Source organism: Aliisedimentitalea sp. MJ-SS2 (genome assembly GCF_032586155.1).
Classification (GTDB): Bacteria; Pseudomonadota; Alphaproteobacteria; order Rhodobacterales; family Rhodobacteraceae; genus JAWHTC01.
On sequence record NZ_JAWHTC010000003.1, the window covers coordinates 227,586 to 281,654 of the forward strand.

57 protein-coding genes and 1 tRNA gene (2 of these 58 running past the window's edge) are annotated in these 54,069 nt (G+C 61.5%); 35 read left to right on the forward strand and 23 right to left on the reverse strand.

Going from position 1 to position 54,069, the window contains the following annotated elements:
• The 3 genes from yidC to ttcA form a co-directional block, all read right to left on the reverse strand.
• Positions 1-1,493 carry the 5' portion of a membrane protein insertase YidC gene (yidC, locus tag RXV86_RS13660; protein WP_316300758.1) on the reverse strand. The gene continues 340 nt to the left of window position 1, outside the view, so the window shows 1,493 of its 1,833 coding nt (coding positions 1-1,493); its start codon is at positions 1,491-1,493; its stop codon lies off the left edge, out of view.
• A gap of 178 nt (positions 1,494-1,671) precedes the next feature.
• Positions 1,672-3,234 (reverse strand): bifunctional diguanylate cyclase/phosphodiesterase, encoded by a 1,563-nt coding sequence (locus RXV86_RS13665; RefSeq protein WP_316300760.1) that lies wholly within the window; start codon positions 3,232-3,234, stop codon positions 1,672-1,674.
• A 236-nt stretch (positions 3,235-3,470) separates the two neighbouring features.
• Positions 3,471-4,310 (reverse strand): tRNA 2-thiocytidine(32) synthetase TtcA, encoded by an 840-nt coding sequence (gene ttcA, locus RXV86_RS13670; protein WP_316300762.1) that lies wholly within the window; start codon positions 4,308-4,310, stop codon positions 3,471-3,473.
• A gap of 131 nt (positions 4,311-4,441) precedes the next feature.
• On the opposite strand from ttcA, the gene RXV86_RS13675 reads away from it, so the two are divergent.
• Entirely contained in the window at positions 4,442-4,576 is a 135-nt protein-coding gene (locus RXV86_RS13675) for an aa3-type cytochrome c oxidase subunit IV (protein WP_316300765.1), read from the forward strand.
• Positions 4,577-4,670: 94 nt separating this feature from the next.
• Entirely contained in the window at positions 4,671-5,294 is a 624-nt protein-coding gene (locus RXV86_RS13680) for a hypothetical protein (protein ID WP_316300767.1), read from the forward strand.
• An 87-nt stretch (positions 5,295-5,381) separates the two neighbouring features.
• On the opposite strand, the gene RXV86_RS13685 is transcribed toward RXV86_RS13680, so the two are convergent.
• Both RXV86_RS13685 and RXV86_RS13690 read right to left on the reverse strand, forming a co-directional pair.
• The gene (locus tag RXV86_RS13685) at positions 5,382-5,723 is read right to left on the reverse strand and encodes an AzlD domain-containing protein (RefSeq protein ID WP_316300769.1); all 342 of its coding nucleotides are present in this window, start codon (positions 5,721-5,723) and stop codon (positions 5,382-5,384) included.
• Entirely contained in the window at positions 5,720-6,445 is a 726-nt protein-coding gene (locus tag RXV86_RS13690) for an AzlC family ABC transporter permease (RefSeq protein WP_316300771.1), read from the reverse strand. Before RXV86_RS13690 ends, RXV86_RS13685 begins: the two co-directional genes overlap by 4 nt.
• Positions 6,446-6,474: 29 nt before the next feature.
• On the opposite strand from RXV86_RS13690, the gene RXV86_RS13695 reads away from it, so the two are divergent.
• From RXV86_RS13695 to RXV86_RS13720, 6 genes are all read left to right on the forward strand, one after another.
• Positions 6,475-7,392, forward strand: a complete 918-nt coding sequence (locus RXV86_RS13695; RefSeq protein ID WP_316300775.1) for a formate dehydrogenase accessory sulfurtransferase FdhD — start codon at positions 6,475-6,477, stop codon at positions 7,390-7,392.
• On the forward strand, positions 7,389-7,946 hold the full coding sequence (locus RXV86_RS13700; RefSeq protein WP_316300778.1) for a YcxB family protein: 558 nt from the start codon (positions 7,389-7,391) through the stop codon (positions 7,944-7,946). Before RXV86_RS13695 ends, RXV86_RS13700 begins: the two co-directional genes overlap by 4 nt.
• 85 nt (positions 7,947-8,031) lie before the next feature.
• The gene (gene mobA, locus RXV86_RS13705) at positions 8,032-8,637 is read left to right on the forward strand and encodes a molybdenum cofactor guanylyltransferase MobA (protein WP_316300780.1); all 606 of its coding nucleotides are present in this window, start codon (positions 8,032-8,034) and stop codon (positions 8,635-8,637) included.
• Entirely contained in the window at positions 8,634-9,137 is a 504-nt protein-coding gene (gene mobB, locus RXV86_RS13710) for a molybdopterin-guanine dinucleotide biosynthesis protein B (RefSeq protein ID WP_316300783.1), read from the forward strand. The genes mobA and mobB overlap by 4 nt, the downstream gene beginning before the upstream one ends.
• Positions 9,138-9,147: 10 nt before the next feature.
• Complete coding sequence (gene glp / locus RXV86_RS13715) at positions 9,148-11,232, forward strand: gephyrin-like molybdotransferase Glp (protein ID WP_316301085.1); 2,085 nt, start codon at positions 9,148-9,150, stop codon at positions 11,230-11,232.
• A 26-nt stretch (positions 11,233-11,258) separates the two neighbouring features.
• Positions 11,259-12,116, forward strand: coding sequence for an endonuclease/exonuclease/phosphatase family protein (locus RXV86_RS13720; RefSeq protein WP_316300785.1), 858 nt, complete (start codon positions 11,259-11,261; stop codon positions 12,114-12,116).
• A 537-nt stretch (positions 12,117-12,653) separates the two neighbouring features.
• On the opposite strand, the gene RXV86_RS13725 is transcribed toward RXV86_RS13720, so the two are convergent.
• From RXV86_RS13725 to RXV86_RS13740, 4 genes are all read right to left on the reverse strand, one after another.
• Positions 12,654-13,685 carry a hypothetical protein gene (locus tag RXV86_RS13725; RefSeq protein WP_316300787.1) on the reverse strand — a complete coding sequence of 344 codons (1,032 nt, stop codon included), beginning with the start codon at positions 13,683-13,685 and terminating at the stop codon, positions 12,654-12,656.
• A 22-nt stretch (positions 13,686-13,707) separates the two neighbouring features.
• Positions 13,708-14,178, reverse strand: coding sequence for a transcription elongation factor GreA (gene greA, locus RXV86_RS13730; protein ID WP_316300790.1), 471 nt, complete (start codon positions 14,176-14,178; stop codon positions 13,708-13,710).
• 154 nt (positions 14,179-14,332) lie between these two features.
• Entirely contained in the window at positions 14,333-14,551 is a 219-nt protein-coding gene (locus RXV86_RS13735) for a hypothetical protein (RefSeq protein ID WP_316300792.1), read from the reverse strand.
• Complete coding sequence (locus RXV86_RS13740; RefSeq protein ID WP_316300794.1) at positions 14,551-15,306, reverse strand: DUF6502 family protein; 756 nt, start codon at positions 15,304-15,306, stop codon at positions 14,551-14,553. The genes RXV86_RS13735 and RXV86_RS13740 overlap by 1 nt, the downstream gene beginning before the upstream one ends.
• An 80-nt stretch (positions 15,307-15,386) precedes the next feature.
• On the opposite strand from RXV86_RS13740, the gene RXV86_RS13745 reads away from it, so the two are divergent.
• The 5 genes from RXV86_RS13745 (at position 15,387) to RXV86_RS13765 (ending at position 21,614) form a co-directional block, all read left to right on the forward strand.
• Complete coding sequence (locus RXV86_RS13745) at positions 15,387-16,667, forward strand: VWA domain-containing protein (protein ID WP_316300796.1); 1,281 nt, start codon at positions 15,387-15,389, stop codon at positions 16,665-16,667.
• A 132-nt stretch (positions 16,668-16,799) separates the two neighbouring features.
• Positions 16,800-18,431 carry an electron transfer flavoprotein-ubiquinone oxidoreductase gene (locus RXV86_RS13750; protein WP_316300798.1) on the forward strand — a complete coding sequence of 544 codons (1,632 nt, stop codon included), beginning with the start codon at positions 16,800-16,802 and terminating at the stop codon, positions 18,429-18,431.
• Between the two features lie 160 nt (positions 18,432-18,591).
• On the forward strand, positions 18,592-20,304 hold the full coding sequence (locus tag RXV86_RS13755) for a tetratricopeptide repeat protein (RefSeq protein ID WP_316300801.1): 1,713 nt from the start codon (positions 18,592-18,594) through the stop codon (positions 20,302-20,304).
• The gene (locus RXV86_RS13760) at positions 20,297-21,139 is read left to right on the forward strand and encodes a 4-(cytidine 5'-diphospho)-2-C-methyl-D-erythritol kinase (RefSeq protein WP_316300803.1); all 843 of its coding nucleotides are present in this window, start codon (positions 20,297-20,299) and stop codon (positions 21,137-21,139) included. Before RXV86_RS13755 ends, RXV86_RS13760 begins: the two co-directional genes overlap by 8 nt.
• Before the next feature lie 151 nt (positions 21,140-21,290).
• Positions 21,291-21,614: a hypothetical protein gene (locus RXV86_RS13765; protein ID WP_316300805.1), complete on the forward strand. Its 324-nt coding sequence runs from the start codon at positions 21,291-21,293 to the stop codon at positions 21,612-21,614.
• 232 nt (positions 21,615-21,846) lie between these two features.
• Here the strand turns inward: RXV86_RS13765 and RXV86_RS13770 are convergent, their stop codons facing one another.
• Together RXV86_RS13770 and RXV86_RS13775 are read right to left on the reverse strand one after the other, a co-directional pair.
• Positions 21,847-22,257 (reverse strand): SRPBCC domain-containing protein, encoded by a 411-nt coding sequence (locus RXV86_RS13770; RefSeq protein WP_316300807.1) that lies wholly within the window; start codon positions 22,255-22,257, stop codon positions 21,847-21,849.
• A complete protein-coding gene (locus RXV86_RS13775) occupies positions 22,250-22,606 on the reverse strand; it encodes a metalloregulator ArsR/SmtB family transcription factor (protein WP_316300810.1) in 357 nt (118 codons plus the stop codon). Before RXV86_RS13775 ends, RXV86_RS13770 begins: the two co-directional genes overlap by 8 nt.
• A gap of 88 nt (positions 22,607-22,694) precedes the next feature.
• Between RXV86_RS13775 and RXV86_RS13780 the strand changes: the two genes are divergently transcribed.
• Complete coding sequence (locus tag RXV86_RS13780) at positions 22,695-23,138, forward strand: MmcB family DNA repair protein (RefSeq protein WP_316300812.1); 444 nt, start codon at positions 22,695-22,697, stop codon at positions 23,136-23,138.
• A 38-nt stretch (positions 23,139-23,176) separates the two neighbouring features.
• On the opposite strand, the gene RXV86_RS13785 is transcribed toward RXV86_RS13780, so the two are convergent.
• Positions 23,177-23,362, reverse strand: a complete 186-nt coding sequence (locus tag RXV86_RS13785) for a DUF6324 family protein (RefSeq protein WP_316300814.1) — start codon at positions 23,360-23,362, stop codon at positions 23,177-23,179.
• A gap of 79 nt (positions 23,363-23,441) precedes the next feature.
• Between RXV86_RS13785 and RXV86_RS13790 the strand changes: the two genes are divergently transcribed.
• Together RXV86_RS13790 and RXV86_RS13795 are read left to right on the forward strand one after the other, a co-directional pair.
• Positions 23,442-23,924 carry a GNAT family N-acetyltransferase gene (locus RXV86_RS13790; RefSeq protein WP_316300816.1) on the forward strand — a complete coding sequence of 161 codons (483 nt, stop codon included), beginning with the start codon at positions 23,442-23,444 and terminating at the stop codon, positions 23,922-23,924.
• 44 nt (positions 23,925-23,968) lie between these two features.
• Positions 23,969-24,045, forward strand: a tRNA-His gene (locus tag RXV86_RS13795).
• 216 nt (positions 24,046-24,261) lie between these two features.
• Here RXV86_RS13795 and hisD read toward each other — a convergent pair.
• The gene (gene hisD / locus RXV86_RS13800; protein WP_316300818.1) at positions 24,262-25,530 is read right to left on the reverse strand and encodes a histidinol dehydrogenase; all 1,269 of its coding nucleotides are present in this window, start codon (positions 25,528-25,530) and stop codon (positions 24,262-24,264) included.
• A 53-nt stretch (positions 25,531-25,583) separates the two neighbouring features.
• On the reverse strand, positions 25,584-28,019 hold the full coding sequence (locus RXV86_RS13805; RefSeq protein ID WP_316300820.1) for an FAD-dependent oxidoreductase: 2,436 nt from the start codon (positions 28,017-28,019) through the stop codon (positions 25,584-25,586).
• A gap of 182 nt (positions 28,020-28,201) precedes the next feature.
• Between RXV86_RS13805 and RXV86_RS13810 the strand changes: the two genes are divergently transcribed.
• Positions 28,202-29,719: a trimethylamine methyltransferase family protein gene (locus RXV86_RS13810; RefSeq protein WP_316300821.1), complete on the forward strand. Its 1,518-nt coding sequence runs from the start codon at positions 28,202-28,204 to the stop codon at positions 29,717-29,719.
• Between the two features lie 234 nt (positions 29,720-29,953).
• Here the strand turns inward: RXV86_RS13810 and RXV86_RS13815 are convergent, their stop codons facing one another.
• Complete coding sequence (locus RXV86_RS13815) at positions 29,954-31,066, reverse strand: alcohol dehydrogenase family protein (protein WP_316300823.1); 1,113 nt, start codon at positions 31,064-31,066, stop codon at positions 29,954-29,956.
• Between the two features lie 234 nt (positions 31,067-31,300).
• Here RXV86_RS13815 and RXV86_RS13820 point away from each other — a divergent pair, with 234 nt between their 5' ends.
• Entirely contained in the window at positions 31,301-32,008 is a 708-nt protein-coding gene (locus RXV86_RS13820; RefSeq protein WP_316300825.1) for a hypothetical protein, read from the forward strand.
• Here RXV86_RS13820 and RXV86_RS13825 read toward each other — a convergent pair.
• A complete protein-coding gene (locus RXV86_RS13825; protein WP_316300827.1) occupies positions 31,980-32,699 on the reverse strand; it encodes a hypothetical protein in 720 nt (239 codons plus the stop codon). The two genes, RXV86_RS13820 and RXV86_RS13825, sit on opposite strands and share 29 nt — an antisense overlap.
• Before the next feature lie 150 nt (positions 32,700-32,849).
• Here RXV86_RS13825 and RXV86_RS13830 point away from each other — a divergent pair, with 150 nt between their 5' ends.
• A complete protein-coding gene (locus RXV86_RS13830; protein WP_316300829.1) occupies positions 32,850-33,707 on the forward strand; it encodes a crotonase/enoyl-CoA hydratase family protein in 858 nt (285 codons plus the stop codon).
• A gap of 240 nt (positions 33,708-33,947) precedes the next feature.
• Here RXV86_RS13830 and RXV86_RS13835 read toward each other — a convergent pair whose 3' ends face one another.
• A complete protein-coding gene (locus tag RXV86_RS13835; RefSeq protein ID WP_316300831.1) occupies positions 33,948-34,589 on the reverse strand; it encodes a class I SAM-dependent methyltransferase in 642 nt (213 codons plus the stop codon).
• A gap of 92 nt (positions 34,590-34,681) precedes the next feature.
• Between RXV86_RS13835 and RXV86_RS13840 the strand changes: the two genes are divergently transcribed.
• Both RXV86_RS13840 and RXV86_RS13845 read left to right on the forward strand, forming a co-directional pair.
• Positions 34,682-35,575 (forward strand): LysR family transcriptional regulator, encoded by an 894-nt coding sequence (locus tag RXV86_RS13840; protein ID WP_316300832.1) that lies wholly within the window; start codon positions 34,682-34,684, stop codon positions 35,573-35,575.
• A 184-nt stretch (positions 35,576-35,759) separates the two neighbouring features.
• Positions 35,760-36,176, forward strand: coding sequence for a VOC family protein (locus tag RXV86_RS13845; RefSeq protein ID WP_316300833.1), 417 nt, complete (start codon positions 35,760-35,762; stop codon positions 36,174-36,176).
• Positions 36,177-36,178: 2 nt separating this feature from the next.
• Here RXV86_RS13845 and RXV86_RS13850 read toward each other — a convergent pair whose 3' ends face one another.
• Positions 36,179-37,159: a DMT family transporter gene (locus tag RXV86_RS13850; RefSeq protein WP_316300834.1), complete on the reverse strand. Its 981-nt coding sequence runs from the start codon at positions 37,157-37,159 to the stop codon at positions 36,179-36,181.
• Between the two features lie 135 nt (positions 37,160-37,294).
• Between RXV86_RS13850 and RXV86_RS13855 the strand changes: the two genes are divergently transcribed.
• Positions 37,295-38,248 (forward strand): ABC transporter ATP-binding protein, encoded by a 954-nt coding sequence (locus tag RXV86_RS13855; RefSeq protein ID WP_316300835.1) that lies wholly within the window; start codon positions 37,295-37,297, stop codon positions 38,246-38,248.
• Complete coding sequence (locus tag RXV86_RS13860; protein ID WP_316300836.1) at positions 38,245-39,006, forward strand: ABC transporter permease; 762 nt, start codon at positions 38,245-38,247, stop codon at positions 39,004-39,006. The genes RXV86_RS13855 and RXV86_RS13860 overlap by 4 nt, the downstream gene beginning before the upstream one ends.
• 127 nt (positions 39,007-39,133) lie before the next feature.
• Here RXV86_RS13860 and RXV86_RS13865 read toward each other — a convergent pair whose 3' ends face one another.
• Positions 39,134-40,048: a hypothetical protein gene (locus RXV86_RS13865; RefSeq protein WP_316300837.1), complete on the reverse strand. Its 915-nt coding sequence runs from the start codon at positions 40,046-40,048 to the stop codon at positions 39,134-39,136.
• 565 nt (positions 40,049-40,613) lie between these two features.
• Here RXV86_RS13865 and RXV86_RS13870 point away from each other — a divergent pair.
• From RXV86_RS13870 to uvrC, 5 genes are all read left to right on the forward strand, one after another.
• Positions 40,614-41,405, forward strand: a complete 792-nt coding sequence (locus tag RXV86_RS13870) for a S49 family peptidase (RefSeq protein ID WP_316300838.1) — start codon at positions 40,614-40,616, stop codon at positions 41,403-41,405.
• Between the two features lie 3 nt (positions 41,406-41,408).
• Positions 41,409-41,573 (forward strand): hypothetical protein, encoded by a 165-nt coding sequence (locus RXV86_RS13875; RefSeq protein ID WP_316300839.1) that lies wholly within the window; start codon positions 41,409-41,411, stop codon positions 41,571-41,573.
• Positions 41,574-41,576: 3 nt separating this feature from the next.
• The gene (locus tag RXV86_RS13880; RefSeq protein WP_316300840.1) at positions 41,577-42,536 is read left to right on the forward strand and encodes a calcium/sodium antiporter; all 960 of its coding nucleotides are present in this window, start codon (positions 41,577-41,579) and stop codon (positions 42,534-42,536) included.
• Positions 42,533-43,315, forward strand: a complete 783-nt coding sequence (locus RXV86_RS13885) for an SDR family oxidoreductase (RefSeq protein ID WP_316300841.1) — start codon at positions 42,533-42,535, stop codon at positions 43,313-43,315. The genes RXV86_RS13880 and RXV86_RS13885 overlap by 4 nt, the downstream gene beginning before the upstream one ends.
• Positions 43,316-43,619: 304 nt before the next feature.
• On the forward strand, positions 43,620-45,506 hold the full coding sequence (uvrC, locus tag RXV86_RS13890; RefSeq protein ID WP_316301086.1) for an excinuclease ABC subunit UvrC: 1,887 nt from the start codon (positions 43,620-43,622) through the stop codon (positions 45,504-45,506).
• An 18-nt stretch (positions 45,507-45,524) separates the two neighbouring features.
• On the opposite strand, the gene RXV86_RS13895 is transcribed toward uvrC, so the two are convergent.
• Complete coding sequence (locus RXV86_RS13895) at positions 45,525-46,145, reverse strand: sulfotransferase family 2 domain-containing protein (protein ID WP_316300842.1); 621 nt, start codon at positions 46,143-46,145, stop codon at positions 45,525-45,527.
• 367 nt (positions 46,146-46,512) lie between these two features.
• On the opposite strand from RXV86_RS13895, the gene pgsA reads away from it, so the two are divergent.
• From pgsA to RXV86_RS13915, 4 genes are read left to right on the forward strand one after another with little or no spacing between them, the layout of a single operon-like run.
• Positions 46,513-47,184, forward strand: coding sequence for a CDP-diacylglycerol--glycerol-3-phosphate 3-phosphatidyltransferase (gene pgsA, locus RXV86_RS13900; protein WP_316300843.1), 672 nt, complete (start codon positions 46,513-46,515; stop codon positions 47,182-47,184).
• Positions 47,184-47,429 carry a molybdopterin converting factor subunit 1 gene (gene moaD / locus RXV86_RS13905; RefSeq protein WP_316300844.1) on the forward strand — a complete coding sequence of 82 codons (246 nt, stop codon included), beginning with the start codon at positions 47,184-47,186 and terminating at the stop codon, positions 47,427-47,429. Before pgsA ends, moaD begins: the two co-directional genes overlap by 1 nt.
• Positions 47,430-47,431: 2 nt before the next feature.
• A complete protein-coding gene (locus RXV86_RS13910) occupies positions 47,432-47,872 on the forward strand; it encodes a molybdenum cofactor biosynthesis protein MoaE (RefSeq protein WP_316300845.1) in 441 nt (146 codons plus the stop codon).
• Positions 47,872-49,053 (forward strand): crosslink repair DNA glycosylase YcaQ family protein, encoded by a 1,182-nt coding sequence (locus RXV86_RS13915; RefSeq protein ID WP_316300846.1) that lies wholly within the window; start codon positions 47,872-47,874, stop codon positions 49,051-49,053. The genes RXV86_RS13910 and RXV86_RS13915 overlap by 1 nt, the downstream gene beginning before the upstream one ends.
• A gap of 20 nt (positions 49,054-49,073) precedes the next feature.
• Here RXV86_RS13915 and RXV86_RS13920 read toward each other — a convergent pair whose 3' ends face one another.
• The 3 genes from RXV86_RS13920 to ubiA all read right to left on the reverse strand — a co-directional run bounded on the left by RXV86_RS13920 (position 49,074) and on the right by ubiA (position 52,345).
• Positions 49,074-49,400 (reverse strand): hypothetical protein, encoded by a 327-nt coding sequence (locus RXV86_RS13920; protein WP_316300847.1) that lies wholly within the window; start codon positions 49,398-49,400, stop codon positions 49,074-49,076.
• Complete coding sequence (locus tag RXV86_RS13925) at positions 49,387-51,312, reverse strand: OmpA family protein (protein WP_316300848.1); 1,926 nt, start codon at positions 51,310-51,312, stop codon at positions 49,387-49,389. The genes RXV86_RS13920 and RXV86_RS13925 overlap by 14 nt, the downstream gene beginning before the upstream one ends.
• 61 nt (positions 51,313-51,373) lie before the next feature.
• Positions 51,374-52,345 carry a 4-hydroxybenzoate octaprenyltransferase gene (gene ubiA, locus RXV86_RS13930; RefSeq protein ID WP_316300849.1) on the reverse strand — a complete coding sequence of 324 codons (972 nt, stop codon included), beginning with the start codon at positions 52,343-52,345 and terminating at the stop codon, positions 51,374-51,376.
• Between the two features lie 12 nt (positions 52,346-52,357).
• On the opposite strand from ubiA, the gene RXV86_RS13935 reads away from it, so the two are divergent.
• The 3 genes from RXV86_RS13935 to RXV86_RS13945 form a co-directional block, all read left to right on the forward strand.
• Positions 52,358-53,086: a 16S rRNA (uracil(1498)-N(3))-methyltransferase gene (locus tag RXV86_RS13935; RefSeq protein WP_316300850.1), complete on the forward strand. Its 729-nt coding sequence runs from the start codon at positions 52,358-52,360 to the stop codon at positions 53,084-53,086.
• Positions 53,083-53,598, forward strand: coding sequence for a hypothetical protein (locus RXV86_RS13940; RefSeq protein WP_316300851.1), 516 nt, complete (start codon positions 53,083-53,085; stop codon positions 53,596-53,598). The genes RXV86_RS13935 and RXV86_RS13940 overlap by 4 nt, the downstream gene beginning before the upstream one ends.
• Positions 53,599-53,667: 69 nt before the next feature.
• Positions 53,668-54,069: the start of a glutamate--cysteine ligase gene (locus RXV86_RS13945; protein ID WP_316300852.1), read on the forward strand. 969 nt of this gene lie beyond the right edge of the window; only the first 402 of its 1,371 coding nucleotides appear in the window; the start codon lies at positions 53,668-53,670; its stop codon lies off the right edge, out of view.

Here is a 54,069-nt window from a genome sequence, read left to right on the forward strand (position 1 = left end):
AGGTTGAAGAGCGAGCTGGGATCGGGTGCGGAAAGGTCGTTGATCCAGCCGACCCAGGGCGCATGGCGCAGCTCGAGTGTGACGAAGATCACCTTGTAGAGCGAGAAGAAGATCGGGATCTGCAGAAGGATTGGCAGGCAGCCCGACGCCGGGTTGACCTTTTCCTTCTTGTAGAGCGCCATCATCTCCTGTTGCAGCTTCTGGCGGTCGTCGCCGGCCGTCTCCTTGATCTTCTCCATCTGCGGCTGAAGCTCGCGCATCTTGGCCATGGAGGCATAGGATTTGTAGGCCAGCGGGAAGAGAATGACCTTGATCACCACCGTCAGGGCGATGATCGCCCAGCCCATGTTGCCGATAAGGCCATTGAGCCAGTGCAGCAGGGCGAACATCGGCTTGGTCAGGAAGAAGAACCAGCCCCAGTCGATCGAATCGAGGAAGCCCTTGACGTTATGCTCGTTCTCGTATGTGCGGATCGCGGCCCATTCCTTGGCACCAGCAAAAAGGCGTGAAGAGACTTCGACCCTGGTCCCAGGGGTGAGTTGTTGCGTCGATTGTACCGTCTCAGTCTGGAAAATATTGCGGCGGTCGTCGTATTTGGTAACCGATTTGAAAGCGCCGTCGGCTGGGATCAGGGTTGTCATCCAGTAGTGATCGGTAAAGCCGATCCAACCGCTTTGTGTGACGCGAGTGACCTCGGCTTTGGCACCTTCGTTCGGGTCGAGCGGGTAATCGACGATGTCGTCATAGTCGATCTCGGCCAACTCGCCGTCGGCCATGGCGACAACGCCTTCGTGCAGGATGAAGAAGTTCTTCATGTCGGCGGGTTCGCCGTGGCGGGCGAGGATGCCATAGGGGGCCATGGACACTGTGTCGTCCGAGCCGTTTTCAACCGACTGGGTGACGTTGAACATGAACTTGTCATCAACCGAGATGGTACGGCGGAAGGTCATGCCCTTGCTATTGGCCCAGCTGAGCGTGATCGGGCTCGAGGGTGTCAGGCTGTCGCCGTTTTCCACCGACCAGAGCGTATTGGGGCCGGGGACGTCCTCGGGGGCGAGGCCTGCACCGGGCGCCCAGCCATAGAGCGCATAATAGGCCTGGTCGGTGCCGAAGGGCGACAGGAGGGTAACGATGTCCGACCCTTCGTCCAGCGTGTCGCGGTAATCCTTGAGCGACAGTTGGTCGATACGCCCGCCCAGAAGCGAGATTGTGCCGGTGACCGAAGGGGTTTCGATTTTGACGCGCGGAGCGGTTTCCAGCGCCGAGGCGGTGTCGTCCGAAGTGGCGGGCGTCGCGCCTGCCGGGGCGTCGGCCACCGGGCCACCGGTTGCGGGGGTTTCGGCGGTGGGAGTGGTGCCTGTGGCTGCGGTGGTCGCGGCCGGATCAGTGGGATCAACCGGCGGTTCGGGCGGCGGGAACATGATCGACCAGCCGATGATCACCAGCATCGACAATGCGATGGCGAGGATGAGGTTCTTGTTCTGGTCTTCCATCTTGGGCCCACGCGCTTGGTTTTTCGGGTGGGGCCGGTTCAACAGCCCATGGGCACAAAGGTCAAGCTGTTATTGCCGTGCCGGGGCGGATTGCGGCGAAATCAAACAGGAAACTCGCGGGCTAGACGCCGTGTGGGCGTGACAGTGCCGGGTTGGAGATGGAATCGCTTTGGACGCGTCACCCTGATTTTCGGCCAATCGAGGGCGCTTGCGCCAGTTTGGCCTCGTGCCGGGTGATCCAGTCGATGGTCTGGTCGAACGGCATCGGTCGGGCGATACCGAATCCCTGCACATGACGGCAACCCAGCTGGGCCAGCATGGCGTGCTCCCCGGCGGTTTCGACCCCTTCGGCCAGGGTTTCGAGGCCCAGCCGATCAGCCATCGACAGGATCGCCGAGACCATGCGCTGTTGCTCGGGGTCCTGATCAACATGGGTGATGAAACTGCGGTCGATCTTGATCCGTTCGATGGCAAAGCGGCGAATGGCCGAGATCGAGGCGTACCCGGTACCGAAATCATCCAGGTCGATGCGACAGCCCATGGCCGCCAGGGCGGTGATGTTGCGGGCGGCTGTGTCTTCGGGCGAGCCTATGACGACGGTTTCCAGCACCTCTATGGTCAGCCGGTCGGCGGTCAGGTCGAACCGGTCGAGATCCCAGCCGATCTTGTCGGCGAGCTTGGGATTGCGCAGCTCCTTGCCGGTGAAATTCACCGCGACGCAGGGCACCGTGACCTCGGCACTGTCCCAGGCGGTGACCGCCTTGAGCGCCCCGTAGAGAATGATCTCGCCGAGACGCTCCATCTGATCGGCGCGTTCGAGAAAGGGCAGGAACTCCCCCGGCGGGACGATGCCGCGTTGCGGATGGATCCAGCGGGCCAGCGCCTCGAACCCGGTGACGCGGCCGGTATCGGTTGAAATCTGCGGCTGGAACCAAGGCGCAATCTCGCCGTTTTCAAGTGCCATCAGGGCGTCATCGCGCAGGGTTTCCCGGCTTTCGCGGACGTGGCCCATTTCTTGTGAATAGACCCGGATGGCCGAGGGCCCGGCGCGCAGGGCCTCGTCCAGGGCGATCTGCGCCCCCTTGATCATGCCGCGCCCGGTTTTTTCGGGGCTGCGCGTGGACAGGCAAAACCCGATCCCGGCCGAGAGGTAGACGGTGCCGCCCGCAAGCGCGATCGGCTCTTCCAGGGTGGTCTGGAGGCGGGACGAGAGTTGAATGGCCACTTCGAGATCGAGATTTGGCACTGCCTTGAACGCGACGCCGAATGTGCCCTGGCCCATCCAGGCCAGGTGGTCGCCGTCGCGCAGGGCGCCGCGCAGCAGCGCGGCGCATTTTTCCAGGACCTGGTCCCCGGCGGTGGCGCCCTGGCGGTCGATGAATGTTGCGAAATCCTCGATCCGAAGCAGCAGGCAGCCGGTCTTAAGGCCGCGTGTCTGGGCCTGGGTCAGGGCGATTTCAAGTCTTTCCTCGATTGTGTCGGCCAGCGGCAGGCCCGTGACCATGTCGATCGGCCCTGTAATGCCGGCCAGTGGCGGATCGATATCACCAACAAGCAGGACCAGAAGCGGAATCCCCAGGGCCACGACCACAAGCCCGGTCTCGCCGGCGGTCCAGTAGGCCCCAAGCGCCAGAGCCGGCAGAAGCGCCAGCGCCTGCGGACCGCCCAACAGGCGGTGCAGGACGGTGCGGCCACTGGTGACGAGGGTTTTGTCGCGAAAATCGCCGTTCCGAAGACCCATGTCCTTTTCCCTTGCTGCTGGCCCCGTGTCGTGGGGGTGCGCCACCTTAGGCGCGGCACTCTCAACAGGGGCTTAACGGCGGCCGGGATTTCCCGACACGAAAGGGAAGCGTGCGGGCCTGGGGGAAACAGATGGTCGCAAAATGTGCGACGGGTCGGGACTGACGAGGATCAAGCGGCGCTCATCCAGAGATACGGGGCCGTGCGGCCCTGCGTGACGCAGGTGCGTGCCTGCGACTATCGATTGCCGGTCGGGTTGGTCGTGAGCCCCTGGAAATCGAACAGTTTGGGATCGAGCAGGTGGCTGGGCCGGGCATTCATCAGGGCGCGGAACATCACCTGGCGTCGACCCGGCGCGTTTTTCTCCCAACCATCAAGGATCGCCTTGACCTGCTGGCGTTGCAGCCCGTCTTGTGATCCGCACAGGTCGCAGGGGATGATCGGATAGGCCATCGCGGTGGCGAACTTCTCGCAATCGGCTTCGGCCACGTGGGCCAGCGGTCGATAGACGAACAGGTCTCCCTCTTCATTCACCAGTTTGGGCGGCATCGTCGCCAGACGCCCGCCATGGAAGAGGTTCATGAAGAAGGTCTCAAGGATGTCATCGCGGTGATGGCCCAGCACCACCGCGGTGCAACCCTCTTCGCGGGCAATACGATAGAGATTGCCACGGCGCAGGCGCGAACAGAGCGAACAATAGGTCCGGCCCTGGGGGATCTTGTCCATGACGATGGAATAGGTGTCCTCGTATTCGATCCGGTGCGGTACCTGCATTCGTTCCAGAAACTCGGGCAGAACCGTGGCCGGGAACCCCGGCTGACCTTGGTCGAGATTGCAGGCCAGAAGCTCGACCGGCAGCAATCCACGCCATTTCAGTTCGTGTAGAATGGCAAGCAGCGTGTAGCTGTCCTTGCCACCCGAGAGGCAGACCAGCCATTTTCCCCCGGGCTCAATCATGCCGTAATGTTCGACCGCCTCGCGCACGTTCGCCACCAACCGCTTGCGCAGTTTCTTGAACGCGGTGGATTTGGGCGCCCCGGTAAACAGCGGGTGGATATCGTCGGTTTCGTCCAGCATGGGCGGCATATCGCATGTGTGGGCCAAGGGGGAAAGGGCCGAAATGATCCGGTAATTGTGATGCACAGCCCCGTGACAGGCGCGCACGAATCCAGTATTGAGGCGGAAACCTGCAATTTTGGAGCGCGAACATGGCTGAACATAAACACGGTGAAATGAACACTTTCGTCCAGGAAAAGACCTTTGACGGGTTCATCAAGTTCACGACCAAGTCGGTGATCGCAATTGGCGTGATCTTGATCGTGCTGGCCCTGATCGGGGCCTGATCGAAGGTCGAAATTGCCGGTTCCGACGGTGCATTGAGCCGGGGCAGGCGGTAGGGTTTCTGGTGCCAAAACAGGTACATGTCGGGGGTTTAGCATGCACAAGACGCTTCTTGCCGTTCTGGTGATGGGGGTTCTGGCGGGATGCGCCGCCGATCCGGTCTGGGCACCCGAGGAAGACGTTCAGCGGGTGAAATACCGCGAACCGGGACCGGCGCGGCTGACCCTTTTTACCATGATCAGCAACGAAACTGGTGCCGGTGGGCATTCCTCGCTGATGGTCAACGGCTCGCAGCGAGTGATTTTTGACCCGTCTGGCAGCTTCGTGCACCCGGTGGTGCCGGAACGCAATGACGTGCTGTTCGGGATCACGCCGAAAATCGCCGACATCTATACCCGCTATCATGCGCGCGAAACCTGGCATGTGGTCGTACAGGAGCTGGATGTTAGCCCCGAAGTGGCTGAGCTGGCGCTGAAACTGGCGAAGGAAAACGGCGCCGTGCCCAACGCCTATTGCGCCCATTCCACCAGTGGTATCCTGCGGCGGTTGCCGGGGATGGAGGGGTTGCGCCAGGGCATGTACCCAGTCAAGCTTGCCGATCAGTTTCGTCAGGTCCCCGGGGTACGGGAATCGGTGCTGCATGAATATGACAGCGACGATAATTCCCGCCTGCTTGAGGCGTGGGATCCCGAACGGTTCGCCAAGACCAAGAAGCAGTAGGATGCCACCCCGCCCGACAGGCGTTGCCACACCAGGCGATTGCTCATGGCAATCTGCCGGGAGGGGGCGAAAGAACGTATCGGAACGTCAGCCCAGAGCGTAGAGCAGTGTATAGAGCACGGCCGCTCCGGTCAGGATTGCCACGAGCACATTGCGGGTCAGCAGCCCGGCGGCCAGAGTCGCCGCGGCGGCGGCTAGGCGGGCCGGATCGGTTTGTTCGCCGGTTGCCGCCGGCCACAGGATCATCGGGGCGACCAGGGCCGGAATCACGGCCACGGCGGTGTAGCGCAGATGGCGTAGAATCCAGAGCGGGATCGTGCGGTTGCCGATCACCCCGAGAAACAGGAAACGCAGCAGGTAGCTGCCCAGCCCCAGCCCGAGGATGACGATCCAGAGTGTCAGCTTGTCGATGGCCGGATCGGCGGTCATTGCGCCATTTCCCGGCGGATGCGCGTTTCGGCCTGCGCTTCGACCCGGGCCCCTGCGATCATTCCCCCCATCCCTGCGATCAGGAGGCCCAGATCAAAAGGCACCCAGGCCAGGGTCAATGCCAGAACAACGGCCACTAGCGCCGCCGCCAGGTGGGCGACGGTGCGCAGCATCGGTGCGATAATCGCCAGGAACGTGATCGGCACGGCAAAATCCAGGGCAAATTCCGGCGGAATCTGCTTGCCAATCAGACCGCCGACCAGAACTGCACCGATAAACAGTGGCAAAAGCGGTGTGCAGGTCCCGAAATAGAAAGCCAGCTTCTGGCGCATGGTCCAGTGCGGATTTTCATCAAAGGCCGTGGTTGCGCAGGCAAAACTCTGATCGACGATCGTATAGGCGGCCAGGGCGCGAATCCAAAGCGGGGCTGCCCCGAAATGAGGTGTCAGGGCGGCCGAATACATCGCCAGCCGCAGGTTCACGGCCAGGGCCGATATGAGCACGATGATGGTCGGGGCGTGTTCCTGCATCAGCTGCAACGCCGTGAATTGGGCCGCCCCGGCAATCACCGCCAGCGAAAAGGCCAGCGTGTCGAAAATCGTCAGCCCGGCCTCGGTCGCCACCACGCCGAAAAGCAACGCAAAAGGCACAATGACAAGGATAAACGGGGCGCTTGTCCGGACACCGGCCCAAAAGGTGGAATTAACTCTGGCAGGCGGCATGGGAAGACCATAAATTGAAAGTAATACAAATGGATACTCGTTTGAGGGGAAAACTTCAATTGTCTGCTCGCCTTGACGTAGGGGAACTTCTGATCACGCCGGACCCGGATGCGCCCCGTTTGACCCGGGCTGTCGAAGGGGTCGACCATATGGGTCAGCCGGTAGAGACTCGCGTGGTGGAAGAACGCCCGTTGACGATATTTCTCAATTCCCGCGAGATCGTAACGGCCATGACCATCGGTGATTATCCAGAGTACCTGGCGTTGGGATTCCTGCGCAATCAGGGCATGCTGGGCGACAGCGAAGAGGTCACCCGGGTCGACTACGACGAAGAACTCGACACCGTGGTGGTGCGCACGGCGCACGAAACCAGTTACGAGGACAAGCTGGCACGCAAGACCCGGACAAGCGGCTGTGCAGTCGGCACGGTGTTTGGCGACATGATGGAGGGGCTCGACAAGGTGGAATTGCCGGGGGGCGAGGTGCGGACCTCGGAGCTCTATGCGCTGTCACACAAGATCAACCGGATCCCGTCGCTGTATCTCGAGGCCGGGGCGATCCACGGCACGGTGCTGTGCCAGCGGGATCGGCCGCTGGTCTACATGGAGGATGTGGGCCGGCACAACGCGGTCGACAAGATCGCGGGATGGATGTTTTCAGAGAAAGCCGAGGCAGGGGACAAGATCCTCTACACCACCGGGCGGCTGACTTCGGAGATGGTGATCAAGACGGCGCTGATGGGCATTCCGGTGCTGGCGTCGCGCTCGGGTTTTACCGCCTGGGGGGTGGAAATTGCCCGGCAGGTCGGGTTGACCCTGATCGGGCGGCTGCGCGGGCAGAGGTTTGTCTGTCTCAGCGGCGAGGAGCGGCTGGTCTGGGATGCGGATGTGGGAGCGGTCCCCGAGGAAGATGGCAAGCATCGGCGCAAGGGGGCGGGCAAGGGATGAGCGAAGCGGCTTTCGAGGCGGTGTACAAACCGACACGAACCGAGATCCGCAGGGGATTGCAATCGGCCCATCGCGCCATTTTCAATGGTTGGTGGCGGGTGGCCTATCTGGCAAGCAGTTTCTGGCGTGGTGCGACCTATGCAATTGCGGGCTTTGTTCTCTCCTTCATGGTGATGGGGTGGTTTGGGGTGACGTTGAATGGGGCGACTGGCCTCTACTACGGAGTGGCGATTTTCATCGCGGTGTTGCCATTGGTCCTGCAACGCGTGCTTGCTGCGCGCCATGTGGATGCCTATTGCACCGCCCGGATCGTGCAGGGCCAACGCCTTCGGCTTGATGCAGGCGGTATCCATCTCGCCAATGGCCGCAGTCACAGTCATTTCGACTGGCGCGATATTTCGCAAGTGATCGTGGGCAGGAAGATGCTTGTCGCCGTTTATGGCAACCAGGGGCTGGTGGTCCCGGATCGTTTGTTTGCCGCGCAGGGCGGTGATGTGGCCGAGTTTAAAACCGCTATTCTAGGGTGGTACAAGGAAGCGAGGGCAGGGCTGTGAAAAAAAGTGGCGGACTAAAAGTCTTCGAAGAGTTTTGCCAACAGTTTTTGAAAACTCTTGCCGCGCCCGTTGTCGGGAGCAGAGAATGAATGCACCGCTTGGAGTTATCCTCGCCGGAGGTCTTGCGACCCGGATGGGCGGCGGCGACAAGGCGCTGCTGCCTTTGGGGCAGGGCACGCTTTTGTCCCACGTCGTTGACCGTCTGGCACCGCAAGTGGCGGGGATGGCATTGAATGCCAATGGCGATCCCGAACGCTTCGCCGCGTTTGGTCTGCCGGTGCTGGCAGACAGTATCGACGGCTTTGTCGGGCCGCTGGCCGGGGTGCTGGCGGGGATGGACTGGGCGGTTGAACAGGGGGCCGAGACGATCGTAAGCGCCGCTGCGGACACGCCGTTTTTTCCGACCGATCTGGTGGCACGATTGCAGGAGGCCGCAGTCGGTATGGAAAACCCGCTGGTTCTGTCGCGGACCGAAGATGGCCGGCAGCCGACTTTTGGTTTGTGGCCCGTGGCTTTGCGCGATGATCTGCGGGCGGCTCTGAACGGGGGCCTGCGCAAGGTGGTGATGTGGACTGATGCCCATGGCGGGCGCGAGGCAATGTTTCCCGACGCCACGCCTGCACCGTTTTTTAACGTGAACACGCCAGAGGACCTTGAGTTGGCACAGGGCTATCTGGAGGGGGCGGCATGAAGGTCTTTGGCGTTGTCGGCTGGAAGAACTCGGGCAAGACCGGGTTGATGGAACGGCTGGTGCGTGAGTTCACGGCGCGTGGACTGCGGGTGGCAACGTTGAAACATGCCCATCATGCGTTCGACGTCGACCAGAAGGGGCGCGACAGTCATCGCCATCGGATGGCGGGTGCGGCGCAGGTGATGCTGGCGTCGTCCAAGCGCTGGGCACTGATGAGCGAAATGGGCGACGATCCGGAGCCGTCGATGGGAGAGCTCTTGGGCAAGCTGGACCCGTGCGACCTTGTGCTGGTCGAGGGCTACAAGCGGGAAAGCCATCCCAAGATCGAGGCGCATCGGGCCGAGACCGGGCAGGACCTGATTGCGCCGGGGGATGCCAGCGTGCGGGCGGTGGCGAGTGACGCGGCGCCCGAATTGGATCGCCCGGTGTTCGATCTGGACGACACCTGCGCGATTGCGGATTTCATCGAGGCGGAGCTGGCGCGTGAAACAGAGGTTTGACACGTTCATCATGGTCGACTGGTCCGGCGGCAACGATCGCGGGGCCAAGCCCAAGGCGGATGCGATCTGGACCTGTGTGGCGGGCGAGGCGGCTGTCTATCATCGCAACCGGAACTCGGCCGAGGATTGGCTGCGCACGCGGATCGGTGAAGAAATCGACGCGGGTCGCCGGGTGCTGGCGGGGTTCGACTTCCCGTTCGGCTATCCAAACGGATTGGCGCGGGCGTTGGTCGGCAAGGATGACCCGCTGACCCTGTGGCAGTGGTTTGCCGACCGGATCGAGGATGACCCCAAAGGCAACAACCGGTTCGATGTCGCCGGGCGAATCAATCGGCTGTTTGACGGCACCGGGCCGTTTTGGGGCAATGGGTTGAAACGGGACGTTGCCGGATTGCCCAGGAAGGGGCGGGCGCGGGACTGTGATGCCCTGCCGGAATGGCGTCTGGCCGAAGCCCGTGCCAGGGGGGCGTTTTCCTGCTGGCAGATGGCGGGGGCCGGTTCGGTCGGCGGGCAGATGATGATGGGCCTGCCGGTGCTGTGGCGGTTGCGCGAGGCGTTTGGCGCAGCGGCCTGGCCGTTTGAACCACTCGACGATGCACCATTGGCGCTGGTCGAAGTCTGGCCCTCGCTTATTCGCAAGGCTGTGGCCGAGGGGCAGCGGGAGGGCGAGATCAAGGATGCGGCGCAGGTGCGGGTGCTGGTGGCGGCGATTGCGGCGCTGGACCCGGACGTGCTGGCCGAGATGCTTGCTGTCGAGGAGCCGCAAGCACGGGAAGAGGGCTGGATTTTTGGGCTGGGGTATGAGCCCGCGTTCGAAGCCGCAGCGCGGCAGGCACTGGCCCTGAAACCGCCTGCCTTGAAGGATGATTGTTTTGCCCTGCCGCCGGGGGTGGATTGGGCACCGGTGGATGATGCGCTTGCGCTGCTGGAAAACCGGTTGTCGCCGGTCACAGCGACCGAGGTGCTGCCGCTTGAGGCGGTGTTGGGGCGGACTCTTGCGGCACCAGTGGTGGCAAAACGGTCTAACCCGCCGCTGCCCAATACAGCGGTGGACGGCTATGGGTTTGCCCATTCCAGCCTGCCCGAGGGCGATCCGGTTCTTCCGCTGGTGGCGGGCCGGGCTGCGGCGGGGATCAGGTTTGACGGCACGGTTCCGCCGGGCCACGCGATCCGCATTCTGACCGGGGCGGCATTGCCGGAAGGGGTCGATACGGTGGTGCTGCAAGAGGACGTGCAACTGGGCGCCGGTGAGGTGGCGTTTCGCGCGGGCGTCCGGGCCGGGGCCAACACGCGATGCGCCGGCGAGGATGTGGAGGCGGGGCAGGAAATTTTGGCCGAGGGCCGTGTGTTGACCGCGCCCGATCTGGCCTTGATCGCGGCGACGGGCGGAGCGGGTGTCACGGTGCGCAAACCGCTCAAGGTGGCGGTGGTCTCGACCGGGGACGAGCTGGTCGATCCAGGTCAGCCCGCCGGGCCGGGGCAGATATTCGACGCCAATCGCCCGATGCTTCTGGCGCTGATCGAGCGCGCGGGCCATGTGCCGGTGGATATGGGGCGGGTGCCGGACAACCGCGCCAGCCTGCGGGCGACGCTGGACGAGGCCGCCAGAACCGCCGATGCGATCCTGACCTCGGGCGGGGCCTCGGCTGGGGATGAGGATCATGTCTCGGCCCTGTTGGGGCAGGCTGGCGCCATGGCGCTGTGGCGGATGGCGCTGAAACCGGGGCGGCCTCTGGCGCTGGGCCTGTGGAACGGGGCGCCGGTCTTTGGCCTGCCGGGAAACCCGGTGGCGGCGATGGTGACCGCGTGTGTCTTTGGCCTGCCGGCGCTGGGGCTTCTGGCCGGACGGGGATGGCGCAAGCCGCAAGGGTTCCAGGTGCCGGCGGCGTTCGCTAAGCGCAAGAAGCCGGGGCGGCGTGAATACCTGCGTGCCCGCATCCGCGACGGCCGGGTCGAGGTGTTCAAATCCGAAGGCTCGGGTCGGGTCAGCGGTTTGAGCTGGGCCGAGGGGCTGGTGGAACTGCCCGACGGGGCGCTGGTGGTGGAACCGGGCGATCCGGTAACCTATATCCCGTGGAGCGGTTTCGGGATCTGAGGACGGTTTTGCGTCATTTGTGGAATATGTTGGCGGTCGTCGCTTGCCTGTCGGTCGTGGCGGGGTTTGCCGGGGCGTTGCACCCTGCCGGTGACAGTCTTGCGGTGTTCCAGCTGCCCCTGAGCGTCGTGGCCGCCATTGCGGTGATCTGGACCGGCTGGAGCAGGTGGCTGCGCTGGCCATTGGCCTTGGCCCTGACCGGTTTGATCGGATTCCACGTTGCAAGCGGTATCAAGCCCGCCGACGCCTCCGAAACGGGATACGCGCTCTATCAGAAGAACCTGCTGTTTGTTGCCGGTGACAGATCGTCGCTTGTGGCGGACATCCGGGCCAGTGGCGCAACGCTGGTGACCCTGCAAGAGGTCACGCGGCGCAATCGCGCAGTTCTGGACAACCTGAAAGCGGATTTCCCGGCGCAGCATTTCTGCCCCTTTGCCCGGGTGGGGGGCGTTGCGGTGCTGTCGCGCCTGCCGAAAGTGCCCGGCAGCGAACGCTGTGCCGAGCGTGACGGTTTGGCGGCGATGCAGGTTGAGGGACCTGACGGGCCGGTCTGGGTGGTGTCGCTGCATCTGCACTGGCCCTGGCCTTATGGTCAGACCGACCACGTCGCGCGCCTGGAGCCGGTGTTGCGGGGGCTGGAGGGGCCGATGCTGATTGGTGGCGATTTCAACGCCGTCGCCTGGAGCCATGCGGTGTCGCGCATCGAAGCGGTCAGCGGGACTCGTCGCTTAGGACATCATCTGGTGACGTTTCAATTGCCGCGGTTGGGCATGTGGATCGGGATCGACCACGTTCTGAGCAACCTGCCGGGTGGAGCCAGGACCGAAACCCGTGCGGCGCTGGGCTCGGATCATTTTGGCGTTCTGGCGCGGTTCGATATGTGAGTGGGCGCGAGACCGCGCAAACCACTAAGGGACAGCAGATTTTGGCAGAGATTTCCGAAGGGTTCTGTGAAAGTGAACGTGCCTTGGTGGCTCGGCACTACTGTTAAGCGCGCGCATTGGGATGCGACCGGGGGCGGCTGGATGTAATCGACACCACCCCCCGGGCGAAGGCGCTATCTGAGCACAAGGGCTTCAGGCCCACGGGCGAACAGCATCTGGGGCCGCTGCGATGGCTGTTCGGGTTCCGCTCGGCGCTGCAGATGGAGCGGGGGATTTAGAGTGAGATTTCCAGTGTGGTATTACACAGCTCGTCACCAAGTAGAGCCCGAGCGGTGTCAAGGCCCTAGGGTCGCCGCGAGGTCATCAGACCTCCCGCGCGGGCTGGTAATTTTTTGAGAGCAAGGCGCCGTGTGACGGTCGCGCGGATTTCTCTGGAGTAATCCGCTTCCAAAAGGAGCCGGGTCAACACCCGGCAGTCTGGTGATCTCGCGGTTTGTTTTGGAGATCGATCAAAACAGCGACACCTTCAGGATGATTTCAGTCGAACGTTCCGGCGACCCGACCGAGCAGCATGAAAGCACGCGAGGTGCGGGTGTCGGCCAGCTCGGTGATCTCGGGATCCGAGGCGGCCTCGCAGAACTCGGTGAACATCTGGTCGAACTTGCGCAGGAAATGGTGCACCGCGTCGCGAAAGATCGAATCCTGGCGCATCCGGCCGGCGGCCAGCGCCAGGGAAGAGCGGTCGCGCACGCCACCAAGAGCGGCCACCGGGCGGCCGCGTTCCCCGGCGGCGAATTTTCGCCAGATCTCGGGGCGAGCCATGTCCGGGCGCAGGTCGTCCATGTAGATGCCGTCCTGGCTGAGCAGGGTCAGAACGTCCTGGCTGGCTCGGATCAGCTGGCTGGCATGGCGGTCCTTGAGCGCCTTGCGCAGGGCGCTGAAGCCTTCCACGTCCTCGGCGGTTTCCGGGAAGTTCATCGCCCGGATGAAATCGGCTCGTGACAGGCGCGGGGCCATGTCCTCGGCCCGTGTACCCAGCGGCAGATCGACCTGTTCTTCGGCGCTCGGCGGCGGTGGGGTGGGTTCAACCGGGTGAATGGTGCCGTCATCGCGTGAACTGTGGAACGTGGCCAGAGCGGTTTCGGTTTTGCGCTGGGCGGCGGCGATCTCGTCCAGTTTCTGGGCCACGCTGTTGTCCATCACCGCACCGCGACCCTGGCTTTGGGCGACATAGGCCTGGCGGATGGCGTCGATGGCGCCTTGCAGGCGTTGGCTTTCCTCGCGCATGACCTTGGAGGCGCGTGCGGCGGTGGCCGCGACCCAGATCATCGCCACCGGCATGAAGATTGCCAGCATGGTCATGATGAATTGCAATCGGCTGGCGGTGCTGCCCGTCTCGGCGTCGGGTGCCGGTTCGGTCGGGCCCAGCGTCAGGAAGAAGACCGCCGCCCCGATCAGCCACAGCACCGACAGCACCAGCGCAATCACCTCGATGGAGGTGATATAGGGCTGGTTGTGGCGGTCATAGATGCCAAGCGGCGTTGGCCGGCTGTCAGATGGATCGGTCATTGCGGGCCCCTCTCAAGGCGCATCAGACATATACGATCTTGAGCACTTCGTAGCCGCGCTCGCCCCCCGGCGTGCGCACTTCGACGCTGTCGCCTTCGTCCTTGCCGATCAGGGCACGGGCGATGGGAGATTTGATGTTGAGAAGACCCTTTTCGATATTGGCCTCGTGTTCGCCGACGATCTGCCAGGTCTTTTCCTCGTCAGTGTCTTCATCCACCAGTGTTACCGTGGCGCCGAACTTGATCGTGCCCGACAGCGAGGTCGGGTCGATCACTTCGGCCAGGCCGAGTACGCCTTCGAGATCCTTGATCCGGCCTTCGATGAAACCCTGCTTTTCGCGGGCCGAGTGGTATTCGGCGTTTTCCGACAGGTCGCCATGTTCGCGTGCCTCGGCAATCGCCTTGATGATGGCGGGGCGCTCGACCGATTTGAGCTGTTTCAGTTCGGCTTCCAGCGCGGTGGCACCCGCGCGGGTCATAGGGATCTTGTCCATTGGCACAGGCTCCGTCTTTGCTGCTCGGCCATTGTCATTCGTTACGCTGCACGCGGGTCGTGCAAGAGTTGCCTTACTTTGTCCTCAAGGCAGGCCGCATTGCAATAGGTCAAAGCGGAGCCGCAGGCAATGGGCGTGTTTCGGCGGGATCGGGTTATTCGACAGGGCAGCCGGTGCCGCCGATGCCGTCGTCATCCTCGTCACAGGGCGTGGGCATGGCCTTGCGTTCGGTGGTCTCGGGTGGGGCGGCGAGAACCGGCTCGGCCATGGGTTCGCCCAGATCCTGCGGCGGGGTACAGCCGCTCAGCGTCAGGAGCCCCAGCGCCGCCAACACCAGCAAGGAGCGGGGTGTTATATGTGTCAGTCGTTGCATCATTCGTCGTCGCCCTGCGTGGAATAGACATATCCGCCGGCGCGGAATCGTGCCGTGGCGCCCGTCGGGGCGGTGGCCTTCATCGCGCTGGCCTCGCGGCTGAGCTCTTCGAGAAGCATCATCTGACCAGCATGAAACCGGTCAGCAAGGATTTCAATCTGTTCCGGCGTCAACCCGCCATAATGCACCGCGCGTTCAAAATGCGCTGGATCTCGCCCGAGCACGTTGTCGGTGGCCGCGCAGAGGTGATCTCCGACATTGTCGGCGAGATAGGCCATCTGCGCCTGAACATCGCCCAGCGGCACATAGGCGGTTTCGATCAACTGGACGCTATCGTCAGCGCTGATCCGGACCGTACCTGCGGCCTCGAGTGCATCGAGAAAGGTTCGCGGGTGCACATCCTGCCGGATGGCGCGGGCGAGGCTGTCAAAGGAGGGCGCGTCTCCGGAGCGGGGCAGGGGTAGCGGGGTGCCGCCGGGGGCATATGTCTTGTCCGTCTGCCAAAGCGCCACTAGCCGCGTCAGGGGATTGGGCTTGCGCGGTTTGGATTTGAATTCCTTGAGCCGGGCGATGTCGCGGCGTTGCAGTCCGGTCATCACCGAGAGCCGCGAATCCGTGGGTTTGCCCTCGGCCAGTTGCATCGCCGCGCGGACATAATGACCCTTGAGGCGCTCCATCAGGTCGGAAAACACCACGCCACGTGCCACGGCAAGGCGGGCAAGGGGGGCGAGGATTTGATCAAGCACTCCGGTCATGATGTGCAATCTGCACATTTTTCTTGACAAAGGCAAGCAAGAATGAAAAATGTGTAAAAACCACATTTTGGAGAATTGACATGAAAACATTACCGAGATTGCTGTCGCTAAGCGCCGTTACTGCTCTACTGATAGGGTGCGAGGCCGGGCCTTATGGGGACGTCGCGGTGAAGCCGAGCCATGCCGCGCCGGTGATGACCGAGACGTCCGAACCCATGGCCTCCAAGGCGAGGATATCGCCGGTTGTTCACCCGATGCCACATCCGGGGCCGAAACCCCGGCGCGGGGTGGTGACGGCCGGAGATATTGATGACGGGCTGAACCTTGCGGCGTTCCTGCGCTATCAGAAACGGATGGCCGGGCGCACCGGATTGGCAAGCGTAGTTACAGGCAAGCCGGTGCATCTTCAGCTTGTCAATGCGTCGGGGCAATCTGCCCCCGGGGTGGCAGTGAACCTGCGCAAACCCGGTGCGAAGGAGCCGTTCTATTCCGGCTATTCCGGTGTCGATGGTCGGGTCTTGGTTTTTCCTGCGGTTCACGGCGCGGGCGCTCCGACGCGGGTCGAAATCGGTATCATTGACGAGAAACAGGCACAGTTGCGCCAGACCGTGCGCGCGGGGGTTCATGAGCAGATCGCCATTAGCGCAAAAGGTGGTTGGTCACCGCAATTCCTTGATCTTGCCTTCGTGATCGACGTCTCGGGCAGTATGGGCGACGAGATCGCCTGGTTGGAGCGCGAGTTTGCGGGTCTCGTGAGTCACGCGCGCGAGGCCGCACCGGGGATCAGCCTGCGCTTTGGCCTTGTGGCTTATCAATCGCCAGGGGATTTTCCGCCTGTGCGCAGTTTCGGTTTCACCACGGATGCGACGGAGATGCAGCGATGGATCGGCAGCCTGCGGGCGACCGGTGGTCTTGGCGGCGACGAATTGGTCGGGGCCGGGATGGAAGCTGCGGTTGAGCTGAACTGGCGCCGGGGGCGCGGCGAGCGGTTGATCTTCCAGATCGGCGACGAACCGCCCAGCAAGGCAGGGGCACGCCGCCTCGCGCGTGCGGCCCGGGATGCGGCGCGCAAGAATGTCCAGATATTCGGGCTTGGCGCCAGCGGGGCAGAGGAAGAGTTCGAACTGTTGCTGCGGCAGGCGGCGGTGCAGACCGGCGGCCGATACCTGTTTTTGACCGATGATAGTGGCGTCGGCCTGCCCCATGGCGAGCCGAACGTGGCGTGCTATCGGGTGACGCTGCTCAAATCCCTGCTCAAGCGGGTGCTCGCCTCGGAACTGACCGGGGTGCGCAAGGAAGCCTCGAAAGGCGAGGTCATTCGCAGCGTTGGCACCTACAGGGACGGGGTTTGCCTGCAATAATCGGGCTTCCTTGCCGGGAACTGCCGCTTTTACGTCGCGGGATGATTGACGCAGTGCAGCATGACCATGTAATCCGGTGCGCAACATTATTGCCCATATGATGAAGCACGGGCGGATTAGGGGATGAAGCACATGTCGGAAATCGAACGCGAAGCGATGGAATATGATGTGGTGATCGTAGGCGCGGGCCCGGCGGGCCTGTCGGCAGCGATCCGTCTCAAGCAGCTGGATGCGGACCTGCAGGTCGTGGTGCTGGAGAAGGGTTCCGAAGTTGGGGCGCATATTCTTTCGGGTGCTGTGCTGGACACTTGCGGGCTGGACGAGTTGATCCCTGATTGGCGGGACAAGGGCGCACCGATCAAGACCAAGGTGAAGAAAGACAATTTCTACATGCTGGGCCAATCCGGGGAAATCCGTATTCCCAACTGGCCGATGCCGCCGCTGATGAACAACCATGGCAAATACATCGTGTCGATGGCAAATGTCTGCCGCTGGATGGCCGAACAGGCCGAGGAACTGGGGGTCGAGATTTTCCCGGGCATGGCGTGTTCGGACCTGGTGTTTGATGGTGATCGGGTCAAGGGCGTTGTTGCAGGCGTCTTTGGGCTTGAACCCGACGGGTCAATCGGGGAAGGCACCGAACCGGGCATGGAGTTGCATGGCAAATACGTGTTCCTGTCCGAAGGCGTGCGCGGGTCTCTGGCCAAGGAAGTGATCGCCAAATACGACCTTTCCAAGGGCAAGGAGCCGCAGAAGTTCGGCATTGGAATGAAGGAAATCTGGGAGATTGATCCCGACAAGCACTGCGAAGGCACAGTGACCCATACCATGGGCTGGCCTTTGGGGGGCAATGCCGGGGGCGGATCATTCATCTATCACCTGGAAAACAATCAGGTTTATGTCGGTTTCGTCGTGCACCTGAACTACAAGAACCCGCACCTGTTCCCCTATATGGAATTCCAGCGGTTCAAGCATCACCCGATGGTGGCCGAGTTGCTGAAAGGCGGCAAGCGCGTGGCCTATGGTGCCCGGGCGATCAGCGAAGGCGGATACCAGTCGATGCCCAAGATGGTGGCACCCGGTGTTGCGCTGCTTGGCTGTTCGGTGGGCATGGTCAATGTGCCGCGCATCAAGGGCAACCATAACGCCATGTTGTCGGGCAAGGCCGCGGCCGAAGCCGCCTATGAAGCTATCCAGGCAGGCCGCGAAGGTGACGAGCTGAGCGCCTACGAAGATGAGGTGCGTGGTGGTGCCATCGGCAAGGACCTCAAGAAAGTCCGCAACGTCAAGCCGATGTGGTCGAAATGGGGGATGCTGCCTTCGCTCGCTCTGGGCGGACTGGATATGTGGACTAACACGCTGGGCTTTTCGCTGTTTGGCACGATGAAGCACGGCAAGACCGATGCCGCGTCGACCGAACCGGCCGATAAGCACAAGGTAATCGACTATCCCAAGCCTGACGGTAAGCTGAGCTTCGATCGACTGACCAATGTCAGCTTTTCCTTTACCAACCACGAGGAAAGCCAGCCCTGCCATTTGCAGCTGGCCGATGCGTCGGTGCCGATGTCGGTCAACATGCCGAAGTTCGACGAACCGGCGCAGCGCTATTGCCCGGCGGGGGTTTACGAGGTTGTCGATGGCGAGTTCGTCGTCAACTTCCAGAACTGCGTGCATTGCAAGACCTGCGACATCAAGGACCCCAGCCAGAACATCACCTGGGTGACGCCGCAGGGCGGCGACGGGCCGAATTACCCGAACATGTGATCATTTTTAAATTCGATGTAACGGGCAGGGCTTTTCAAAGGCGCTGCCCGTTTGTCTTTGAAGGCGCGAAAAACCGCGATCCGCACCAAGCCGCATTGCGTTTACGGCCTGTTACGCTAGTTTGTGCTTTGATGAGGCGCAAACACAGCAGGTCCAACGCATGAAACCCCTTAAATCTCTCGCCCTGGTGGCGCTCGTGATGCAGCTGGGCAGTGCGCCTGCGGTGGCCGAAGGGCTGGCCGGGGCCTATCTGGCTGGACGGCAGGCCCGGTTTGCCGGGGATTTCCAGGCGGCGGCGGATTACTACACGGTGGCGCTGGCGCGGGACCCGTCGAACCCGTCGCTGATGGAGGCGACCGTGGTGTCGTTCCTGTCGCTGGGCCGGATTGATCGCGCCCTGCCGGTAGCCACGGTGATGGAAGAGCAGGGGTTGAAAAGTCAGCTCAGCCACATGGTTCTGCTGGCGGACGAGGCCTGGAACGGGCGCTATGACGACCTGCTGGAACGGATCGCGGACAAGCGTGCCATCGGTGATCTGGTCGACGGGCTGATCGCAGGCTGGTCGCATCTGGGCAAGGGCGCGATGAGCGACGCGATCGACCAGTTCGACGCGGCCGCGGATGAACCCGGCCAACGCGGTTTTGCATTTTACCACAAAGCCTTAGCGCTTGCCATGGTGGGCGATTTTGAGAGCGCCGAAGAGATTCTTGGTGCCCAGGGACCGGGCGCGGCTGTGCAGACCAGGCGCGGGGTGATCGCGCGCCTGCAGGTGCTGAGCCAACTTGATCAGAATGCCAAGGCGCTCGAAGTGCTGGAGCACAGTTTCGGCACATCGCTTGATCCGGAACTGGCCCAGATCCGTGATGCGCTGACCGCAGGTGAAACCCTGGACTTCACCATCGTGACCTCGGTGCGCGACGGGATTTCCGAGGTGCTCTATTCGATTGCCGGGGCTTTGCGTGGCGAGGCGCGAGGCCATGACACGATCCTGTTTGCCCGGTTGGCGGAGTATCTGCGCCCGGGCCATATCGACGCGATTCTGCTCAGCGCCGAGATCCTCGATGACATGGAGCAATTCGACCTCGCGACCGAGGCCTATCGCAAGGTGCCGCGCGACGATCCGGCCTTCCATGCCGCAGAGCTGGGCCGGGCCGAGGCGCTGCGCAAGGCCGACAAGCCCGATGCGGCGATCGAGGTGCTGGAACAGCTGGCCGAGACCCATGGCGACCTGCCGGTTGTGCACAATACCCTGGGCGACCTGATGCGCACGCTGGAGCGTTACGAAGACGCGATTGGCTCCTATGACCGGGCACTGGCGCTATATGGCAAAACGGAGGACAGCCAGTGGTTCGTGTATTATGCCCGGGGCATCTGTCACGAACGCACGGGAGACTGGCCCCAGGCCGAGGCCGACTTCCGCAAGGCGCTGGAAATCGACCCGGACCGGCCCGAGGTGTTGAACTATTTGGGCTATTCCCTGGTTGAGAAAAGCGACAAGCTGGACGAGGCGCTCGAGCTGATCGAGCGGGCCGTCGCGGCGCGGCCCGACAGCGGCTATATCGTCGACAGCCTGGGTTGGGCCTTGTACCGACTGGGCCGCTATGACGAGGCGGTGGGGCACATGGAGCGCGCCGCCGAACTGATGTCGATCGACCCGATCGTCAATGACCATTTGGGTGATGTGTATTGGGCCGTCGGGCGCTATCGCGAGGCAGAGTTCCAGTGGAAACGCGCACTGAGTTTTGTCGATCATGGCGATGCCGCCGAAGATGCCAACCCGGATCGCATTCGTCGCAAGCTTGAGGTCGGGCTCGACAAGGTGCTGGCCGAGGAAGGGGCCGCGCCCCTGAAGGTTGCGGGCGACGATGGCTGAGGCCGAGGGGTCGGGATTTGCGCCCGGGTTCGCGCCGGCAAAAATCAATCTGACATTGCATGTGACCGGGCAACGGGCAGATGGGCTGCACCTGCTGGACAGTCTTGTCGCGTTTGCCGATGTCGGCGATCGGCTGAAGGCGCGGGTGGCCGAGCGATCCTCGCTGCTTGTCGTGGGGGCGATGGCGGAGGGTGTGCCGGTTGATGAGAGTAACCTCGTGCTCAAGGCGGCGGAATGGATGGGCGTTCCGGCGGCGTTTACCCTGGACAAGCGATTGCCGGCGGCGGCGGGGATTGGCGGCGGGTCGTCGGATGCAGCTGCGGCGCTGCGCCTGTTGGCAGGGCTGAAGGGGCGAGACCTGCCGAACGGCACCGAGGTGCTGGGCGCGGATGTGCCAGTCTGTATGGTGCCAAGGGCGATGCGGATGCGCGGGATTGGCGAGGTGCTCGGGCCGGTGGATTTGCCGCCCTTGCCCGCCGTTCTGGTCAATCCCGGCGTGGCGGTGCCCACGGGCGGGGTCTTTGCCGGGCTGGCCCGCAAGGACAACCCACCGATGCCACAGAACCTGCCGCAGTTTGCCGGACCGGTTGAGGCCGCGGGCTGGATTGCGCAGCGGCGCAACGATCTGGAAGCGCCCGCAATTGCGCTGGAGCCGGTGATCGGTGAGTTGCTGGCACTGTTGGCGACGTTGCCGGGGGTGCTGCTGGCGCGGATGTCGGGGTCGGGAGCAACCTGTTTTGCCCTTTTTGTTTCGGATGAGGCCGCGCGGGCAGCGGCGGCGCAGATACGCGATGAGAACCCGGGGTTCTGGTGCGAAACGGCGACGCTGAGGTGACGCCGCCGGTTATGGCCAAGAGCGGACACCGGCAAACAATGCCTGCGTGGATCAAGACACACCGCGTAATCTTCCGCCGGTGCGGCGTGGCGCCTCTTGCAGGCGCGGCGCATCACGCTAATCTAAGCACCAGCAAAAGGAAGCTTACGCCATGCCCAAGCTGATCCGCATGTATATCATCAACGTCGCCATCGGGTTCGCCATCGCGGCGGGTTTCGTGGCAATGCTGCTCTACTTCAACATCGCCAACCTGTGGCACCTGGTCAGCAGTTCGGACAAGGGGTGGCTCGCGGTGTTGATCCTGTGGATTTCAAACGGGATCATCTTTGCTGGCGTGCAGTTCGGCATCGCGGTAATGCGGATGAAGGATGATGATGACGACGACGGCCCGGGCGGCGGATTGCGCGAGCGGGTGATGCCGCCGGTGCGCGAACCGGTGCTGGTGCGGGTAGCGGCGCACAAGCCACGCCCCTAATTGGCGGGCCAACACATCTTTTGTTTCAGAGAAGTAGCGGCGGAACCACCCGGACCGTAGGGTTATCTCATTCCCGAGGACCTGTATATACAGGTGGGTGCCAGGTAACCGGGCCACGACCCGGACAGAGCCAGCTCCCTCGGAATTGCTTAAGGCCACCGGAATGCAACCGTATTACGAGAGGGGCAGAACCGCCAAGGATCAGATAAGCACAAGAGCCCGGCGGGACAAGTCACATTTCCAAGTTTTGCATTTGTGACAGGAACCCGTGCCAACCCTTGTCGAGTGCCATGATCAGGCCGAAACCCTCTTGTGACTGAGGCAGGCCAGAATGTTCCAGTGTCAGACGGGTGCCGCCGGGGGCGTCTTCAAGCGTCCATTCGACCGTGCTCATCGCACCGTTCATCGGGCCGACGGTGAAGTCCCAACGCATGTAATCCGGCGCGCGCATCTCGGTGACGGTTCCCCAGCACATGCGATCGCCGTCCTTTTGACTGATCAGGGTGTAGTCGGCACCATTCTGCAAGTCGGCTTTGGCGGGATGGAACCACTGGCCGAGGAGGTCGGCCTGGGTCAGATAATCCCAGACAGTGCCGCGGTTGGCGGCGATGTGGATGGATTTGCGGATCGTCGTGTCAGTCATTGTCAAATTCCCTGTTTTCTATGGTGGTTTTCAGATCGGACAGGCGGTCGGTCCAGAACTGGTCGAAGTAGGTCAGCCAGTCGCGCACCGGCTCCATGCCTTCGGGGCGCAGCGCGTTATAGGTTTCGCGGCCCTGGCGCCGGACGGTGATCAGCGCGCCATCCTCGAGCACGTTGAGGTGTTTCTTGATCGCGGCCCGGGTCATATCGAACCGGTCGGAAACCTGAGCCACGGTCATTTCTCCGCTGCCCAGAAGGCAGAGAATGTCGCGTCGTGTCGGATCGGACAGGGCGCGGAAGGCGGATTGTGGTGTCATGGTTTTCCTCGTCACGATACCAAAAGGTTTCATTTATATATGATACCAAAAGGTATTATGTCAAGAGGTCTGCCACTTTCCACCCCTTGAAAGATGTTCATCTTTTGTTCATGATTGAGGGATGGACGATGTGACCCAACCACAAATGCAACCCGGCCAGTTACTGGCGCGCGGAGTTTGCCGCCATCTGGCCAGCCACGATTTTGTTGCGGTCGAGGAATTCGTGCCAGAGCGCGGCAAACGGGTCGACGTGATGGCAATGGGGCCAAAAGGTGAGATCTGGGTGATCGAGTGCAAATCGAGCCGAGTGGATTTTACCTCGGACTGTAAGTGGGATGGCTATCTGGAATGGTGCGACCGGTATTTCTGGGCAGTGGACACCGAGTTTCCGACCGAGCTGCTGCCGAATGAGACCGGGCTGATCATTGCAGATGCCTACAACGCCGAGATTATCCGCATGGGCCCCGAGGACAAGCTGGCCCCGGCGCGGCGCAAGGCGCTGACCCTGCGCTTTGCCCGCCACGCGGCGCGGAGGTTACAGGGGTTACGTGATCCGCGGGTGTAGGCGAGCACAAATTTAGCGAATACTCGGCGTACGCGCTGTTACTTGCGGGCGCGGGCGGCCTTTGCGGCGGCCTTGATCTCGTCGGCGATTTCCTCGGCCTCTTCGGGATCGAAGTCCATCGGGATCTCGAACTGGCCGGCGTCGATGAAAATCCGCACCATACCCTGATCGGTCGGGCCGATCTGCATGTTTGCGGTGATGTCGCTTTCGTCGTTGATGCCCATGGTCCGGCCCTCCTGATACTGGAGAGGGCCTAACGATTTCGAGCTTGTGATGCAAGACGCTGGCCGCCATCCTGCATCTATGAGCGAGATGATCCTGAGAGACCTGCAAATTGGCGATGCCGGGTGGCTGATCGAGCAGCATGCGAAGCTCTATGCGCGTGAAGAGGGGTTCGATCATACGTTCGAGGCGCTGGTGGCGGAGATTCTGGCCGGGTTCATCCGCGATCATGACCCTGCCTGCGAACGCGGCTGGATCGCCGAACAAGACGGGCAGCGGTTTGGCTCGATATTCTGCGTGCGGGTGGATGCGGACACGGCCAAGCTGCGCCTGTTTCTGACCGTGCCGGAGGCCCGGGGAAGGGGCGTGGGCAAGCAGTTGTTGGCAGAGTGCATGGGCTACGCCCGCGAAAACGGGTACAAGCGGATGCAGCTTTGGACCCATGAAAGCCACCGCGCGGCCTGTGCACTCTACACTGCCGCCGGCTGGGAATGCGTTTCGTCCAAGCCGGTTCATTCCTTTGGTGTCGATCTGATCGAGCAAAGCTGGGAAATCACGCTTTAAACCTCTTGCATTCGGCGCGCTGGAAAGCTAAATCGCGCTTCAGTGCCGCCTTAGCTCAGTTGGTTAGAGCGCTGGATTGTGGATCCAGAGGTCCCCTGTTCAAGCCAGGGAGGCGGTACCACTTCTCTCTACGATCATTACTTTGGATGTGGCTGGCTTTGCTGTGGTTGCTATAGGTGCAGAATGGTCTCAAGCGGCCCTTAAAACACCCCTCCCCACCTCTTCCTGTTGCCAGAAATATCCCGGGGGGTCTGGGGGGCAGCGCCCCCCAGCCGGTCGGATTGCGAAGCAATTCGAAAACCTGCTCCAGGCCTAAATCGGTCGTCCGGCCTGACTTCTAATGTTTCAATCGCAGTTCGGCGGCGCGGGCATGGCCTTCCATGCCTTCCATCCGGCTGATCCGGGCGGTGCGAACCGCCAGTTCATGCGAGGCCTCGCCCGTGCAGCGTTGCCAGGTCACGGTTTTGGTGAATTTATGCACCGAGAGCCCGCCGGTATAGCGGGCCGCGCCCGAAGTGGGCAGGACATGGTTGGGGCCGGCGGTCTTGTCGCCGAAGGACACGGTGGTGTCCGCGCCAAGAAAGAGCGAGCCGTAGGAGGTAAGGCGGGAAAGCCACCAGTCGAGGTTCTCGGCCTGCACTTGCAGATGTTCGGGGGCATAGCTGTCCGAAACCTGCGCGGCCTCCTCGGCGCTGTCGCAGAGGACCACTTCGGCCCGTTCGGCCCACGAGGCGCGGGCGACCGAGGCATTGGGTTCGGGCAGGGCGTCGATCAAGGCGCCTGCGCGGGCCATCACGCCGTCGGCGAGCGCTTGGTCGGTGGTGACAAGCCAGACCGGGCTGTCGGCGCCGTGTTCGGCCTGGCTCACCAGGTCCCAGGCGACGGTTTCAACGTCGGCGGTGTGATCGGCGATCACCAGCGAATCCGTCGGCCCGGCGAACATGTCGATGCCGATGGGGCCGAAAAGCATGCGCTTGGCTTCGGCCACGTAGCTATTGCCGGGGCCGACCAGGATGTCGGCCGGACGTGCGCCGAACAGGCCCTGGGCCATTGCGGCGATGCCCTGCACGCCCCCGAGGTTGAGGATCAGGTCGGCACCCGCAAGGTCCATGGCATAGATGATCGCATCAGGGATGCCGGTATCGGGGCGAGTGGGCGAAACGGCAGTGATATGGGGCACGCCCGCGACCTTGGCGGTGGTGATGGTCATCAGCGCACTGGCAATATGGCTGTAACGTCCACCGGGGACGTAGCAACCGGCAGATGACACGGGGATCTGTTTCTGCCCCGCGATCAGGCCGGGGATGACCTCGATCTCGCAATCTGAGATCGTGGCCTTCTGGGCCTCGGCAAAGCGGAGGATATTGGCGTGGGCGAACCGGATGTCGTCCTTCAGGTCTTGCGGGACCCGGTCGCAGGCGGCGTGGCGCTCAGCATCGGAAAGGGCAATGTCGCCGGTCCAACCATCAAGCCGCTCTGCATAACGTTTCACCGCGTCTTCACCCTCACTTGCGATATTTGTGAGCATGATCTCTACGGTGTCGCGGATGTCGCTGTTCTCGGACGCGGGGCGGGGGGCCGCTTGTTTGAGGTAGGTAATCGCCATTGGGATCTCGAAATGTCAGGGGCGGGTATGCCCGGTGTGAAACAGTTGCGGGGTCAGCCCTTTATCCGGGAAAACGCCGGGTCGTAGGGAGACGGGGAAATAACCGTGGCAACAATCAGGTCGCCACAGAGATTAAGCTGCATGGTTTGGTCGGGCTCTGCAAGGGCGGGCTCGACAAAGGCATATGCGAGGTTCTTGTCCACCCGGTGGCCCCAGTCGCCCGAGGTGATCGTGCCGACAACCCTGTCGCCTTGCATGAGCGAAGCCCCGCCATGGGCCGGGGCGCCGGTGGTGTTGATCTCAAGGGTGACGAATTGTTTTCGCGGGCCGTTTTCGCGGCGCTTGATCAGCGCGTCGCGACCGATGAAATCGGGCTTGTCGAGCTTGACGAAGCGGTCGAGGCCGGTCTCGAACGGGTCGAACTCGGTCAACAGGTCGGCTTTCCAGTGCAGGAAGCCCTTTTCCATCCGCATTGAGTCCACCGCGCGGGCACCGAAGAGTTTGAGGCCGTGGGGATTCCCGGCCTCGCGCAGGGCGAGATAGGCGGCGTAGAGCGAGGCATTCGGGACGTGGATTTCATAGGCCAGCTCGCCCGAGAAGCTGACCGCCATGACGGTGGCCGGGGCGAAACCGATGAAACATTCACGGACGGAAAGCCACGGGAACGCTTCGGCGGACCAGTCGCCGCGAGCGCAGGAGGCGAGCACGTCGCGGGCCTTGGGACCTGCGAGGACGAGGATGGTCTGCTCATTGGTAAGCGAACGGATTTGCACGTCTTCATCGTCGCGCAGGTGCTGGGTCAGCCAATCCATGTCGTGAAATTCGCTGGCGGCTGCCGAGCCGTACCAGATTCGGTCGGGGCCGCGGTCCGAGGCGGGGAGGTTGGCGAAGGTAGCCTCGGATTTGATCATGCCGTGGTGGTTCAGGAGATAGCCGAGACCGACACGGTTCGGGCGTTTCGTAACGTTGCCGCAGAACATGCGGTCGAGGAATGTATGGGCATCGGTGCCTGTGATCTGGAAGCGGTTGAAGCCGCTGACCTCGCAGAGGCCGACATTGGTTTGGACGTTGTGCACTTCCGCCGCGATGACGTCGAAGGCCTCGTCGAAATTAAAGCTGAGGGAAGGGTGAAATTCGGGCGTGGGCTTGATGTAGTCGACCCGCTCCCAACCGTTGACCAGGGCGAACTCGGCGCCCTCCGCGGCCATGATAGGCGTAAGGGGTGTGGTTTTTGCCGGGCGACCCGCGGGGCGGTGTTCGTGGGGGAAGTGGAAGCGGAATTCGTTCTGGTAGTCCTCGATCGCCTTCAATGAGGTCAGTTCCACGTTGGCGTGGCCGGTGAAGCGGCGCGGGTCGATGCACCAGGTGTCATAGCAAGCTTCGCCGTGCACGATCTGTTGCGCCAGAAGCCAGCCGTGGCCGCCGCCTTCGCCAAGGCCAGCCCGCAGACCGATGATGCAAAACGCATTGCGTTTGCCGGGAATCGGGCCGACCAGCGGGGCACCGTCGATGGTGTAGGTGATGGGGCCGTTGACGATGGCGCGGATGCCGGTTTCTTCGAGCGCGGGCATACGCTCAAACGCCCCGGCGAGGACGTCCATGACACGATCGAGATCGTCGGGGCAGAGCGCGTTGACGAAATTCGGGTCGATCCCGTCCATGCCCCACGGTTTGCAGTCCTGTTCATAGAACCCGACCAGCAGTCCGCCTTTTTCCTGGCGGCTGTAATAATCCGAGATCGGGCAGCGGAGCAGGGGCATGCGGTGGCCTGCCTTGGCAATGCCGGGGATGTCCTCGGTCAGGAAATACTGATGCTCCATGCTGGCGACAGGGTGGTGCACGCCCATCATCGCACCGACTTCGTTCACCCGATAGCCGCCAGCATTGACGACGATGTCACAGTCGATATCGCCTTTTTCGGTGTGCACGGTCCAGGTGTCGTCTTTGTGCTGGGTCAGCGCCGTGACCGGCGTATTGCGATAGACCTCGGCTCCGGCCTTGCGGGCGTGGAAGGCCAGCGCCTGGCAGAGCTGCGCCGGGTCGATATCGCCATCGAGCGGATCCCATAACCCACCCAGCAGATTGGTGGTGGAAATCAGAGGGTGGCGGCGGGCGCATTCCTGCGCATCGATGATTTCAAACTCGACCCCCATTCCACGCGCCATCGAGGCGAAGTGGCGATAGCCCTGCATCTGTGCCTCGGTGTTGGCAAGGCGGATGCCGCCATCGGCGTGGTGATAGTTGATCGGGTACTCGGGGTTTTCCGAGAGGTCCTTGTAGAGTTTGATCGAGTGGGTTTTGAGGCCGACCATGGTCTGGTTCATGCCGAAATTTGTCACCTGCGCAGCGGAATGCCAGGTGGTACCCGAGGTCAGCTCGTTGCGTTCCACCAGGATCACGTCGCTCCAACCCTCCTGCGTCAGGTGGTAGAGCGTTGAACACCCGGCGATGCCGCCGCCGATAACCACAACCTTGGTGCGCGATTTCATGCCTGACCTCTTGTTCGGTGAGTTGCCGGGATTTTGAGGGGCAGGAGGCGGGGTTTGGCAATTCGGATGTGAGTGATCGCAAATAATCGAAACAGGTTTCCGAAAATTTCACATATGTAGTGGAATGTTTGCCTCGGGCCAGTCCTGGATCGTTGAATTTTGCAGTGAAAGAAGGATCTGGAATGGATGCTGATCGGGGCAAACGTGGCGGGCGCAGGGCACGCTTGGCGCAGCGCGCGGCGGGGCCAGCTTTCGACCCGTGTCCGCCGGGGCAGGTGGGCGGGCAGTACCGGCCCCTGACCGGGGACGAGTTGAACCGAATTTACGGCGCCGCGCTGGAGTTGCTCGAACGGCTGGGCATGGGCGAGGTACCCGAGCGATTGCGCGATGACCTGCTGGCCGTGGGATGCAGGGACAGTGGCGAAGGACGTGTGTTGATTCCGCCAAGGCTGGTGGAGCAGGCAATTGACCAGGCGGCCAAGAGCTTCATCCTGCACGGGCGCGATCCGGCGCGGTCGATCAAGGTGGGCGGCAACCAGGTCTATTTTGGCACCGGCGGCGCAGCGGTGCAGACGCTGGACATCGACAGCGGACTCTATCGACCCTCGACCCTGGCTGACCTGCATGATTTCACCCGGTTGCAGGACGCGTTGCGCAATGTAAGTTGGTTCACCCGCTGTTGCGTGGCGACCGACGTAGTTGACCCGTTTGATCTAGATGTGAACACGGCCTATGCGCTCATTCGCAACACCACGAAACCAGTGGCGACGGCGTTCACACTTGCGGATCACGTGGCGCCCATTGTCGAGATGCTGGACATTGCCGCCGGGGGGGCGGGAGAATTTGACAAGCGCCCCTTCCTCAAGGCCCATATCAGCCCGGTGATTTCACCGATGCGCTTTGGCGCTGACGCGGTCGAGGTGGTGTATGAATGCATCCGCCACAATATCCCGATGTCCTGCATCACCGCGGCACAGGCCGGGGCGACGGCACCAGCGACGCTGGCCGGGTTCCTGGCACAATCTCTGGCCGAAACCTTGGCGAGCCTGGTGATGATTCACGCGGTCCAGCCCGGCTTCCCGATGGTGTTTTCCAACTGGCCGCTGGTCATCGACCTACGCAGCGGCGCGTTTGCCGGGGGTGGTGGGGAAACGGCGCTCCTGAACGCGGCCTCGGCGCAATTGTCGAACTGGCTGGGCCTGCCGTCTGGGGTGGCAGCCTCAATGAGTGATGCCAAGGCGATTGATGCGCAATACGGGGTGGAAAAGGGGATAACATCGCTGGCGGCTGCGCTGGCGGGGGGGAACCTGATCTATGAAAGCTCGGGGATGACGGCCGCCCTCTTGGGAGCAAGTTTCGAAGGTTTCGTGCTTGATGACGAGATGCATGCGCAGAACTTTCGGGTGCTCAGGGGTATTGAGGTGAGCGATGAAACACTGGGGGTCGAGGCGATTTGCCGGTCGGTACGAGGCGACGGGCATTTCCTGGGATCGCCCGAGACCCATGCGGCGATGGAACGGGATTACTTCTATCCCAGCCTGGCAGATCGGCAAGAACCGGGGCGCTGGGCCGAAAACGGTGCCGAGGATGCATGGCGCCGGGCCCGCAGGCGGGCGCGCTCCATCCTGGCAGAGCATCGCCCGGCATATCTCAACCCGGAGCAGGAGCGCGATATTCGGGCGCGGTTTACGATCCTTTAGTTGGAACGTGAGCAACGCGGCCGCTTGATACTTTGCGGGCGGGCTGGCCTTGCGTTGACTTTCGAATTGCTTCGCAATCCGACCGACTGGGGGGCCAGCCCCCCAGACCCCCCGGGATATTTTCGGCAAAAGGAAGAGTTGGACTGGATCGTGCATTTTTTGCTTCGGGCCAAAACCCGATCGGCGTACAATATCCGACCGTACCACCTGCTGCAGGCCCCGTATCGGCTCAGCTCAATCCTGCTCTTGTGGCGGGACCAGGACGAAATTGCCGAAATGGGTTTTCTCGAGGAACTCGGCCTGTGCTCGTGCAATATCCTTTAATGCAAAGACCTTGGCCAACAACGGCCGGATTTCACCGCGCTCGATATAGCCGACCAGATCGGGAAAGACCGGTGCATCCCAGGCGGTGCAGCCAATCAGCGTGATGTCCTTGAGATACATGTCGCGCATGTCCAGTTCGACAATCGGCCCGGCAATCGCGCCGCTCGACACGTAACGCCCGCCGCGCTTTAGAACCTTCAGCATCACAGGAAATCCCGGCCCGGCGACATTGTCGACCACCACGTCGACGCAGTTTTCTCCCAGGATCTCAACCGGGTCTTGACCGCGTTCGATGATGACATCCGCACCGAGGGCCCGCACCTGCTCCATCTTGGCCTTGCCGGTCACCGCCGCCACCCTGGCACCGCGCCGTTTCGCCAGTTGCACGGTGGCAGAGCCGACCCCGCCCGATGCGCCGGTGACAAGCACCAAGTCGCCTGCCCCGACACCGGCGCGGTGCAGCATGTTCTCGGACGTGCCATAGGCGCAGGGGATCGTTGCCAGCTCCTCATCGCTCCAGTCGCAGTCGACCGCGAAGACCTCGCTTGCGGGCACTTTGACATATTCCGCAAAGGCCCCGTCGAAATCCGAGGCCATCCAGATATTGTCCATCACATCATAACCATTGGGCCGCATGCAGGCCCGCACCAGCACACGTTTGCCCGTCAATGCAGGCTCAACCCCATCGCCCGCACCCACCACGCGGCCACAGCAATCGGTTCCCTGGATCAGCGGAAAGGGCGTCGCCTCGTTCCAGCCGCCATCGGCCTTGTGCTCGGCCTCTTCTGCCTGGCTCACGGCTGTCGCGCTGGTGTCGGTCGTGACGCTTGACGAATACCACCCCAGCCGGGTGTTGATCTCGGTATTGTTGACCCCGGCCGCTAATACCCGCAACAGGACCTCGCCCGGGCCGGGTGCCGGTACCGGAACGGGCCGGTAATCCAGCTTGTCATAACCGCCATTGCCGGTGGTGACGACGGCCATCATCGTGTCGCCGGGGGAATTGCCAGTCTGATCGTTCATGGGGTCTCTGCCGCTATTAGGGATTATGCACAACGCGAAAGCATCCTAACCGGTACCGGTGGATGCGAACACAGTTATTGCGTCAACCCGCCGGGTCGCACGCGTCAGGGAACTGAGTCTTCCGTGCCACCATTGCGTGTGTCATCCACGCCGCCGCTTGCGCGATTCTACCCGCGCGGGTAGACAGTTGTAAAACAGCGTGACCAAAAGCACGCAAGGCGGCAGACAGGCAAAATGCGAGAGCAGGACATCATCCAATCGGTGGCGCCGTTCTTTGAAGAGATCGAGCGGCTCGGCTATGAGGTCGAGGCGACGTCAGATTTCGAAAAGATCATGCGGCTTGTGCCCCAGACGGGGCGCAAGAAGGCCACGCCGATGATGTCGATTCAGCGCAACGATTTCACCGAAGAAACCGCGTTCTGGCTGTTCCTGTTCAAGGACGGGCAGGTCGTTGGCGGGATCGGAGCGAAATATGAACCGCTGGGCCGGGAAAGCTTTGCTTCCTATCTGTGCCGCACCTCACGTACGCAATATGACCGTGACGATAACCCCATCGCCGAGGTGGCAGAACCGGCGACAGAAATGATCGGCGGCAACATCGTCTATATCGGCGAGTTGGAGTTTGCCCGTGAACACCGCGGCAATCTCAAGCTGCTCGAGGCCTTCATGCGGGTACATCAGGGGCTTTGTGCCGTGAAATGGCGCAACCTCGACTGGATCTATGCCATCGTACCCGAGGAGCATCAGCGGTTTTCGTGGCTATACGGGTTCATGGTGTCGATACCCGGGGTTCTGCGCTGGCGCGAACCCGTGCCCGACGGAAGGTTGAATTCACATGTTCTGCTGGCGACGGATGGTCGCTACCTGCGTTATGTTCTGGTCAATGCTTGCCGACGTCTGAAAGAAAAACGCCTTAAAGCGGCTGCGCGAAAACAAGGGTGAACTCGGAGCCGTCCATCGTCGTGACCGGCGCCATGATGCGGCGGTACTCGATGTCGTATTTCGAGCTGTCGACCTTGCCCTGCAGGCGGATGTCCTCGACCTGGTATTGCTGAGTTTTCTGAACACGCAGGTGTGACGCGATCGAATTGTCGATGACCGTGCGGCCCAGTTGACCGATCTTGGGGGTGTATTCGCCAAGGTCGCTGATGTCGAAACACTTGGCCACAAGGCTGGAGGCACCGATGTGATGCGGGCGCATGATGTTGTCGTTCGGATCGTACTTGTGAAACAGGTCGACGCGCTCGCGCAGGGCATCGAAATCGGTCAGCCGCCCGCCATTGCGGTGCAGCCAGTTCAGAACATCGTCACAGATGATGTCGGTGCCGTTTCGGCGCATCTCGGTCTGAACGTCACGCAACGCTTGGGAATAAGCCGCCGCGGCACGCTTGTGCAACGTGTCCGACACGTCGATGGCCGCGACCCCGATCTCGGCCCGGTCGCGACGGAACACTTCCAGCGAAACGCCCGCGGCGCTGGTCAGCCGTTCGACGGTGGAAAAGGGAATTTCACGTTCATGGGCGATCTGCGCATGCAGGGTCGTGTATTTCAGCCCGGCCGCGTCGCAGGCCGGTTTCAATCCGTTGAAATATTGCTCGCAAAATCTGGTGACGAGCTTGCCCAATTCATTCATACCGATTCTCCCAATTCACATGTGTAGATTATCAATCCACAATTGATGATCAACTCAAAGTTTATCCTCTCGGTGACGCTGCGTGCATTTGGCTTGCCAGCGCCTGCGGTCGCTGGTCTTCTTTCGTCCAGACAATGCAGGGAGGACGCCATGCCCAAGGTGACTTATGAAAAGGACGGGCGGATTGCCCGGATCACACTGAACCGGCCGGAGGTAATGAACGCCATCGACGATGACGTTCCGCGTCAACTCAGCGCCGCCGTGGCCCGGGCCGATGCCGATGACGGTGTGCATGTGATGCTTCTGTCCGGCGCCGGCAAGGCGTTCTGTGCCGGTTATGACCTGACCTATTACGCCGAGGGCAATGGCGCGGGCGAGGTGACCCAGCCGATGCCGTGGGATCCGATCAAGGATTACCGTTTCATGTGGGCCAATACGCAACATTTCATGTCGCTCTTTCGCGCGCTCAAACCGGTGCTGTGCAAGGTGCACGGGTTCGCGGTGGCGGGTGGCTCGGACATTGCGCTGTGTTCCGACATGGTGATCATGGGCGAGGACGCCCGGATCGGTTACATGCCGACGCGGGTCTGGGGCTGCCCGACCACGGCGATGTGGGTTTATCGCCTCGGCCCGGAGCGCGCCAAGCGGATGCTGTTCACTGGTGACAAGATCACCGGCCGCGAGGCGGCCGAGATGGGGCTGGTTCTGAAGGCCGTGCCGGATGATCAGCTGGACGACGCGGTCGAGGAGATGGCAGCGCGGATGGCCTCGGTGCCGGTCAATCAGCTGGCGATGCAGAAGATGATGATCAACCAGCCGATGGAGGCCACGGTGAACGCCACCCAACGGCTGGCCACCGTGTTTGACGGCATCACACGGCATTCGCCCGAAGGCATCAACTTCAAGACCCGCGCCGAAGAGGTCGGCTGGAAACAGGCGGTGGAGGAACGCGACAGCGGAACCTGGGACTGGACAGCGAACGAGCCCCTGCCAAAAACGAACCGGTGACGTTGGTTTTGGCCTGAACCGGACCTGCACCAAAAAACTTCCGGCCCTTTCATCTGACCAAAAAATATCTCAGGGATCTGGTGAGGGTGTCCTCCAGCCGAAGGTCGGGAGACAAAATGCCATGCATTTTGCACCTTGTCGGTTTGCGCATGCAATTCGAAAGCCTGCTTCAAGCCATAGCTGAAATCTCGCGAACGCGCCTTGATTACCCGTTCCTTTGAATGCGTAGCGCCTGGCCGGTTATCCCGGCTTGCGCGCGACGATAAAGCGGCGCGGCGGCTTGTCCGGGTAATTCCCGGTCTCGACAATCTCCAGCCCGGCGCGCGTGATCGCCTCTTCCAATGCCCGTACGCTGATCTTGCGGAAATAGGGCGCTTTGCCGATCAATTGCATCACCGGCAGCACCAGTAAAAGGCCGCGCATCCAAAGCGGCACTCCGGTTCCGGTCATGCAGACCGTCTTGGAAATGAACAGTCCTCCGGGGCGTAGCCGCGCGGAAATATCCGCAAGGCTGCCATTCAAATCCCGCAGCAGGTGCAACAAGTTGAACCCCATCACCACGTCAAATGGCCCCTCGGGCAGGTCTTCGACCGGTGCCACGGAAAACGTCACGTTCTCAGCCCCCGCCTCCAGCGCCCGCTGCCGGGCAATCCCGATCATCGCCGGCGCGAGGTCGGTGCCGAGAATTCCCTCGGCATCGGGGGCCAGCTTGATCGCCGTCGTCCCGGTCCCACACCCAATCTCCAGCACCCGGTCAGTCGGCTTGAAGTTGGCCCGCGTCCGGTCAAGCGTCTGCTGATAGGCGGCCTCGTCCCGGATCGGGCCCTTGGCGTATTTACTAGCGATCCGGTCCCAGAACTGGAGATCTTTCATGGTGCTCATGGCGGTTGTCCTTGTTTGCCTTACCACAAGGCTAACCTATGCGTAGAACTCGTGGAATTGCCAAAATCCGCAGGGCTGCTATACGAAATCGCATGAACTGGGATGCCATGGATTTCGATTGGAACCAGCTGCGGGGCTTTCTGGCCACCGCCGAAGAGGGTTCTCTGTCCGCTGCCGCGCGGGTGCTTGGCCTGACGCAGCCTACCCTTGGCCGCCAGGTCACGGCGCTGGAAGAGGCCCTAGGTGTGGCGCTCTTCGAACGGGTCGGGCGCGGATTGGTCCTGACCCTGTCGGGGCGCGAACTCCTGCCCCATGCCCGCGCCATGGGCGAGGCCGCCGCACGGGTTTCGTTGGCGGCGGCCGGGCAGGCCCAGGCCATCGAGGGAAAGATCACCCTCACCGCGTCGGACATGTTCTCGGCCCATTTCCTGCCGCCGGTCCTGTCGCGCCTGCGCGAGGTTGCGCCCCGGCTGGAACTCGAGGTGGTCGCTACCAATGACATTCGCGATATCCTGCGCCGCGAGGCCGATATCGCCATTCGCCACCTGCGGCCGACAGAGCCTGATCTGATCGCCAGATTGGTACGCGAGGCCACGGCGCATTTCTACGCTTCCGCCGGCTATATCGCCCGCAATGGCCTCCCCCGAACCAAGGCCGACCTCTCCCGGCACGATTTCATCGGCATGGGCGATAATGCCCAGTATATCGCCCATCTTGACGCGATCGGCATCACGGTGACGGACGAACAATTCCGCGTCAGTTCGGCCAATGGCAATGTCGCATGGGAAATGGCCTGCCAGGGGTTGGGCATCATCGCCATGTCTGACGAGGTGGCAGGGCAAACGCCGGACATGGAGCGCCTGTTGCCCGAGATGGAGCCGATCACATTTCCGATCTGGTTGGTGACGCACCGGGAATTGCACAGCGCCGCGCGAATCCGGCTGGTTTACGACATGCTGGCGGATATGCTTTCGCAAAAGCCGTAGTCGCTGACACATCAATGCAACTGCGGTGGGACGACGTGAGCGTTCGCGGCAATTGCCCCGATGCTGGCAATGGGGGTGGTCATGGGGGGCTAATTGAACCGAGTTCCGTGTTGGCCTACAACAACGCAGCACTCTGGTTTGAATGTCCAAACCACTGGAAGGAAACTGGAAAGAAACACGAAGCATGATTGCCTATGTCACAGTCGGCGCAGATGACATCGCGCGTGCGAAACGGTTTTACTGCGCGTTCCTGCCAGCTCTTGGTTACGAGTTGGAGGAGGGGCCTGCTGGTCTAAGTTACACGCTGCCCGTACAGCTTGGCCAATCTCCTGTTTTGCCCGATTTTTACGTCAAACCAACCTTCGACGGACACCCGGCCTCGGCTGGCAACGGTTCCATGGTTGCATTCGAGGCGCGCAATCAAAAACAGGTTCGTGACCTTCATGCCGCCGCGCTTGACGCAGGCGGTTCCGACGAAGGCCAGCCAGGCTTTCGCGACATTTATGGTCCGCATTTCTTTGTCGGGTACCTGCGCGACCCTCAAGGCAACAAGATCGCGATGTTCTCCAGCGATCCAGGCGAACCCGGGCGAGACGACTAACGTCAATACCGCCGATGGACCCGCCGCCGGATCATCGGCCGCGCCTTGGCCCTTTCGCGGAAGAACACGAACAGCCCGGCGCCGACGATCAGCACCGTGCCGACCCAAACCCAAAGCCCGGGTAATTCATTCCAGATGAGCCAGCCCCACAGGATCGCCATCGGCAATCCGACATATTCGAACGGTGCCACCGTGGCAGCATTGGCCATGCGGTAGGCTTGGGAAATCGCGTAGCCGATCACCGCCGAGTTCATCCCCAGTCCCAATAGCAGCCAGCGGTCGATCCCTTCCGGGATCACCCAGGGTCGCAGCAGGAACCGCAGGCTCTCGTTCTCAGTCACATCGGCAAACCGTCCATCCCCCGCCACCAGCCAGACCAGCAGCGACACGATGATGAACATGCCCTGGATATAGACCGCCATGGCCGAGGCCTTGCTCGCGACCCCCAGTTTCCGGGTCAGAACCTGGTTGAGTGCATAACACGCCGCCGCGATCACCGGCAGCGCCAGCACCCAGCGGCTCACCCCGCCCGGGGCTTCACCGGCCCAGGGCTGCATCATCAGCAGCACGCCCAGGAAACCGACGATCACCGCTCCGAGGCGCAGCGGCCCGACCTTTTCGCCAAGGATCGGGATCGACATCAACGTGATCATAAGGGGCGCTACGAAAAACAGCGCCGTGGCATCGGCCAGCGGGATTACCGCCAGCGCGGTGAAAAAGGTGAGGTTCGAAATCACGATGACGATGCCACGCAGCGCATGCAGCCCCGGCGTGCGGGTCTTCAGGATATGCCAGCCGCCTTCCAGTTGCACGAAGATCAATGAGAACATGATCCCGATCGCCGAACGGATTAGCACGATTTCATGCAGCGGATAGCCGCCCGACAGTTGCTTGACCAGCATGTCGTTGATCGAAATCGCCGCCATTGCGCCGACAATGAAACCGATCCCCGCGGCGGGGTTGTTCTGGGCCTGCGTTTGCATTCGGTATCCTCTCTCCCCGGCGCTATCACGCGGGCCAAGGCAGCGATAGCCGCTTTGCGACATGAAACACGACATCGCCCATTTGCCTCTTTCCGGAAAGCCGCTAGGCTCGCCCGGCTGAACAGGAGCGCACCCATGCAAGCCCCCACCCGCCCGATCGTAGATATCCGTGGTCTGACCAAGACCTACGACAACGGCCCTACCGCTCTCGAACCGCTTGACCTGCGGATCGACAAGGGTGAGATACTGGCTCTTCTGGGGCCCAATGGCGCCGGAAAAACAACCCTGATATCAATGCTCTGCGGTCTGGTTTCACCTTCGGGTGGCACCGCCACCGTCTCGGGTCATGACATCATCGCCGACTACCGCGCCGCGCGCCATTTGATCGGGCTGGTGCCCCAGGAAATCAGCCTGGAACCCTTCACCCGGGTCTGGGATTCGGTCAGCTTCACCCGTGGCCTTTTTGGATTGAAACGTGACGACGCCAAGCTCGATGAGATTCTGCGCCGCCTGTCGCTCTGGGACAAACGTCGGGCCCGGATCAACGAACTTTCCGGTGGCATGAAACGCCGCGTTCTGATCGCCAAGGCGCTGGCGCATGACCCAAAGGTTTTGTTCCTTGATGAGCCTACCGCCGGGGTCGACGTCGAGTTGCGCCGCGACATGTGGGAGATCGTGGCTGATCTGAAGAAATCCGGCGTCACCATCATCCTGACCACCCATTACATCGAAGAAGCCGAGGCCATCGCCGACCGGATCGGCGTGATCAACAAGGGCCGACTGCTTTTGGTCGAGGAAAAACACGCGCTGATCTCGCGCATGGGGCGCAAGGAATTGCGCATTGCCCTGCGCGCACCCTGCGCGGCTGTGCCTGAAACACTTGCCGAGTACGACTTGGAACGGTCCGCGGATGGCATGACCCTGACCTATCACTACGATACACGACGCGAGAGCACCGGCATCACCCGCCTGCTGCAGGACATCGCCAGTGCCGGGCTGCTCCTTGCTGATCTTGAAACCCGCCAATCCAGCCTCGAGGAAATATTCGTTGACCTTGTGCGTGATGGTCAAAAGGAGGATGCGGCATGAATTGGCACGGCTTCTGGGCGATATACACATCTGAAATGACACGCTTTTTCCGCACTTTCGTGCAAAGCTTCATCTCGCCGATCCTGTCGACCTCGCTCTATTTTGTGGTCTTCGGCACCGCTATCGGGAGCCGGATTCAAGAAGTTGAAGGCGTCTCCTACGGCGCCTTCATCGTGCCCGGGCTGATCATGCTGTCCGTTATGACCCAGGCAATTTCCAACGCATCCTTCGGCATCTATTTCCCGCGCTTCATCGGCACCATCTACGAGGTGCTTTCGGCCCCGGTCAGTTTCTTGGAGATCGTGCTCGGCTATGTCGGCGCGGCGGCGACTAAGGCGCTGTTTATCGGCCTGGTGATCCTAGGCACCGCGACCTTCTTTGTCGATGTGACCATCCAGGCGCCGGTTGCCATGCTGGCCTTCATGATCCTGACCTGCACCAGTTTTGCGCTTTTCGGCTTCATCATCGGCATCTGGGCGCAGAATTTCGAACAGCTCCAGCTGATCCCGCTGCTTGTGGTCACGCCGCTGGTGTTCCTTGGCGGGGCGTTCTACTCGATCTCGATGCTGCCGCCGGTCTGGCAGACCATCTCCTTCTTCAACCCGGTGGTTTACCTGATTTCGGGTTTCCGCTGGGCGTTCTTTGGGGCAGGCGACGTGCCAGTGCTGGTCTCGCTTCTGGCGATAGGCGGCTTTACCGTGGTTTGCCTCGGCGTGATCTGGTGGATTTTCAAATCGGGCTACCGTATCAAACCCTAGCGTCCGATCCGGTCAGCAACAATTGCCGGTCCTGGCTTTGGCGTGCCAAAAAAAACACCGCCCGCTTCAATCATGAAACGGGCGGGGCAGGGCAAGGTCGGGCACGGTACCGCCCGACGAGTTTCGCTCAAATCGCGACGAGTTCGTCTTCCAGCAAAAGGTCCGGTTCCGGCGGAGTTTCCGTCTCGGCTTCCGTTTCGCCGAGGCTCAGCGCAGCAATCAACTCCAGACCGCCGTCATCGCCGGTGCTGGCGTCGTCAAGCGCGCCGTTTGCAATCGCCTCATCATAAGCCGCAATCAGCTCTTCAGGGCTCTGGAAGCCGCCGTCAGGTGCATCGATACGGAACAGTTCCTGCGGGATTTCGATGGGATTGCCGCTTTCGTCGATACCCGGGACCAGTTCATAGAAGATGACCGATTCAACCTCGGACAGGGCATATTCCGGGTCTGCGCCGTACGTGTCCACGTAGAAGTTCACGTAGTTTTCGAACGTCCCCTCTTCGTCTTCGGGCAGGTCGTCCTCGAATACGAAAACGCCATTTTCGATACCGCCGTTAGCACCGATTTCAACGCCGAAGCCAACCTTGTCGAAAACCGGATCTTCAGGGTCTTCCGGTTCTTCGGGGTCGTCAGAGACAGCCTTGATGGATCCATCGTCGGTTGTCGTCGACGTGGCGCGGATGCCGAAAACATCGACATCGTCTATGCTTGCGACATCCAGCTCGATCGTCAATGTGTCACCGGCCGAGATATAGGTTTCCTTGTCTGCTCCATCCGGACCAAGCCCCGGGTCGCTGAGCCGCGCGGCGTCGTCCCACTGGACTTCTCCGTCGTAGAGGCGGACACCATTCATGTTGAGCGGGCCAGCCAGCATTGCACTTTCGCCGGAAAAGTCGTCGTCGCCGAAATAGACGGCGTTCACATCCATGGCACCTTCGATGACCGTGATATCTGCACGGATCGTGCCATTTTCTTCATACAGACTGACCGTGTAGGACAGCCCTTCCATTTCATACGTAAAGACCTTTTCATAAACAGGCATCGAAATCTCCTTCGGGCACAGTAATTTCTCAGGCCGCTGAATTCGGACATTGCTCCACAGCCTGGTCGCATCAATGACATAAAGAAGACACAATATTGGCGGAAATGTGGCGTATTATAAGGGTTTACGGAAACAAACTGTTTCCTTCGGCCGAGCCCGCGCGGGGCATTGAGGCCTGGACTTGGTAGATGTGGTTGGTTGTTGAGGCAGGATGGCCGTTGCGTCGGTGGCCATTGCGAAATCCCGAAAACTCTTGCTGCGAACAGACTCCTGCATTTCTGGAAGCTGTTTCGAACTTGGCCAGTCGGCGGCGGTTTCAAGAGCATTCGAAATCAATGGATTTACACGTGCCCGTTGCCCGGCAACCGAAAGAGGCCCTGGTCGGTTTTGCGGGCGCGCCGAGTACAACAAGCGGTCCCTGCTGGAGCTGAAGGGGCGCAACGGGTGACAATTGGGACCGGGTCGTGACTTTTTTGCCCGGATTTTCGAGTATTTTTGGCAAGATGAAAGGACGGGGAGGGGCGGCTTCTTGTCTCCGAAGGCGCCGGTCTCTACATGGGCTTTCATGAAACGCTTCATCCCTTTCGTGAAATCTCCGCCGCGCGTGGCGGTGATCCGGCTCCAGGGTGCCATAGGTACCGGTCGGATGCCGCTCAATGACGAGGCGCTCGCGCCAGTTATCGAGAAGGCCTTCAAACGCGGCAAACCCACCGCCGTGGCGCTGCTGATCAACTCGCCCGGCGGTTCACCGGTGCAAAGCGCGCGGATCGCTGGCCGCATCCGGCGGTTGGCGGAAGAAAAGGAGATCCCGGTTCATGCCTTTGTCGAGGATGTCGCGGCCTCGGGGGGGTATTGGCTGGCTTGCGCTGCAGATGACATCTTCGCCGATCCGGCGTCGATTATCGGCTCGATCGGAGTGATATCGGGTGGCTTTGGCGCGCATGACTTCATCGCCAAGCACGGCATTGAACGGCGCATCTACACCGCTGGCACCGCCAAGTCGCAGCTCGACATGTTCAAGCCGGAACAGTCCGAGGATGTGGCGCGGCTGAAGGCGATCCTCGAGCAAATGCACGCGGTCTTCATTGACCACGTGAAAACCGGCCGCGGCGACCGTCTGGCGGATGAGGATGTGTTCACCGGTGAGTTCTGGCTGGCCGGGCGCGGGCTGGAGCTAGGTCTGATCGACGGTATCGGACATCTGGAGCCGAAGCTGAAAGAACTATATGGCGATGACGTGCAATTGATCCCCTATGGCCGTCGTAAACCCTGGGCCAGCCGCTTTGGCATGCAACTGGCGGGAGACGCGATGGCAGCGATAGAGGAGCGGGCGCTGTTGTCCCGTTACGGTCTCTGATCCATGCTGGCCAAGATCGTCGTCCTGTTCCTTGTCTTCATCGCCGTGTTGGGCATGTTTGGCAAACTGCGCGTGCCGGGCGCGAAAAAGCTGGCCGACAAGCGTTGCCCGAAATGCGGCAAGTTCCGTATCGGACGCGGCCCTTGTAATTGTGACAAGAAGGGCTAGGCGATGGACTGGATTTACGCCACGCTCGGCCTCGTGATCCTGCTTCTGGCGGGGGACAGCCTTGTGCGCGGGGCGGTCAACATGTCGCTGCGCTTGGGCGTTCCAGCTCTGATCGTGTCGCTGACCATCGTCGCCTTCGGCACTTCGGCGCCCGAGCTTCTGATCGCGATCAGGGCTCTGGCCGACAACGCGCCGGGCATCGCCATGGGCAACGTGGTAGGGTCGAATACCGCCAATATCCTGATGGTTTTGGGGGTGCCGGCGCTGCTTGCCACGCTGCACAGCTCCGAATGCGAGACCCGCAAGACCTATCTTTACATGATGTTTGCGTCGCTTCTGTTCATCGCTCTGGCGTTTCGCGGGGTGTTCGACTGGCCTGCCGGTTTGGTTCTTTTGGCGGCGCTGACCTTTGTTCTGGGCGATAGTTTTCTGCATGCCCGCCGCCACCGCAGGGAAATGGCGGGGCTTTCAGTCGACCTGGACGAGGAAGAAGAGGTCGAAGGCGCTGACCCCGACATGCCCTGGTGGAAAATCGTCGTTTTCCTGGTGCTGGGGCTGGTGGGCTTGCCGCTGGGCGCGGATCTTCTGGTCGATAGCTCGATCAATATCGCGCGCATGTTCGGTGTCTCCGAGGTGGTCATCGGCCTGACCCTGGTGGCGGTCGGCACGTCCTTGCCCGAACTGGCCACCACGGTGATGGCAGCTATCCGTCAGCAGGCCGACGTGGCGCTTGGTAACGTGATCGGCTCGAACATGTTCAACCTGCTGGCCATTATCGGCATCACCGCTCTGATCGGCGACATCCCGGTCGACGCATCCTTCCTGCGCTTTGACTTGTGGGTCATGCTGGCTGCGTCTGCTTTGCTGATCCCTTTCGTGTTCTTCAAACGTGACATCACCCGCATCTGGGGGGTGAGCCTGAGCGTGTTCTACGTCACCTATATCATTGTGGTGCTGGGATGAGCGGTGCGGCACTCATTACCGGTGGGGCTGACCGGCTGGGCGCAGCGATGGCGCGGGCGCTGGCGGCGCGGGGCATGGCCGTGGCGGTGCATTATCATTCAAACGCCGACAAGGCCGCCGCCCTTGTGGAGGAACTGCGGGAGCAGGGTGTCCGGGCGGTCGCGTTGCAGGCCGACCTGCTGGATGAGGCGCAGGTCACGCCGCTGGTGGGCGAGGCCAGCGCGGCGCTGGGACAACCGCTCACCTGCCTGATCAACAACGCCTCTATCTTTGAGTATGACACTCTGCAGACCGGCACTCGGGCCAGCTGGGACCGGCATATGGAATCGAACCTGCGCGCGCCATTTGTCCTGTCACAGCAATTTGCCGCACAGGCGCCGCAGGCCGGGACTGACGAGAGCGGTGAACCGATCGCGCGGGCTCTGATCATCAACATGGTCGACCAGCGCGTGCGCAAGCTGACGCCCGAATTCGCCTCCTACACCATCGCAAAGATGGGGCTGTGGGCCCTGACCCAGACGGCTGCGCAATCGCTGGCCCCCAATGTTCGGGTCAACGCCATCGGTCCCGGCCCGACCCTGATCGGTGCACGGCAAAGCGAGGCGCATTTCGTCCGCCAGCGCGCCAACACGGTTTTACAGCGCGGTTCCAACCCCGCTGACATCACTGCCGCGCTGGCCTATTTTATCGACGCCCCGGCCGTGACGGGACAGCTTCTTTGCGTTGATGGAGGGCAGCACCTGGGTTGGAAAACCCCCGACATTCTTGGGCCAGAGTGACACCCGGGTCTTTCCCTCTGCGACAAGTTGTGCACCTTGGCGGAACTCGTCACCAAAGCGTTACAAAATCTTTAATGTTTTCAATATTTTGGCCGGTGTGTAAAAAAGAAACCTTTGTTTTCAGGGGCTTGAGAAACTGCCTAAAAATTAGGCAATTCAGCGAAACGGGCCAAAAACAAGGGAAAATCGGGCCCGCTGACAAGATACACCCAGAGTTATCCACAAGAATCGTGGATGCCTTTTCTCTTGCCCCGGGGTTGGTAACATTGCAGCACGCCGCAAAGAATCAAGAACCGGGGCAATGATGCAGGACGATCCCGAAAAGCTGACCCAAGGTAAGGTGGAGCTTCCCACCGGGCATCAGGTTATCGCCGGCTACCTCAAGACGCTCGATGCATCGCCCGGGGTCTACCGGATGCTCGATGCCCAGGCCCGGGTGCTATATGTTGGCAAGGCCCGCAACCTGCGCGCGCGGGTGTCGAATTACTCCCGCCCGACCGGCCATTCAGCCCGCATCGCCCGGATGATCCGGGAAACTGCCTCGATGATGTTCCTGACCACGCGGACGGAAACCGAGGCGCTGCTGCTGGAACAGAACCTGATCAAGCAACTGAAGCCGCGCTACAACGTGCTTTTGCGCGACGACAAGAGCTTTCCCAACATTCTTGTCACCGACCACCCGTTCCCAATGATCAAGAAGCACCGCGGCGCCCGCAAGGAAAAGGGTAGCTACTATGGCCCCTTCGCCAGCGCCGGGGCGGTGAACCGGTCATTGGCGCAATTGCAGCGCGTTTTCCTGCTGCGCAACTGCTCGGACGCGATGTTTGAATCCCGCACGCGCCCCTGCCTGCAATTCCAAATCAAGCGCTGCACCGCCCCCTGTGTCGGCAAGATCAGCGAAGAGGATTACGCTGAGGCGGTACGCGACGCCGAACGCTATCTTTCCGGCCGCTCGACCGAGATCCAGGAAAAGCTGGCCACTGACATGCAGGCGGCCAGCGACGCGCTGGAATTCGAAAAAGCCGCGGCCTTGCGCGACCGGATCAAAGCCCTGACGCAAGTTCAGACGGCCCAGGGCATCAACCCGCGCTCAACCTCAGAGGCCGATGTCATCGCCCTGCACCTGGAAAACGGTCAGGCCTGTGTGCAGGTCTTTTTCATTCGCGCCAATCAGAACTGGGGCAATCGCGATTTCTATCCCCGGGTCGGATCAGCCGAGATCGACGAGGCGGAAGTCCTTGAAGCTTTCATCGGCCAGTTTTACGCCACCAAGGAGCCGCCCAAGCAATTGCTCCTGTCCCACGCGATCGAAAACGCCGACCTGATGACGCAGGCCCTGTCCGAGAAGGCCGGACGCAAGGTTGAGCTCCTTGTTCCCCAACGCGGTGAAAAGGCCGAGCTGGTCTCGGGTGCCGAGCGTAACGCCCGCGAAAGCCTGGCCCGCAAGATGGCCGAGACCGCGACCCAGGCAAAACTGCTCAAGGGGCTGGCTGATGCGTTTTCGCTTGATGCCCCGCCGGGTCGGATCGAGGTCTACGACAACTCTCATATTCAGGGGGCCCATGCGGTGGGTGCAATGATCGTCGCCGGCCCCGATGGGCTGATGAAGAACCAGTATCGCAAATTCAACATCCGTGGGGACGATCTCACTCCGGGCGATGACTTCGGCATGATGAAAGAGGTGTTGAAACGCCGCTTCAAACGGCTGTTGAAGGAAGACCCTGATCGGGCCGAGGGCCATTGGCCGGACCTGCTGCTGATCGATGGCGGGGCAGGGCAAGTCTCGGCCGTTGCGTCTATCATGGCGGAAATAGGCGTCTCTGATATCCCCATGGTCGGTGTCGCCAAGGGCATCGACCGCGACGCCGGGAAAGAAGAATTCCACCGCCAGGGCGCGCGCCCCTTTGCGCTGCGCCACAACGACCCGGTGCTCTATTTCATTCAGCGCCTTCGGGACGAGGCGCACCGTTTTGCCATTGGGACGCACCGCGCCAAACGCGCCAAGGCTATCGGAGCCACGCCCCTGGATGACGTTCCCGGAGTGGGGGCCACCCGTAAACGCGCGCTATTGGCCCATTTCGGCAGCGCCAAGGCTGTAAGCCGTGCCGCCCTGGCCGATCTCAAGGCGGTTGATGGCGTCTCGGACAACCTTGCTGAAACGATCTACGATTTCTTTCACGAAAATGGCTGATGCGCGGACCGCGCCGGGTCATTCGAACCTGTAGCTGAAGGCGGCAATGTCGTCGGCGTAGAGTTCGGACACGAGATCGCGTGCCATTGGGGTCAACTCGTCACGGTAACTGCCGTGCCGGGTTTGGTTCTTGTGGGGTAGCGCAGCCACGACTCGCAGACGGGCGCAGACACGGGCGAAATCCTCGGCGTAGTTTTCCACCTTGCCGACAAAATCGACGATCTGATTGCCATCGTCGTCGTAAACAAAGTCGACCTGCTGACCGGCTCCCTTGGCATGAAGGTGGGTCACGAAATCCTCGAGCGTGCCGTTGGTGGCCAGATCGTGATATGCAGAGTCCGGGCGTTTCTTGTGGAAGTGATATTCCGACACCACCCTTGACCACGGATTGCGTACAAAGGCAAAGCTGTAGAATTCGTGCCAGGTGTCGGAGCCGATGATGTTGCGCAAGCGGCGTGCGGTTGCATGGGACGTGGCCACGTCGATGCCATAGACGTCACGCCGCGAGGTGCGGGTGGCGAAGTATTGAACGAAACGCTCGCTTGGATTCAGCGTGTAGGCCCGCAACGCCTTGCGGACGCTTTTGCCACCGGTCTTGGGGATATGGACAAAGACGAATCCTCGCCGGTAACTGATCATTGCAACACGAGTCCTGCTTAAACTGTGTGTTTTCGGGTCACCCCCCTGCGTCCGGGGGAATTCAGGGTGAAACGTTGCCGTTCCGAATTTCCGTCGCTGTGTTACGAAAAACGGCCGCTTAGGCAAAATGGAGTAGGCACAGATTTGCTCAACCAGGGAGGGGCGCGCAAAAACCCGCCGGTTTGAATGCGATTGGCTGCCGCCCTGCATCGCGCGAACTTGCTTTATCGTTAGCCTGTGTCCGAAAAAATGCCCGATAGAGAGCCGACGGACTGCCGGCAAAAAACACCCCCCCTGAAGGGGACCGTGCGATGCCGTTAAACCGCGGCACTTTCCCCGCCAGGAAAACCGCGTTAGAACACCTGCGATGAAGTGGACACTCCCCAATATCCTGACCGCGCTGCGGTTGTTGGCCGCGCCCTTGGTGCCGGTGATGTTTTTATATTTCACAAGGCCTTACGCGGACTGGTTTGCGCTGTTGCTATTCACCAGCGCGGCGGTAACCGATTGGTTCGACGGCTACCTGGCGCGGGCGTGGAGCCAGCAGACCAAGGTCGGCACGATGCTCGATCCGATCGCCGATAAGGCGATGGTCGTGATCGCCCTGATGGTTCTTGTCGGCTATTCCGGTGCCGGTTGGACACCCTGGCTGGTTCTGCCTGCCGCGGTGATCCTATTTCGCGAGGTTTTCGTCTCGGGACTCAGGGAGTTTCTGGGCGATACCGCGGGCACGCTGAAGGTGACGAATCTGGCCAAGTGGAAGACCTCGGCCCAAATGATCGCGATTGCGGTTCTGTTTTCGAAGGGCATTTTTGAACACCACCTGATCATGTCCTCCTGGGGCATGGACCAGTCGATGATCGACGCAACCTTTGCTGGTGAGATCGAGGACGTGCAAGGTCTGCAATGGAAGGCTGCCGCAATGCAGTGGTCAGGGCTGATCGGGTTGTGGCTGTTGTGGATCGCAGCTGTGCTGACGCTGATCACCGGGTGGGATTATTTCCGCAAATCAACCCCTCACCTGAGCGAGGATACCTGATGGATGTGCTGTATTTTGCCTGGGTGCGCGAACGGATCGGCGTGCCGCGTGAAACGGTTGAAACCTCGGCCGCAACGGTTGCCGATCTGATCGAAGAGCTGAAGGCGCGTGAAGAGCGCTATGAGGCGGCCTTTGCCGATCTCAGCGCCCTGCGGGTTGCTCTGGATCAGGAACTGTCCGAGTTCACCGCGTCGCTGGACGGTGTGCGCGAGGTTGCGTTCTTTCCGCCGATGACCGGGGGCTGACAATGGATGTCCGGGTTCAGAAAGAGGCATTCGATTTCGGTGCCGAGGCGGCGGAGTTTGCCGCCGGGCACAGTGAGATGGGCGCCATCGTGACCTTTACCGGCGTGGTGCGTGACACCGATGGTACGCTGGCCCGAATGGAAATCGAACATTACCCAGGCATGACCGAAAAGGCGCTGCGGTCGCATGCGGACGAGGCGCTGACCCGGTTTAAACTGGGCGATGTCAGGATCATTCACCGCTATGGCCCTCTGGAACCAGGCGAGATGATTATGATGGTGGCCACCGCCGCACCGCATCGCGGCGATGCTTTCCAGGCGGCGGAATTCCTGATGGACTACCTGAAATCCCGGGCGCCGTTCTGGAAGAAAGAACTGACCGCCGACGGGTCCGACTGGGTTGCCGCCAAGGCTGAGGACGAAGACGCACTGGACCGCTGGTAATGGGTGCGGCGCTGCGCATCCCCAACCGTCAGGCGCGATGGTTGTGGCTGGATGCGCAGGGGTTGGCGGCAACGCCGACCGGGGCGCTGGATTTAGCCCAACTGATCCATGAACTGGGCTTTGTGCAACTCGATACGATTCGGGTGATCGCCCGGGCGCATCATCATATTCTGTGGTCGCGCAACCAGAATTACCGCGAGCCAATGTTGGGCAAGCTGTTGAAATCTCGCGGGATATTCGAGCACTTCACCCATGACGCGTCTGTCCTGCCTATGCAGTTCCTGCCCTATTGGCAGCGCCAGTTCGAGCGGCGCGCAGCCAGGATTCGCGATGCCGGTTGGTGGGCGGGCATGCCAGATGCCGATGGCCGCGCGGAAATCCGCGACCGTATCGCCCGCGAGGGGCCGCTTTCGACCCATGATTTCGACAGCAAGGTTGAGGGAACAAAGAAACACATGTGGCAACGCCCGCCGCACAAACAGGCGCTGGACTACATGTGGTATGCGGGCGAACTGGCGACCTGTCACCGGGTGAATTTCACCAAGTTCTATGACTTGGGTGAACGGGTATTCCCGGAGGAACTGCGCCAGCAAGAGGTCTCGCACGAGAAACAAATCGACTGGCTATGCAACTCAGCGCTGGAACGGATGGGTTTTGGCACCCAAGGCGATATTCAGCGGTTCTGGGATGCGATGAGTGCACTCGAGGCAAAGACATGGCTCAGTGCCAATTCCGGCGGTCTGGTGCCTGTCGAGATCGAGAATGCCGACCGCAGCCTGACCCGGGCCTGGGCCACTGCAGATATCGAGAACAGGTTGGCGCGACTGGACAGGCCCAGTTCACGCCTGCGCATCCTCAACCCATTTGATCCGGTGATCCGTGATCGCAACCGTCTGGAGAGGCTTTTTGGCTTTGACTACCGGGTGGAAATGTTTGTCCCAGCCGCCCAGCGGAAATGGGGGTATTACGTTTATCCGCTGTTGGAAGGGGACCGATTCGTTGGCAGGATCGAAGCCAAGGCAGATCGCGCCAAAGGGCTACTGACGCATACGAAAACCTGGGTCGAGCCGGGGGTGAAATGGACCTCTGCACGGCAGGGCAAGCTGGAGGCGGAACTGATACGGTTTGCCCGGCTGGTTGGCGTGATGGATGTGCGTTTCGAAGCTGGGAAGGCGGGGTAAACCCACTCTACGTAAGTTTCTCAGGTCCCGCGCAGCTGATCGGCGTAGGCGCGCAGCTCTTCGGCCTCGTGACGGGCATCGCGCAGACCGTCCATCGCCGCCGACAATTCCGCCTCAGTCTGGCTCAGCTGGTTGGTCAGCTCGGCCTCGCGCTGTTGCAAATAGGTGATTGCCTGATCGCGTGTTTCCTCGGCCTCGTGCAGCTCTTGCGCCATCTTCTCAAGTTCTTCCACATCCGAGCGTGCCACGCGGGTGAATCGGTGGAGCAGCCAGTTGGCGAACCATCCGGTGCAGAAGGCGACAAACAGGATGATGGCGGTGGCAATGATGAACTCAGTCCGTGTCATCGGGAACTCCTTGTGCCGGGGTTTGCGAGGCGCCATCCTGCTGGGTCGTGTCGCCTTGTTCGGTCTTTTCTACGCTTTCCAGCGTGGTTTCCGTCTCTTTGATCGGCTTGGGTTTGATCAGGGTAAACTCGATCCGTCGGTTGGCCTCGCGGCCTTCTTCGGTCTTGTTGTCGCCGATGGGCTGGGTTTCACCATATCCCACAGCCGAGAAAGTCGAGGTCAACACCCGGCGTTCGCGCAGCCCGTTCAGAACCGCCTGGGCGCGGGCCTGGCTGAGTTGCTGGTTCATCACTTCGCGGCCCTGGCTGTCGGTGTGACCGGCAATCTCAAGCTTGATCTGGCCACAGGTTTTTAGCACCTCGGCGATGGTGTCGACGGTCTTGCGGCTGCCGCCGTCGATCGTGTCCGAGCCGGGCTCAAAGGAAATCTTCTGTTGCTTCTGGGCAGCCTTGATCGCGGCAATGCACTCATCCGGGGTGGGCAAGCCAGCCACCGGGTCCAGTTTTTTCTGGTAGGTCACCTTGATGTCGAAGGTTTGGGCTTCGCCCAGCTTTTCCGATAGGAGGCGCGAGATATCGGCATTGGCATCGGGGTCGCCGGTGTTGCCAGAGATGCTGATATTGTCCGGCGTGATGGTCACCGCGCCGTTCGACAGTTTCGCCAGCGCGTCGAGCCCGGTCAGCACCCGAACCGGCCAGTCCAGGGGTAAGTTATCGTCCAGCCGGGCCGAGCTGTGCACCACGCCCGATCCGAACCGCGCCTGAGCAAAGCTGATCGCGGTTTCGCGCGACAGCGTGTTGCTCATCCGGCCACGCAGATGCACAAGCCCCTCGGGTGACAAGGTGGCGACGAATTCCGGTGTGCTCTGCTCGGCTTCGGTTTCGACCTTGGGCAGGACGCCATGCAGGGCGAAAACCTCCGGAAGGGTGTTTTCCAGCTCGCCGATGATTTGATCAAAACTGGTCTGCTCGGTACCTTCTGCAGCGACGAGGGTGATGTCGGCGTCGGCGAATGTCACCGAACCGCCCCCCAGTTTAGCCAATGCGGCAATCGACATTTCCGCTGCACGGGCCCAATTGGGCGAGGGTACACCCAGGCCGATGGTGCAAGCGGCCTTGCCGGAGTAACCAGCCTCTGTCGCAGCGTGCAGGATACGGTCGCGGGCCTCTTCGGTATTGGCCGAGCAGCTGTCGAACCGGACACCGTCGGCGTCAATCAGGAAGCGCAGCGAAAACGGTGTGATCACCGGGCGCGGTGCCGAGATGTCCATGGTGACACGCACTCCGTCGGGCGCCTTGCGGCTAAGCTCGGTTTCGAGGTTGCGTTTCTCGTCGGTGCTGTCGGACATGGCGGTGATCGCCACCCGGTCGGCGGCCACCGAGATTTTCGAACGTGGCAGCGAACTTAGCGACCTGACGGCATAGTCAACCGCCTTGTCCCAGCCCGAGGGGGTGGGGTAGTCGGCGATTTCCAGCAGGTCGGCCACGTCCTCACCATTGATGCGGCTGAGCTGCTCCAGCAGGTCCTCACGGTCGGTTTCCGCCGGGATCAGCCCGATCAGCGAAATACCCGCATCATTTCGCAGAATCTCGATTGAGAATCGCGGCGGAGTCAGGCGCCTTGTCGCGGCCATTTCCATCTGGTCGATCACGCGGGCCGCGTCGACCACTTCACCCGCGGTCGAAATCGCCAAAAACCGTCCGGCCTCGCTTGGCGCCGTGCCGGTCAGGAAAACCTGCAAACCGTCAGCATGAACTTCGGCCCAGGTCAGCCCCTTGGTGTCAAAAGCCTGGCGTACCCCGTATTCCGAGTTTTCCTCGATCAAGGTGACGGCTGCGCTGGCCGCGAAAAGGCTTGCGATGGCGGCCGCAAGAAACGTGGCGGCGATGATGGCGAGAGAGGAAAGACGCATCGAACCCTATCTTATGGGATTTCCTTGTGATGTCTGTAAAACGCTGGGCAGGAGGTTGCAATCAAAGGAATAGCGCAACGGCAAAAAACAGCAGGGGGATCAGCCCGGTATCGCGGTTTGAGCGAAACAGCATCAACAAACGCTCGGGATCGTCGAGCTGCACCAGCCGCATCTGCCAGACAAGATGCCAACCCATGGCGCAAACGCCGGTCAGGCCCAGGAGCAGGACGATCGGGTTGTCGTTGAACCCGACAAGGGCGGCGATGACCGCAAGGCCAAACAAGCTGATCGTGGCGACAAAGAACCGCCTTAGCCATTGCGGCGTGTCCTGATCAAATAGCCGCGCGGTGGATTTCACCCCGATCAGCGCGTCATCTTCGGTGTCCTGATGGGCATAGATTGTGTCATAAAACAGCGTCCAGGCGATGCCGGCGGCATAGAGGATCACGGCGGGGGCTTCGAGTTTTCCTGTATGAGCGGTCCAGGCCAGCAACGCGCCCCAGTTGAAGGCAATACCGAGAAACACCTGCGGCCACCAGGTGAAACGTTTGGCAAACGGGTAGATCACCACCGGGCCCAGGGACAGCAATCCCAGCAGGATGGCATTCACGTTGAAGGTCAACAGGATGCCCAGGGAAATCAGCGCCTGAAGCCCCATCCAGACCGCTGCCTGTTTTACGCTGACCTGCCCCGAGGGGATGGGCCGTGAGCGGGTGCGCTCGACCTGGGCGTCGAACTTGCGGTCGGTGATGTCGTTCCAGGTGCAGCCCGCGCCGCGCATCAGCCAGGCGCCCATGGCACAGCCGAAGAAGATCCACAGGTCCTCCCACCGTACCTGCCCGTCATGTAGCATCGCCAGCACAAGGCCCCACCAGCAAGGGATCAGAAGCAACCAGGTGCCGATGGGCCGGTCGGCGCGGCTGAGCCTGAGGTAAGGGCGAGTCCAGGCAGGCGCGGTGTGATCAACCCAATTGCCGGTCACGGCGTCGGAAACTTGGCCGTCTGGCTCTGGCGTCTGGTCGGATTGGCTCATATGGTCTGCCTCATGAAACCGGCGAAGATCAGGCTTTTTGTAGAGCACCCTTTGGGGGAAGGACAGAGCGTTCCGTTGGAGCGGCCACAGGCGCATTATCTTTTCGGCGTGATGCGGCTTTCGGTGGGTGACGCGGTCGCCCTGTTCAACGGGCGTGACGGAGAATGGCAGGCCGAGGTGGTCGAGGCTGGAAAGCGTGGTGGCGTGTTGACGTGCCAGGCGCAAAGCGGCGAACAGCGCAACCCGCCCGACCTGTGGCTGATGTTTGCCCCGATCAAAAAGGCGCGCACCGATTTCATTGTCGAGAAGTCGGCCGAGATGGGGGCGTCAACGATTTGCCCAGTGCAGACCGAGTTCACCAATTCCGAGCGCATCCGGCAGGATCGGTTGCAGGCCCACGCCGTCGAGGCCGCAGAGCAATGCGGGGGGACATATGTCCCCGAAGTCAAGGGGTTGGCGCGTCTGGATCGGGTTTTGGCCGGTTGGCCCGACGGGCGACAGTTGATGTTTTGTGACGAGGCGCTGGCGGGGGGGGCTTCTGCTCTACCGAGCGGCCTCGCAGGCCAGCCCTGGGCGATTCTGATCGGGCCGGAGGGTGGGTTTTCTGACACCGAACGCAAACGCCTGTCGGAGTTGGAGTTTGCCCATCCAGTGGCGCTTGGGCCGCGTATCTTGCGCGCCGATACGGCGGCAGTGGCAGCAATGACCCTGTGGCAGACACAGTTGGGGGACTGGCAATGAACCTGATCCGACCCGAGGCGCGTGACGCCTTCTGGCGGTGGCGCGAAGTTGTGTTCGGAGCGGTTGTGACCGCCCTGGGCGCGAACTGGGCCTTCACGGCCTACGGCATCCTGAACTGGCTGGGTTGGGTGGTTCTGATCATAGGGCTGGGGTTGTTGATCACCGGGCTGCAGCGGGCCCGGGTGCGGCCACGCAGTGGCGGTGTCGGGGTGGTTGATCTTGACGAGGCGCGGCTGAGCTACCTGTTACCGCAGGGGGGTATCGTCGTCCCGCTGTCACAGATCGTTCGGATCGACATCGACACCTTTGCCGGGGGCTCTATGGTCTGGGTGTTCACCGACGAGGATGGCCACAAGGCACGCATCCCGGCCGGCGCGGCCAAGGCCGAGAAGCTGCTTGATGCGCTCTCACATTTCCCCGGCGCCAGCTACAACCGGGTGATCGAGGCCTCTTCGGCCAAGGGCGACAACAGTTTCGTGATCTGGCAGAAGAACACGGCGCGGCTGCATTGACACTTGCGAGGTTTCGCCGCAGAGATTCCTTTCGACAGTTTTAGCGCGATCAGATCGGAGACCTGACCAATGTCCATTCCCCAGTCCGGCGGCGGCCCGATCGAGCGGCGCGAACAATTGGCTGAATACCTGTCCGATGGCTGCAAGCCTCGCGAAGACTGGCGGATCGGCACCGAGCATGAGAAGTTCGGCTACTGTAAGGACACATTGTTACCAATTCCCTACGAAGGGGAGCGTTCGGTGCTGGCGGTGCTGGAGGGCTTGCGTGACGGGCATGGGTGGGAACCCATCCTCGAAGGCGGAAATCTCATTGGATTACAAAAGGATGGGGCGAATGTGAGCCTGGAGCCGGGCGGGCAGTTGGAGCTTTCGGGCGCGCCGCTGGAAACCATCCACCAGACCTGCGACGAAGTTAATACTCATTTGGTCGATGTTAAGGATATCGCCGACAAGGTTGGCGTCGGCTTCATC

Excerpts from the sequence above, each read along its gene's own strand:
- RXV86_RS13665 (WP_316300760.1), bottom strand. The coding sequence starts at position 3,234 with ATGGGTCTTCGGAACGGCGATTTTCGCGACAAAACCCTCGTCACCAGT.
- ttcA (WP_316300762.1), bottom strand. The coding sequence starts at position 4,310 with ATGCTGGACGAAACCGACGATATCCACCCGCTGTTTACCGGGGCGCCC.
- RXV86_RS13675 (WP_316300765.1), top strand. The coding sequence starts at position 4,442 with ATGGCTGAACATAAACACGGTGAAATGAACACTTTCGTCCAGGAAAAG.
- RXV86_RS13680 (WP_316300767.1), top strand. The coding sequence starts at position 4,671 with ATGCACAAGACGCTTCTTGCCGTTCTGGTGATGGGGGTTCTGGCGGGA.
- RXV86_RS13685 (WP_316300769.1), bottom strand. The coding sequence starts at position 5,723 with ATGACCGCCGATCCGGCCATCGACAAGCTGACACTCTGGATCGTCATC.
- RXV86_RS13690 (WP_316300771.1), bottom strand. The coding sequence starts at position 6,445 with ATGCCGCCTGCCAGAGTTAATTCCACCTTTTGGGCCGGTGTCCGGACA.
- RXV86_RS13695 (WP_316300775.1), top strand. The coding sequence starts at position 6,475 with ATGGATACTCGTTTGAGGGGAAAACTTCAATTGTCTGCTCGCCTTGAC.
- RXV86_RS13700 (WP_316300778.1), top strand. The coding sequence starts at position 7,389 with ATGAGCGAAGCGGCTTTCGAGGCGGTGTACAAACCGACACGAACCGAG.
- mobA (WP_316300780.1), top strand. The coding sequence starts at position 8,032 with ATGAATGCACCGCTTGGAGTTATCCTCGCCGGAGGTCTTGCGACCCGG.
- mobB (WP_316300783.1), top strand. The coding sequence starts at position 8,634 with ATGAAGGTCTTTGGCGTTGTCGGCTGGAAGAACTCGGGCAAGACCGGG.
- glp (WP_316301085.1), top strand. The coding sequence starts at position 9,148 with ATGGTCGACTGGTCCGGCGGCAACGATCGCGGGGCCAAGCCCAAGGCG.
- RXV86_RS13720 (WP_316300785.1), top strand. The coding sequence starts at position 11,259 with ATGTTGGCGGTCGTCGCTTGCCTGTCGGTCGTGGCGGGGTTTGCCGGG.
- RXV86_RS13725 (WP_316300787.1), bottom strand. The coding sequence starts at position 13,685 with ATGACCGATCCATCTGACAGCCGGCCAACGCCGCTTGGCATCTATGAC.
- greA (WP_316300790.1), bottom strand. The coding sequence starts at position 14,178 with ATGGACAAGATCCCTATGACCCGCGCGGGTGCCACCGCGCTGGAAGCC.
- RXV86_RS13735 (WP_316300792.1), bottom strand. The coding sequence starts at position 14,551 with ATGCAACGACTGACACATATAACACCCCGCTCCTTGCTGGTGTTGGCG.
- RXV86_RS13740 (WP_316300794.1), bottom strand. The coding sequence starts at position 15,306 with ATGACCGGAGTGCTTGATCAAATCCTCGCCCCCCTTGCCCGCCTTGCC.
- RXV86_RS13745 (WP_316300796.1), top strand. The coding sequence starts at position 15,387 with ATGAAAACATTACCGAGATTGCTGTCGCTAAGCGCCGTTACTGCTCTA.
- RXV86_RS13750 (WP_316300798.1), top strand. The coding sequence starts at position 16,800 with ATGTCGGAAATCGAACGCGAAGCGATGGAATATGATGTGGTGATCGTA.
- RXV86_RS13755 (WP_316300801.1), top strand. The coding sequence starts at position 18,592 with ATGAAACCCCTTAAATCTCTCGCCCTGGTGGCGCTCGTGATGCAGCTG.
- RXV86_RS13760 (WP_316300803.1), top strand. The coding sequence starts at position 20,297 with ATGGCTGAGGCCGAGGGGTCGGGATTTGCGCCCGGGTTCGCGCCGGCA.
- RXV86_RS13765 (WP_316300805.1), top strand. The coding sequence starts at position 21,291 with ATGCCCAAGCTGATCCGCATGTATATCATCAACGTCGCCATCGGGTTC.
- RXV86_RS13770 (WP_316300807.1), bottom strand. The coding sequence starts at position 22,257 with ATGACTGACACGACGATCCGCAAATCCATCCACATCGCCGCCAACCGC.
- RXV86_RS13775 (WP_316300810.1), bottom strand. The coding sequence starts at position 22,606 with ATGAAACCTTTTGGTATCGTGACGAGGAAAACCATGACACCACAATCC.
- RXV86_RS13780 (WP_316300812.1), top strand. The coding sequence starts at position 22,695 with ATGGACGATGTGACCCAACCACAAATGCAACCCGGCCAGTTACTGGCG.
- RXV86_RS13785 (WP_316300814.1), bottom strand. The coding sequence starts at position 23,362 with ATGGGCATCAACGACGAAAGCGACATCACCGCAAACATGCAGATCGGC.
- RXV86_RS13790 (WP_316300816.1), top strand. The coding sequence starts at position 23,442 with ATGAGCGAGATGATCCTGAGAGACCTGCAAATTGGCGATGCCGGGTGG.
- hisD (WP_316300818.1), bottom strand. The coding sequence starts at position 25,530 with ATGGCGATTACCTACCTCAAACAAGCGGCCCCCCGCCCCGCGTCCGAG.
- RXV86_RS13805 (WP_316300820.1), bottom strand. The coding sequence starts at position 28,019 with ATGAAATCGCGCACCAAGGTTGTGGTTATCGGCGGCGGCATCGCCGGG.
- RXV86_RS13810 (WP_316300821.1), top strand. The coding sequence starts at position 28,202 with ATGGATGCTGATCGGGGCAAACGTGGCGGGCGCAGGGCACGCTTGGCG.
- RXV86_RS13815 (WP_316300823.1), bottom strand. The coding sequence starts at position 31,066 with ATGAACGATCAGACTGGCAATTCCCCCGGCGACACGATGATGGCCGTC.
- RXV86_RS13820 (WP_316300825.1), top strand. The coding sequence starts at position 31,301 with ATGCGAGAGCAGGACATCATCCAATCGGTGGCGCCGTTCTTTGAAGAG.
- RXV86_RS13825 (WP_316300827.1), bottom strand. The coding sequence starts at position 32,699 with ATGAATGAATTGGGCAAGCTCGTCACCAGATTTTGCGAGCAATATTTC.
- RXV86_RS13830 (WP_316300829.1), top strand. The coding sequence starts at position 32,850 with ATGCCCAAGGTGACTTATGAAAAGGACGGGCGGATTGCCCGGATCACA.
- RXV86_RS13835 (WP_316300831.1), bottom strand. The coding sequence starts at position 34,589 with ATGAGCACCATGAAAGATCTCCAGTTCTGGGACCGGATCGCTAGTAAA.
- RXV86_RS13840 (WP_316300832.1), top strand. The coding sequence starts at position 34,682 with ATGAACTGGGATGCCATGGATTTCGATTGGAACCAGCTGCGGGGCTTT.
- RXV86_RS13845 (WP_316300833.1), top strand. The coding sequence starts at position 35,760 with ATGATTGCCTATGTCACAGTCGGCGCAGATGACATCGCGCGTGCGAAA.
- RXV86_RS13850 (WP_316300834.1), bottom strand. The coding sequence starts at position 37,159 with ATGCAAACGCAGGCCCAGAACAACCCCGCCGCGGGGATCGGTTTCATT.
- RXV86_RS13855 (WP_316300835.1), top strand. The coding sequence starts at position 37,295 with ATGCAAGCCCCCACCCGCCCGATCGTAGATATCCGTGGTCTGACCAAG.
- RXV86_RS13860 (WP_316300836.1), top strand. The coding sequence starts at position 38,245 with ATGAATTGGCACGGCTTCTGGGCGATATACACATCTGAAATGACACGC.
- RXV86_RS13865 (WP_316300837.1), bottom strand. The coding sequence starts at position 40,048 with ATGCCTGTTTATGAAAAGGTCTTTACGTATGAAATGGAAGGGCTGTCC.
- RXV86_RS13870 (WP_316300838.1), top strand. The coding sequence starts at position 40,614 with ATGAAACGCTTCATCCCTTTCGTGAAATCTCCGCCGCGCGTGGCGGTG.
- RXV86_RS13875 (WP_316300839.1), top strand. The coding sequence starts at position 41,409 with ATGCTGGCCAAGATCGTCGTCCTGTTCCTTGTCTTCATCGCCGTGTTG.
- RXV86_RS13880 (WP_316300840.1), top strand. The coding sequence starts at position 41,577 with ATGGACTGGATTTACGCCACGCTCGGCCTCGTGATCCTGCTTCTGGCG.
- RXV86_RS13885 (WP_316300841.1), top strand. The coding sequence starts at position 42,533 with ATGAGCGGTGCGGCACTCATTACCGGTGGGGCTGACCGGCTGGGCGCA.
- uvrC (WP_316301086.1), top strand. The coding sequence starts at position 43,620 with ATGCAGGACGATCCCGAAAAGCTGACCCAAGGTAAGGTGGAGCTTCCC.
- RXV86_RS13895 (WP_316300842.1), bottom strand. The coding sequence starts at position 46,145 with ATGATCAGTTACCGGCGAGGATTCGTCTTTGTCCATATCCCCAAGACC.
- pgsA (WP_316300843.1), top strand. The coding sequence starts at position 46,513 with ATGAAGTGGACACTCCCCAATATCCTGACCGCGCTGCGGTTGTTGGCC.
- moaD (WP_316300844.1), top strand. The coding sequence starts at position 47,184 with ATGGATGTGCTGTATTTTGCCTGGGTGCGCGAACGGATCGGCGTGCCG.
- RXV86_RS13910 (WP_316300845.1), top strand. The coding sequence starts at position 47,432 with ATGGATGTCCGGGTTCAGAAAGAGGCATTCGATTTCGGTGCCGAGGCG.
- RXV86_RS13915 (WP_316300846.1), top strand. The coding sequence starts at position 47,872 with ATGGGTGCGGCGCTGCGCATCCCCAACCGTCAGGCGCGATGGTTGTGG.
- RXV86_RS13920 (WP_316300847.1), bottom strand. The coding sequence starts at position 49,400 with ATGACACGGACTGAGTTCATCATTGCCACCGCCATCATCCTGTTTGTC.
- RXV86_RS13925 (WP_316300848.1), bottom strand. The coding sequence starts at position 51,312 with ATGCGTCTTTCCTCTCTCGCCATCATCGCCGCCACGTTTCTTGCGGCC.
- ubiA (WP_316300849.1), bottom strand. The coding sequence starts at position 52,345 with ATGAGCCAATCCGACCAGACGCCAGAGCCAGACGGCCAAGTTTCCGAC.
- RXV86_RS13935 (WP_316300850.1), top strand. The coding sequence starts at position 52,358 with ATGAAACCGGCGAAGATCAGGCTTTTTGTAGAGCACCCTTTGGGGGAA.
- RXV86_RS13940 (WP_316300851.1), top strand. The coding sequence starts at position 53,083 with ATGAACCTGATCCGACCCGAGGCGCGTGACGCCTTCTGGCGGTGGCGC.